We start from the raw sequence: 57,671 nt of genomic DNA, 5'->3' as shown, positions 1-57,671 counted from the left end.
CCCGGTGGTGCCCTGCGGTTCCCTCAGATCGCCGCCGACATCAGCACCGGCACCACCACGCCGGCCGCCGACATCGAGACCGCCCTGTGGGACCTCGTGTGGGCGGGGCGGGTCAGCAACGACAGCTTCGCGCCCGTCCGGGCCCTGCTGCAACCGCGGCGCAGCCCGTCCGCACCGCGCTCGGCGCCCGCGCATCGGGCACGCGGACGCGCACCCCGGCTCCGGGCCGGCCGCCTGTCGGCCCGGTACCTCACCGAACACTCCGTCGCCCCCCCGGTGTCGCCGACGGCGAGTGGCCGCTGGTTCGCCCTCGACCACCCGTCCACCGAGCCGACCATCGCCACGCAGGGCCTCTGCGATCAGTTGCTGACCCGATACGGCGTGATCACGCGCGGCAGCGTCGTCTCGGAGGAGGTGACCGGCGGCTTCGCGCGGGTCTACAAGGCGCTCACCGTCTTCGAGGACAACGGACATGTTCGTCGCGGCTACTACGTCGACGGCCTCGGCGGGGCGCAGTTCGCCTCGCCGGCCACGGTCGACGAATTGCGCCGGCATGCGCTGCCCGATCGCAAAGCGCCCCGCGAGGCAACCGTGCTGGCCGCGACGGACCCGGCCAATCCCTACGGGGCGGCGCTCGAGTGGCCGGCGTCTCGCGACACCGAGGCCGGTCACCGCCCGGGCCGCAAACCGGGGGCGCTCGTGGTGATCGTCGACGGTGACGTGGTGTGTTTCGTCGAACGCGGCGGCAAGACGCTGCTGACGTTCAGCGACTCGATCCCGCGGCTGGAGTCGGCCGCGGGCGCGCTGGTCGCACTGGTCCGGCGTGGCCGGATCGCACGTCTGACGATCGACCACATCGACTCGGAACCCGTGCGCGCCACCGACTTCGGCAAGGTGCTCGTCGAAGCGGGATTCTCGACGACCCCGCGTGGCATCCGCCTGCGTTTCGGTGATCATGCCTGAGGCGGACCATGCCTGAGGGCGACACCGTCTTCGCCGCCGCCGCACGACTGCGGGCGGGGCTCGCGGGACGGGTGCTGGAGTCGTCGGACTTCCGCATCCCGTCGCTGGCCACCGCGGACCTCTCCGGACGCGAGGTCCTCGCGGTGCGATCGGTGGGCAAGCACCTGCTGATCGACGTCGCCGAGAGCGGTCCGGGTGTCGGCGACACCCTGAGCATCCACTCGCATCTGAAGATGGAGGGCGCCTGGCACGTGCACCCGCGGGGGCAACGGTGGCGCCGCCCGGCCTACCAGGCCCGCGTCGTCTTGCGCACCGCCGACCATGAGGCGGTCGGTTTCGACCTCGGCGTACTGGAACTGCTCGCCGACCCCGACGCCGCGCTCGCCTACCTCGGCCCCGACCTGCTCGCCGACGACTTCGATCGGGAGGAGGCGATCCGACGCCTCGGTTCCGACCCGGACGCGACGATCGGTGCGGCCTTGCTCGACCAGCGGCTGATCGCGGGAATCGGCAACGTCTTCCGCAGCGAGATCTGTTTCCTGCGGCGAGTCCTGCCGACCCGGCCGGTCGGCGAGGTCGACCTCGGGCCGGTCGTGGACCTCAGCCGACGCCTGCTGTGGGCGAACCGGATGCGGTCGGCCCGTACCACCACGGGCAACACGTCGCCGAATGCGCGGATGTGGGTCTATGGACGCCACGGGCGGCTGTGCCGGCGCTGCGCCACCCCGGTGAAGCGGGGCGAACTCGAATCCCCGGGCGGCGAACGATCCGTCTATTGGTGTCCCCGGTGCCAGGTGTGATCCGGCCGAGGCCCCTCACACGGGGTAGCGCTCGGGCTCGGGCCCGAACTCGAAGCGGCGGGCGGTGATCGAGTCGACCGTGATCTCCACGTAGTTGTATTTCATCGTCGCGATCCACGGGCGCAGCGGCAGCTGGTCGGCCGCCTCGATCTCCCGGAGCGACACCAGTATGCGTGCCGTCCCCTTGGCGACCACACTCCACCCGTCGGCGTCGGTGTGTCCGTCGGCCTCGAACGCCACTCGCGAATTCACCGCCAGCTCCGACAGTTTCGTGCCCTCGCCGGACCGCAGCATGATGCGGCCGTCGGTCGCATGGAAGTTCACCGGAAAGATGTCGGGCTGGCCGTCGACGCTCAGTGCGATCCGACCGAGCTCGGCTACTCCCAACAGATCCCAGGCCTGGTCGGGGGTGAGCACCCGAACCGATTCGTCGACCATGATCTCGTCTCCTTCTTCCCCCACCCCGATCGTGCCGCGGCATCAGGGGGCAGAGACAGAGGCCAACGTCCCGACTCGACCGGAGCCACCGTCATTTCGGAACGGGCACCGGCTCCAGGATCTCGGCCCGGGCCTCGGGGGCCGCGGCGCGCAGGGCGTCGGCGGAGTCGTCGTCGGGTTGCTGCTGCGAGGCCACCTCGGCCTCCACGCGCGCGACGTAGGTCGCCACCTCGAAGTCGCGTTGCTCGGTGGTCCAGCCGAGCAGGGGCGCCAGCAGGTCGGCGACCTCGTCGGCGCAGTCGACGCCACGATGGGAGTATTCGATGGCGATGCGGGTCCGCCGGGCGAGGACGTCCTCGAGGTGCAGCGCCGCCTCGTCGACCGCGGCGTACACCACCTCCACGCGCAGATACTGCGGCGCCGCGGCCAGCGGTTGCAGCAGGCTCTTGTCGCCGTCGGCGTAGTACAGCACGTCGTCGATCAGCGAGCCGTAGCGGTTCAGCAACCGGCGAATCCGGTACGGGTGCAACCCGAATCGGCGTCCGAGGTGCTCGCACTGGTTGATGAGCGCGAAGTAACCGTCCGCCCCGAGCAGCGGGACGCGTTCGGTGATCGACGGCGCCACCCGGGTGGGGATGAAGTCGTCGCACGCGTCGACGGCGTCGGCGGCCATCACACGGTAGGTGGTGTACTTGCCGCCGGCGATCGACACGAGTCCGGGCGCGACGGTCGCGACCGCGTGTTCCCGGGACAGCTTCGAGGTCTCGTCGTCCTCCCCGGCCAACAGCGGCCGGAGGCCGGCGTAGACGCCTTCGATGTCGTCGTGGTTGAGCTTGGTGACCAGGACCTCGTTGACGCGTTCGAGGATGTAGTCGATGTCGGCGCGGGTGGCGGCCGGATGCGCGAGGTCGAGGTTCCAGTCGGTGTCGGTGGTGCCGATGATCCAGTGCGTCTCCCACGGGATGACGAACAGCACCGAGTTGGCGGTGCGCAGGATGATCGCGGTCTCGCTGACGATCCGGTCGCGCGGCACCACGATGTGCACGCCCTTGGAGGCCCGGACCTTGAAGTGCCCGCGCTGCTTGGACAGTGCCTGCACCTCGTCGGTCCACACGCCCGCGGCGTTGATCACGCAGTGGGCACGGATCTCGGTCACATCGCCGTTCTCGGTGTCGCGCACCCGGACTCCGAGCACCCGGTCGGATTCGCGCAGAAATCCGGTGACCTGGGTCGAGGTCCGGATGACCGCACCGTAATTGGCCGCTGTGCGGGCGACCGTGAGGCTGTGCCGCGCGTCGTCGACGACGGTGTCGTAGTACCGGATCCCGCCGATGAGCGAGCTGCGCTTGAGTGCCGGGGCCACGCGCAGGGCGCCCGATCGGGTGACATGACGCTGTCCGGGAACGGACTTGGCGCCGCCCATCCGGTCGTAGAGGAAGATGCCGGCTCCGACATACGGCCGCTCCCACACCCGTTGCGTGAGCGGATACAGGAACGGCAACGGCTTGACCAGATGTGGCGCGAGGAACCGGAGCGACAACTCGCGTTCGCGTAGAGCCTCACGCACGAGGCCGAATTCGAGCTGCTCGAGATAGCGGAGGCCGCCGTGGAACATCTTCGACGACCGGCTCGATGTGCCCGAGGCGATGTCGCGTGCCTCGACCAGCGCGACGCGCAGACCGCGTGTCGCGGCGTCGAGTGCGGCACCGACACCCACCACGCCGCCACCGATGACCACCACGTCGAACTGTTCCTCCCCGAACCTCCGCCACGCCTCGGCGCGGTAGAGGGGCCCCATGTCGGCGGGCCGGTCCGCGTTGAACTCGGTGTTCATGGTTGCTGAGCCTAATTGATCTCTGTGGCCTCGACAGCGTGCGACACTGTCCGGCGTGGGTAGGTCAGGCAAATACGTGGCGGCAATCGACCAGGGCACCACCTCGACCCGGGCGATGATCTTCGATCACGAGGGTCGCGTCGTCGGCGCCGAACAGCTCGAACACGAACAGATCTTCCCGCGCGCGGGCTGGGTGGAACACGACGCCGCCGAGATCTGGCGTAACACCCGCCGCGTCGGCGCCGCTGCCCTCGCGTCGGCCGAACTGACCGCGAAGGACATCGTCGCCTGCGGCCTCACCAATCAGCGCGAGACCACCGTGATCTGGGAGCGCGACACCGGCAAGCCGGTGCACAACGCCATCGTGTGGCAGGACACGCGAACCGATGATCTGTGCACCGAGCTGGCCGGAGATGTCGGCATGGACCGGTTCTGCGATCGCACCGGCCTGCCGTTGTCGACCTACTTCGCCGGCCCCAAGGCCCGCTGGCTCCTCGACTCCGTCGACGGCCTCCGCGAACGCGCCGAGAACGGAGAATTGTGTTTCGGCACCATGGATTCCTGGATGGCCTGGAACATGACCGGCGGGGTGGACGGCGGCCGGCACGTCACGGATGTCACCAACGCATCGCGCACCATGTTGATGGACCTGCGGACCCAGACCTGGGACGCCGACATCTGCGCCGAGATGGGCATCCCGATGGCCATGCTGCCCGAGATCAGGAGCTCCTCGGGCGATTTCGGCGCCCTCCGGGGCAACGGCCCACTCCCCGGGGTACCGCTCGCCGGCATCCTCGGCGACCAGCAGGCCGCGACCTTCGGCCAGGCCTGCCTGGAACCCGGCGAGGCCAAGAACACCTACGGGACCGGCAACTTCCTGCTCCTCAACACCGGCACCGAGCCGGTCTTCAGCGAGCACGGACTGCTCACCACCGTCTGCTACCGCATCGGCGAGCAGCCCGCACGATACGCACTCGAGGGCTCGATCGCGGTGACCGGTTCGCTCATCCAGTGGCTGCGCGACAACCTCGGCCTGATCCCGCAGGCATCTGACGTCGAGAAACTGGCCGGCGGGGTCGACGACAACGGCGGCGTCTACTTCGTCCCGGCGTTCTCCGGACTCTTCGCGCCGCGCTGGCGCCCCGATGCCCGCGGCGTCATCGTGGGTCTCACCCGGTTCGCCGACAAGGGCCACATCGCCCGAGCCGCACTGGAAGCCAGCGCCTTTCAGACGCGTGAGGTCATCGAGGCGATGCAGGCCGACTCCGGGGTCGAACTGTCGACGTTGAAGGTCGACGGCGGAATGGTCGTGAACGAACTGCTCATGCAGTTCCAGGCCGACATCCTCGACGTACCCGTCGTGCGGCCGGTCGTCAACGAGACGACCGCCCTCGGCGCGGCCTACGCGGCCGGCCTGGCCGTCGGTTTCTGGGAGAGCGAGGACGACATCCGCGCCAACTGGGCCGAAGACCGCCGGTGGGAGCCCGGGATGGCCGCCGACGACCGCGACCGCCTCTACGCGGGATGGAACCGAGCCGTCGAGCACAGCTTCGGCCTGACCTGACCGGCGCGACGGTGCCGCCGCCTCACATCACGTGGTCGGCGAGGATGGCGACCACACCGGCCGTGCCGCCCAGTGCCGCGGCGGCCTCGTAGGCTGATTCGCGGAGCGCATCGCGCAGCGACTCACCAGCGGCGGGCGTCGACATCGCGGCCACCAGGCAGTCGACGGCGCGGGCGCGGCGGAAGCTGTCGCGCTGGGCGTCCACGTCGCCACGACGCTGATGCGCGAAGGCGTCGAAGTCGTGCTGTGCCGCGACGAGCCGCAGACGTGCGATGCCGGCCGTCGACGCACCGCCCTGCCGCCGCCACTGGCTGATCGCCTCCCGGATCTCGGGCGTCGAGACCGCCGTGACGTCCAGGACGGTCGCGACGATCAGGTGCAGACACGCCGTGAGGTCCTCGTCGGGCACCGAGTCGACGAGGCGGGCGACGCCGCCCGGTAACCGGTCGACACGCTTCAGCCCGGCGTTCACACGGTCTCCGGTCTCGACGTGGCCGAACCGCCCGACGGTGCATCGGTGTCGTCCGAGACCTCCTGCGCCGCACCGTCGACGGGGGTCCGGGAGACGGCGTCGCCGGGTGCCGCGGGCCGCAGGGACAAGGCCTGATCCGGCCCGGCCGGCGCGGCGTCGTCGACCGCCGGGGATGCCTGCCGGATCCAGTCGCCGATGACGGGCGGACCGACGAGCGGCATGTCGCCGACGAGCTGCGCGCCGTGTTCCCGAGTGTGCAGGTACGGCGCTGCCCGGTGGCTGTCGTCGTCGGCGCCGGGCCGCCGTCCGCCGCCCGGGGCCCCGGCGAGCGGCATCCCCGTCGGGCGCTGGGCAACCGGCCCGGCGGTGGCGGGGGTCGCCGGCGTCGGTGAGCCGCCGGCGACCGGGGTCGGCGTCGGCGCCGACGCGGGTGGGAGCAAGCCGGGAGCGGGCATCGCGACCGGGACCCCGGCGCCTCCACTCGCCGGCGCACCGCCACCGGAACCGGATCCGCTGTTCTCGCCGATCCCGTCGGCGCCTCCCGACCGGTGCGTTTCGGGAGCCGCGGCGCCGCGGGTCGTCGACTCGGGCGTCGCCCGACCACCACGCACCAACCCGTCGGGGCCGTCGGTGTTGCCACGACCGGATGGTCCGCCGCCCGGACCCGCAGGCCCTGGCGGCGTCGACGACGCACCGGGTCCGCCGCCACCGGGTGGTGGACCGCCCGCAGCGACCGGCACCGGCCCGGCAGTCGGAGTGGCACGCCCGAAGTCGCCGGCGTCGACGGTGTTGGCGGCCTGACCGCGGGGAGCGTCCGGCCCGGACCCCGCGGCGCCGGAACCGCCGGCGGTCGGCCCGAAGCCGAGTCCTGCGGTCACCCCGTTCGCCCCGGTCGGGTCGTTCGGCAGGGAGCGCTGCAGCCCGATCATCGGCGAGGAGTAGGCGCCCGTCATCGCCCGGTCGACCTCATGCCGGACAGCCGGCGCGTCCTCGGGATTGTCACGGATGTGCTGCTGCAGCTCACGCAACCGCCCCTCCTGACCGCGAGCCGATCCGAGGATGCCTGTCGCGCCGGCCAGCGCATCCCCGATCTGGCCGGCGGTCTCCGAGGTCGTCGCCAGATCGGCCGACAGCGACCGGCCCGCCTCCAGCGCCGCGTCGGAAGCCTGACCGAGCATGCCGTCGCCGAACATCGCGTGCATCCGTTCGGCCGCGCGGCGGACGGACTCGATCGCCTGCAGGATCGTGTTGACGTCACCGCCGGCACGACCGGGTTCCATCGTGCTCAGGACGTTGAGGATCTCGTCGATGCTCATGCCCGCCCACTGCGTGCGACCGCGAGCGAACGCGCGGTCGTTGCGACTGCCGTAGGTGTTGTAGGACTGCTGCGGCGAGCTCACGACACCCCCTTGGTCGCCGGCCGGGACGAACGAATTCGTCCGACCCTACCGTGACGACGCACCCGGCGGCGCACACCGGCACCGGCTGTGCACAGTGGGCGGGCGGCGCTCAGTCCAGGTCGTCGTGCCGAACCAGCTGCCGCGCCGCCTCGGTGATGGACCCGGTCAGCGACGGGTACACCGAGAACGTCTGGGCCAGGTCGCCGACGGTGAGCTTGTTCTGCACCGCGAGGGCGATGGGCAGGATCAGTTCGGAGGCGTTCGGTGCGACCACGACGCCGCCGATGACCACACCGGTGGCCGGCCGGCAGAAGATCTTCACGAAGCCCCGGCGCAGACCGCTCATCTTGGCGCGCGGGTTGGTGGCCAACGGCAGCATCACGGTGCGCGCCGGGTACTCACCGGTGTCGATGGCGTTCTGCGACACCCCCACCGTGGCGATCTCCGGACGCGTGAAGATGGCGGACGCAACGGTTTTCAGCTTGATCGGGCTCACGCCCTCGCCGAGTGCGTGGTACATCGCGATGCGGCCCTGCATGGCGGCCACCGATGCCAGCGGGAACAGCCCGGTGCAGTCGCCGGCCGCATAGATCCCCGCGACCGACGTGCGGGACACCCGGTCGACCTCGATGTAACCGCCCTTGCCGACCGCGACCCCGGCACGATCGAGTCCGAGATCGGTGGTGTTGGGGACCGAACCGACGGTCATCAGCACGTGGCTGCCGGTCACGGTCGAGCCGTCGGCCAGATGCGCGGTGACCGAATCGCCGTGCCGCTCGACCTTGTCGGCGCGGGCGTGCTTGACCAGTTCGACGCCGCGTTCGGCGAGTGCGTCCTCGAGCACCAGCGCGGCGTCCTCGTCCTCGTGCGGGAGGACCCGGTCGCGGCTCGACACGAGCGTCACCTTGACGCCCAGTTCGGTGTAGGCGTGGACGAACTCGGCGCCGGTGACGCCGGAACCGATGACGACGAGGTGTTCGGGCAGCTCCTCGAGGTCGTAGAGCTGACGCCAGGTGAGGATGCGCTCGCCGTCGGGTTCGGCGTCGGGCAGCACGCGGGGCGAGGCGCCGGTCGCCAGCAGGACCACATCGCCGTCGTAGCGTTCGGTGGTTCCGTCGGCGAGGGTCGCGACGACGGTGTGCGTCGAGACGCCGACCTGCCGCTCGTCGAGAACCGCGGTACCGGAGACGAGTGTCACGCCTTCGCTGATGAGTCGTGAGCGGATGTCCGCGGACTGGGCGAACGCGAGGTCGCGGACCCGCTGGTGGATCTGCGGCAATGTGACGGAGGTGTCGTCGGTCTTGATGTTGATGCCCAGATCGACGGCGCGACGGACCTCGGTGCGGATGCCGGTGGACGCGATGAACGTCTTTGACGGGACGCAGTCCCACAACACGCAGGCACCGCCGATCCCGTCCGAATCGATCACCGTGATGTCGGCCCCGTAGGCGGCCGCCGCGAGCGCCGCCTCGTAACCCGCGGGTCCGCCGCCGATGATGACGATCCTGGTCACTGTGACTCCTGTTCTCCACGCCGGCTCGCCGCGTCCTTCGTGGGGAAGCTGCGCCCGGCTGTATGTCGTGGCTCGACGGGAACGCGGGGTGACACGCTCCTCGGGTCGCGCGAGACGGTCGACCCCGTTCGCGCCGCCTACCAAACTAGTCGGGCGGGTCCGTCGTTGTGAACGTGGTCGCAAACCGGAGCCGGGCCACGGTGTCGCCTTCCGGACTCGGCGGGGACCATCTAGGCTCCATCCGTGCCCATCTATGCTGCCTATGGATCCAACATGCATCCCGAGCAGATGGCCGAGCGCGCGCCGCACTCCCCGATGTCGGGCACCGGATGGCTCCGCGGCTGGCGTCTGACGTTCGGCGGCGGCGACATCGGGTGGGAGGGGTCCCTGGCCACGGTCACCGAGGACCGCGACGACCCCGACGCCCGGGTGTTCGTGGTTCTCTACGACGTCACCACCGAGGACGAGGATCTGCTCGACCGGTGGGAGGGTTCCGAGCTCGGCATCCACCGCAAGATCCGCGCCCGCGTCGACACCGCCGACGGCCCGGTGCTGGCCTGGTTGTACGTCCTCGACGCCTTCGAGGGCGGGTTGCCCTCGGCGCGCTATCTCGGCGTCATGGCCGAGGCCGCGGAGATCGCCGGCGCACCCGCGGAGTATGTGCAGGACCTCCGGTTGCGCGAGTCGCGCAATGTCGGACCCGGGCCGGGGCCCGCGGAATAGACCGAGTGTCCTAGCCGGCGGCGCTGGTCGCGTTCAGCACGATCCCGGCGAGCGCGCGCACACCGATCGCGAGGGCACGTTCGTCGAGATCGAAGTTGGGCGCGTGCAGATCGACCTGCGGTCCGAATCCGTCCCACACGCCGAGGCGGGCCATCGCTCCCGGGACGTGTTCGAGATACCAGGAGAAGTCCTCGCCGCCGGGTGACTGCGGGGTGTCCGCGATCGCCTTGGACCCGATCGCGGCGACGGACCGTTCGAACATCCCGACCGCGACCTCGTCGTTGACGACCGGCGGCACCCCGCGGRAGTACGAGAGGTCGTACCGGACGCCGAGCGGTGCCAGCAGCTCGCCGACGACGCTGCGGACCAGCGGCTCGAGCTGGGCCCAGGTGGCGTGATCGCCGGTGCGGACCGTGCCGCGCATGCGACCTTCCTGCGGGATGGCGTTGGCGGCGCTGCCGGCGTTCGCCGCGCCCCACACCATCACCGTGCCCGAACGCGGGTCGATCCGTCGCGACAGCACCCCGGGCAGGCCGGTGATCACCGTGCCCATCGCGTAGATGAGATCCCCGGTGAGGTGCGGCCGCGACGTGTGCCCGCCGGCCGAGTGCAGTTGCAGATCGATGTGGTCGGCCGCGGACGTCAACGGGCCGGACCGCAGGCCGACCGTGCCGACCGGCAGGCGAGGGTCGCAGTGCAAGGCGAAGATGCGGCCGAGACCGGTGGTGACGCCCGCCTCGATGGCGTCGAGGGCTCCGCCGGGCATGACCTCCTCGGCGGCCTGGAAGATCAGACGCACGCCGACCGGAAGTGGTTCGGCCGCGGCGAGGAGCTTCGCGACGCCGATCAGGATGGCCGTGTGCGCGTCGTGACCGCACGAGTGCGACGCGCCCTCCACCGCCGAGGTGAACGGCAGGCCGGTGTGTTCGGTCACCGGCAGGGCATCCATGTCCGCGCGCAGCGCGATACGGGGCTCACCGGCAGGACCGAGGTCGCACACCACTCCGGTGCCCAGCGGCAGCCGGCGCGGGGTGAGTCCGGCAGCGGTGAGCTCGCTCATCACCAGCTCGGTGGTGCGGACCTCCTGCCGGGACAGTTCCGGATGCGCATGGATCTGCCGGCGCCACGCGATGAGATCGCCGCCGTGCTCGGCGAGCCAGGCGTCGATGGGATCGTCCGCCGCGGCGAAATCCGCTCCCGCGACCGACATCAGAAGACTCCGGGCGGGGTCTGACGTGCGAGGTCGTCGAGCAGGGGGCCACGGAGTCCGCGCTTGATCAGCGCCAGGTTGGGTCCGGCGGTCGCGGAGCGGGCGGCCGCGATCTCGATGGCCCGCTTCACGAGGAGTTCGGCGTCCACGGCCTCGTCGACGATTCCCGCACGCACCGCGTCGTCGGCGCCGTACCGCCGGCTGGTGTACATCGCCTCGGTGGCGGTGCGATCGGTCAGTCGGGTGCGCAGCAACGTCGCCATCCCACGGGTGAACGGCATGGTGAGAGCGGCCTCGGGCAGCGACCAGAAACCGCGTTCGGTGCGCATCAGGACGTGGTCGGTACACAACGCGAGCATCGCTCCGGCGCCGAAGGCGTGTCCGTTGACGGCGCTGACCGTCGGAACGGGCAGGGTGAGCACCTTCGCGTACAGGGCGTGCACGCGGTCGAGGTAACCGGGCAGCTGGTCGGGAGCGGCGAAGATGTGGTCGGTGTCCAGGCCGTTGGAGAAGAACTTCCCGGTGGCGGTGATCACCAGCGGTCGTGTGCGGTCGACGACCACCTGGTCCAGCAGTGCATCGACCTCGTCCAACCAGTCGGCCCGGAAGCGGTTCTCCGGATTGGACTCGCTGATCTCCTCACCGCGCGCTCCGAGATGGAGCTCGACGACCTCCCCGTCACCGTTCAGAAATGGCATGTCCCGACCTTATCGCTCCCGGTCTCGTCGCCACCGACCCGATCGGTCGGCGCGCTGCGACGCGCGGCCGTGTGGGCCTGGGAACGGTTTAGGGTTGGCGCATGGAGCCCACCGCCGACCCCGATGCCGCGGCCATCGTCGCCGCGGCCACGATCGCTGCCGAGACCGACGCCGCTACACACGATGTGGCCGTCATCCTCGGGTCGGGATGGTCACCTGCCGCCGACGCCTTCGGGCGGCCCATCCGCTCGTTGCCGGTGGCGTCGATCCCGGGATTCGTCCCGCCCAAGGCCGCCGGCCACGGCGGCGTGGTCCACTCCGTCCGGATCGGTGATCGACGAGTCCTGTTGATGCTGGGACGTATTCACGCCTACGAGGGCCACGACCTCGCTCGCGTGGTCCACCCGGTCCGCACCGCAGCCGCGGCCGGTGTCCACACCGTCGTGCTCACCAACGCGGCGGGCGGTCTGCGCGAGGACATGTCGGTCGGGCAACCCGTGCTCATCTCGGATCATCTGAATCTCACGGCCCGCTCCCCGTTGGTCGGCGCCCAGTTCGTCGACCTGGTCGATGCCTATTCACCGCGGCTGCGACAGATCGCGCGCGGCATCGACCCGGGCCTCGCCGAGGGGGTCTACGCCGGGCTCCCCGGCCCGCACTACGAGACCCCCGCCGAGATCCGGATGCTGCGGACGATGGGTGCGGACCTGGTCGGGATGTCGACCGTGCACGAGACCATCGCGGCGCGCGCCGCCGGACTCGATGTGCTCGGCATCTCCCTGGTCACCAACCTCGCGGCCGGCATGACCGGCGAACACCTGAGCCACGCAGAGGTCCTGGAGGTCGGCCGCGCGTCGGCAACCCGGATGGGCGAGCTGTTGGCCCGGATCATCGGCGAACTGTAGGACCGAACGGAACCGGCGGCCGGCCGAACCGAAGGAGCGAGATGACCTATCCACCGAGCGGTCCAGGCGGCTATCCCCAGGGTGGCTATCCGTCGGGCGGTTACCCGCAGGGCCCGGTGCCACCTGGCCCGCCGCGGTCCCCGTGGTCGTCGCCGGCGGTGCTGGTGGCGATCGGCGCGGGCGTGCTGCTGGTGGTGGTGGGCGTCCTCGCGGCGCTGCTCCTGATCCCCGCGGACGACGAGTCCGCGGACCGCGACAGCGCGGACGGCGGACAACCGTCGGCGTCGACCTTCACGAGTACCGTCACCCGCCCCGCGGAGACGACGACCCCCACCACCGCGACCACCACCACGACGACGCCGCCGCCCCCGGTCCGGCCGACCCCCACCGTCGCCGGCGCCGACTGGCAGGGATTCACCAACGGTCCCCGCTGCAACGCCGCCGACGACCCCGCCGTGGCCGTCGGACAGACCGCCCGGTCGCGCGTGGTGATCTGCCAGGTGGGCACCCAGACGGGCCGCTTGTACTACAAGGGCGCCGCACCCGAGGGCGGGATCGAACTCCAGTTCCCGACCCGCACCGGTAACACATTCGAGGCGCGCAACGGCTCGGTGCGTTACCTCGTCTCGCCGACAAGTCTCACCATCGTCGACGGCGGCGCCGTGCTCACCGAGGAGCCGATGCTCGCGTACTGGTCGCTGCCCGGCTGAGACCCGCCGAACCTCGCTGACCGCGGTTCGGTGTAGCCCGGTCACAGTAATGCGAAGCGTGCGTGACGGGATGACCGTTGCCACGCCGACGTTGCCGCCCCCGCTTGGACGTGCCGCCAGTTCGCCTGAGGCACAGACGACCACCGTCCCCGGCAGTTTGGAACACCCGGCAGCACTGGCCCAGGTCCGGGCCCTCATTCGGCGCTCGGCAGTCGCCTTCCACCCACGACGACGAGACGTTCCGGTCTCGTACGGGCGGTTGCCGCTGGGGTGACACTGTTGAGTTGTCAAGGGACAGGGTCGGTCCCGGGTGTGGCCCGGGTGCGAAGGTGCTACGCGAAAGTCTGGTGGTCTGTGGCGGCAGCGGTCAGGCGGCGTCGTCGAGTCGCATGGTGCGTCGGTTGTAAGCGGGCAGTGGTCGGCGCCGCGGATCGATGGTCGCGGGTGGGACGAGCCAGGGATGACGGTCGAAACCCATCACGATGTCCCAGCCGTGGTGGTGGACCTGGGTGTGGCAGCGTTGGCAGAGCAGGCAGCCGTTGTCGAGGTCGGTGGGTCCGCCGTCGGCCCAATGGGTGACGTGGTGAACCTGGGTATGTGACGGTGGTGCACCGCATTTGATGCAGCAGGCGTCACGCACGATGATCGCCTTGCGGAGGTGTGCCGGATACAACCGATGAGTGTGACCCATCTGCAGCGGTACGCCCTCACCGTTGAGAATGATCTCCGTCAGCGAGCCGTCGCACGACGCTTGTTTCGCGGTGGCATGGCTGACCGGCCCGGTCCACGGCAGCGACGCCAGGTCTCCGGTCGCGGGGATCGTCAGCATCAGTTGCGTGCGTGGGCTTCCGACGGTGTCGATGGTCGCGCCGATCGCTGCTTGATCGAGGATCAACTCGAAAGCGTCGGCGCGGCGTTGCTCGGCGGTGCGTCGATCCTCGGTGCCGTCGGGTTCGCGCCGCGGACAGGACCGTTCGTCGATCATCGCCATGAACTTCTCACCGACCACCTGGGTGAGGTCAGCGCGGACCTCGACGCGGCCGTCGTCGGTGGTGTGCGCGTTCACCGAATTCAGTGATGGGTCGTCGGCGGCGGGGATTCCGGCATCGGAAGCGTCGGCAAGGTTGTTGGCGATCGCGCGAGCATGCTTGAGTACTTGCGTCGGCGCCGCCCCGGACAGTGCCTGGGCGACGAGTTCGAGCTCATACCGTGAGCGCTTGTCGTCGGAAAGCGCCTCACCACATCGTTTCTCGATCTCGTTCATGCCTCGGACGATGGCATCGACGATCTCGCCGGACAGCCGCCCATCGGCGGCATGACGCGCCAAAGCGGGCAGGTTGGGCAGCGCGTCGACACTCCGCATGGTGCGGAGGGCGGAGGCCGGCGCATGTCCTGACTCGATCAGCAGCTTCTTGGTGGTGCTACCGGCTTTCTGCGCGACCCCGAGAGCATCGAGTTGCGCTGTGTGCGTCGCGATCTGGTGATCGGCAAGGTTGCGGATCAGGCGCCACGTGTCGAGGGCGTCGAATGTCGCTCTGCCCGTGGGATCGTCGACGGGTGGGGTGGTCTCGATGAGTTGATCGAGGAGAGTGGCTAGCTCTGACATGACTCCAAGGTACAGGAACACCCATTCGATTACGAGAAAACTCCACAAGCCCGGAAATTACGAAACCAATTACTGTGCAGTGCTTTTCGTCCACTGTGCGTTGCAGAGCGTGGATCGATGACAGTGGTGAACTTCAGTCACACCCGTTTCGGAATTCGTTCTTCCAACGGTGTTCTTGCCGCGGATTCGCTATAGCCCCGGTGAAGTTGTGAACGCGTAGGCGTTCGGGCGAATCCGCCGATACCGGTGTGGATTCGGTGGTTTTCGTAGTCGTGCAGCCAGTCGTCGTAGGTCGCCGCTCGGGCGGCTTCAGTGGTGTGGACCTCGCGAAGGCCCTTTCCGAGGCGAGCAACCGGTGGAAGCGTTCAACTCTGTTGTGGTCTGTGGCCGGTACAGACGGGTCTCTGGTGCGCGATCTCAGGGCCGAGGGCATGCGCGGAAAGCCCTGGGCGGCAACTGCCGCCGTAGTCGGCCAACAAACTGTTGTTCGTGATGCCGTGCGCGTGGAAGAAGGGCGTGCCCGGCCCCAGAATTGCGTATCGGTCTCTGTGCGTTCGTCGGTGAGGATCTCGGAGTACGCAACCGAGTGTGGTCGTCGACGATATGGCGGCCTCCGGGAGCGCCGTGATCTAAGCGCCGCGGCGGGGTTCGGCGTACCGGCAGCGCGATGGCCTGGGCGAGGTGTCGCAACAGTGGCATCCCATATCGGCGCAGCACCGCCTTGACGATCGATCTCGCAGCAGTAGATGCGTGGCAATAGGAGCTGCGTCCCGGAGGGGAGATAGGCGTAGCTTGATGATTCGACGTTCACGTCGCACCGGGGCTCGTTGGGTGACGGGTGGGGCGGCTGGAGCGATCTGTCATGCCGGCTTCGCCGTGAACGCGGTAGCCGTCGGCCCGTTTCTCGGCCGTCGCTCGAGCATTCAAACCGTCCGGCGGCCCACCGCAGCGGCCGTCCGTGATCGGTGATCGACGAAGCATCCTGCCAGTACCAGACGGCAGCGTTCGGCGAAAAGAACATCAGGGCGGGTCATGAGGGCCCTTGAATGACGACGTGTGGCTTGTCTCAGCGACGTGCCGCGCGAGGTTCAGCCATACTCACGAATACCTCGGACCGAACTGCCGGTCGCCCGCGTCACCGAGACCGGGCACGATGTAGTTGACCTCGTTGAGCCCGTCGTCCACGGCGGCCACGACGAGCCGGCACGGGTGTCCCGAATTCTCCAGCGCCGCAACCCCTTCAGGCGCTGCGACGACACATACGGCGGTGATGTCGGTGGCGTTGCGGGCGATCAGCAACTCGATGGTGTGGAGCATGGAGCCGCCGGTGGCGAGCATGGGGTCGAGGACGAACACCGGCCGTCCCGACAGGTCCTCCGGCAGCGACTCCAGGTACGGCACGGGTTGCGCGGTCTCCTCGTCGCGGGCGAGGCCCACGAAACCGACATGCGCCTCGGGCACCATCGCGTGGGCCTGCTCGACCATGCCGAGTCCGGCCCGCAGGACCGGGACCAGGAGAGGCGGGGATGCCAGCCTCGATCCCGTGTGCGCGGTCATCGGCGTGTTGATCGCGACGTCGGCGCGCGGCGCACCGGCAAGCGCCTCGTAGATCAGCATCTGGGTGAGGTCAGACAGCGCAGCCCGGAATCCGGCGTTGTCGGTGGTCTCGTCGCGCATCGTGGTCAGACGCGCGGCTGCGAGGGGATGGTCGACGATCAGGGACTCCATGCCGACACCCTATTTCCTCCCCGGCGCTCGCGTGCCGCTTGGGCGAGCTCCACCACGCCGGTCTGGGTCGCCGCGAGAATTTGATGGAACCCAACGGGGCCGCGCCGCGTCGAAAACCCATGAGCCCGTCCTCCCCCCATCCCTATCCCGCACCCTCCCGGCCAGGCCCGGACACCGATGGCCGACTGTTCGCCGATTCGTCTGCGCTGCACGAGTTCTCCGGCGCACACCGCACCAACGCCCGGATGCTCGAGGGCGGGACCGGCAGCGACGACGCCGCCGTGGTCGAACTCGCCATCACCTTCGGTCTCATCGGCATCGAGTTCCTCACCGCCGTCGTCGAGTTCCTCGACCTGCACCGTCGCACCATCGAGGCCGCCGCGGCGCGCGAGGAACGCGTCGGACTCACGACGAGCTCGGCCGCAACGTCCTACGCCGACTGCGACTGCGCCGCCGGCGACCGGATCGCGACGGCCGGTGAGCTGACGCTGTGATCCCCGTCGAATTCCTCGTCGAGCCTTTGCGGCAACTGATCGCCGCGCTGGGGACCGGCATCCTGGCACCGGGCAACCCCGCCGAACGGGTCCGGACCGTAGCGGGCACCGTCGAGTCGGTCCGCCGGCGGTCGACGTCGGCCGCCGAGTCCGTCCTCACGCGGTGGGACGGAGCCGGGGCCGCCGGAGCCGCAGCCGCGACCGCGGCGAACCAGCGCCGACTCACCGAACTCACCGAATGCGCCGCCGAGTTCGGCCGGCTCGTCGAGAGCGCCGGCCGTACCGTCCACATGGCGTCGACCGCGCTGAACGGCCTCGTGGACTCCCTGGAACGGCATGTCCGTGGCCTCGCCGGCGGATTGGCCACTCCGGCAGTCCTTCTCGCGGTCCTGCCGATCGCCGTCGAGCATCTGAGCCGCGGCGTGGAGATCATCGGTCGTGCTCGCGCCGAGCTCGGCTCCGACACCGAGGCGATGGCCGCCCTGGCCCGCCGCACGGCGCCGGCCGAGATGGTCGGAGTCGCAGGCGGCGACGCCGCCAGACTGTCGCCCGTCCCCACGCCCGGCGGCGTCCCCATCACGCTGCCCGACGGCTCGGTCGCCCACGCTCCGAACGAACGCGCGGCGACCGCGGTGCGGGCCGCGCTGAGTCAACGCGGGGTGCCCTATGTCTGGGGCGGGACGACGCCCGACGGATTCGACTGCAGCGGCTTCACACAGTGGGCTTACCGGCAGGCCGGGCTCGAACTCCCCCGCCTCGCCCAGGAGCAGGACACCGCCGGGTATCAGGTGTCCCAGGCGCAGCTGCAGCCCGGAGACCTCGCGGTGTGGTCCGGCCACGTGGCGATGTACATCGGCAATGGTCAAATGATCGAAGCCGGTGACCCCGTGGGCGTCTCGCCGGTACGCACCTCGAACCTCGACCAGGCATTCGAAGGATTCTTCCGTCCACGATGAGAGCCGCGCCGATGGTCGCACCCGCGGGCGGGTCAGGAGTTCATCGAAAAGTCGTCGGCACACCACCGACCGTCTGTGGGGGCACTACTGGATCCGCCGCCGACAATCGCTAGGCTGTGTCCCCATGGCCGGAGACATCGTCCCGATTGAGCTCGGACTCACCGACGGAAACAGCTTCACCCTGTGGGCACCCCGCTGGCGTGAGGGCGACGATGAATGGGAGGCCTTCCTCGGACTGGACGAGGACCTGTACGTCCTGCCCTCTGTCGCCGAGCTCGCCGCGTTCATCCGCACCAACGAGGACAACGATCTCGTCGAGCACCCGGCGTGGTCGACCGTGGTCGGCCTGCAGGCCGATGAACTGGTCCCCGACGGGCGCCACAGCTACGACCTCGTCGGCGTACCCGAGCTCGCCGCGGAGGACCCCACCGCCGAGGTCATCGCCGAACTCGAAGACGCACTCGAGATCGTCCGCATCCTCGGTGAGGTCTGCGAATTGACACCGGTCACCAAGTTCTTCAACGGCAACCCGATCCTGGGCGCCGTCACCACCGGCACACGCAACTTCGACGGCCGCGAGGGCACCGACCTCTGGGTGCGCATCGGCCGGCTCATCGCCAAGCACTGGGATGACGTGCTCGATGCCATCGACGGTGTCATCAGCACACCGAAGGTGGACGCCAAGGCCGTCGAGACCGCCGAGGCCGAACTCGAGGCCGCCGCGTCCGCCGAGGACGAGGACGAGCCGACCGACGATGACATCGAGATCGTCGGTGCCCCCGACTCCGAGTCCTCGGACGCCGCCGACGACGATGACCTCGAAGAGGACACGGACGAGGAGGACGAGGACGACTACGACGACGACGATTTCTGGGCGTCGGTCGGCATCGACCCGATCAAGATCGTCACCAGCGCGAACGAGTACCTGACACTGCGGTGTTACCTCGGAGACGACCCGGTGTTCCTCGGCACCAAGGGCAAGATCTTCGTGTTCACCTCGGCGCGCTCGCTCTCGCGGTTCCTCGCCGACGACAACACGCACGACCTCGCCGACCTGTCCACGTTCGACGAGGTCCGCACCGAGGCGACCAACGGATCACTCGAGTTCGACGTCATCGACGACAACGTCTACGTCCTGCCGGGTCTCGCCGACGACATCGCCGACGGCCCCCGCCGAATGGATCGCGACCAGCTCGACCTCGCCGTCGAACTCTTCACCGACGCAGCCGACTACGCCGGTGACAACACGGTCTCCGAGGCCCTCGGCACCACCACTCCGCTGGGATGGTTCGTCGACTACACCGTCAACCCCGACCCCAAGCGCATGGCGCCCAGCGGTCCGTTCGACAACGAGGCCGAGGCGTGGCGCGCGCTCGAGCACGACTTCGAGGCCCGGCTCACCAAGAAGGGATGACGGGCGCAGTCCCCTCCTCCCGCCCGTAACCGGCCGCGACGGTGCTGCTCAGCCGAGCAGCACCGCGTAGCCGGGCTTGATCACGTCGTCGATGAACGCCAGCCGCTCGTCGAAGTGGATGAACGCCGACTTCATCGCGTTCACCGTGAACCGCTCGAAATCCGCCCAGCCATAGCCGAACCGATCGGCGAGCAGGCCGAATTCCTTGCTCATGGTGGTGTCGGACATCAATCGGTTGTCGGTGTTCACCGTCACCCGGAACCGTAGGCGCGCCAACACGTTGAACGGATGCTCGGCGAGTGAACCGACCGCCCCGGTCTGCACATTCGAACTCGGGCACAGCTCCAGCGGAATCCGCTTGTCCCGCACGATGTTCGCCACCTGACCCAGCCGCGCACCCGCGAACGAGTGCGCCGCGAGATCGACCCCCTCCGGGAGTTCGATGTCGTCGAAGACGCGGACGCCGTGACCCAGCCGGTCCGTCCCGCAGAAGCCGATGGCCTCGTGGATCGACGGCAGCCCGAATGCCTCGCCGGCGTGGATGGTGAAGGGCGCACAGTTGGCCCGCATGTATTCGAAGGCGTCGAGATGGCGGGTCGGCGGATGCCCCGCCTCGGCGCCGGCGATGTCGAAACCGACGACACCCCGGTCCCGGTAGCGGACCGCGAGTTCGGCGATCTCGCGTGACCGGGCGGCGTGGCGCATCGCGGTGACCAGGCACCGCACGGTGATCGTCCGGCCCCGCTCGGCCGCGACCGCCTCGCCCTCGGCGAAGCCCCGCAGCACCGCCTCGACGACCTCGTCGAGGGTCAGCCCACCTTCGAGATGCTGTTCGGGCGCATAACGCACCTCGGCGTACACGACCCCGTCGGCGGCGAGGTCCTCCACGCACTCGCGCGCGACGCGTTCCAACCCGCCGACGGTCTGCATCACCGCGACCGTATGCGAGAAGGTCTCGAGATAGCGCTCGAGCGAGCCGCTGTTGGCCGCACGTCGGAACCACTGCCCGAGCGTCTCGGCGTCATCGATCTGCCTGCCGTTCTCATCCGCCGGGAGGCCGTCGTATCCCACCTCGTGGGCCAACTCGAGGACCGTCGCGGGCCGGAGTCCGCCGTCGAGGTGGTCGTGAAGGAGCACCTTCGGGGCGAGGGAGATGTTCGCCGGGGTCAGCGTCGTCATGATGGAAACCTAACGCGGTCGATGATCAGTGGACGGGTGCGCGCGCCGCCCGCGTGTTCGGCGGAGTCGGGCCCCACGGTCGTCGCCCCGGCCAGGCAGGAGCGGGCGCCGGGGATCCGGTCCTCATCCTGCGTGTGCAGGGTGAACAACGGTTGACCGGCTCGGACACGATCACCGGGCTTCGCATGGATGGTCACTCCCGCCTCTGCCGCGACCGCCTCCCCCGGCTTCGATCGGCCGCCGCCGAGGCGCCACGCGGCGTCGCCGACCGCGCGCGCGTCCATCTCGGTGACGATGCCGTCGCCCGACGCGGTCACGGTGTCGTGGTGGCGCGCCGTCGGCAGGGGCGCATCGGGGYCGCCACCTTGCGCCGCGATCATCGCCCGCCACGTGTCCATCGCCCGGCCGTCGGCGAGATGGGTTGCGGGGTCGGCGTCGACGAGCCCGGCGGCGTCGAGCATCTCCCGGGCGAGAGCCAGGGTCAGTTCGACGACGTCGGCGGGTCCGCCGCCGGCGAGTACCTCCACCGACTCGGCCACCTCAACGGCGTTGCCGATCGCGAGTCCGAGCGGTGTGCCCATGTCGGTGATGACCGCACGGGTGTCGACACCGGCGTCGTGACCGAGTTCGACCATGGTCGACGCCAGTTCGCGCGCGTCGTCCTCGTCGGGCAGGAAGGCACCCGACCCGGTCTTGACGTCGAGGACCAGCGCACCGGTGCCCTCGGCGATCTTCTTGCTCATGATCGACGACGCCAGCAGCGGAATGGACTCGACCGTGCCCGTGACATCGCGCAGGGCGTAGAGCTTGCGATCGGCGGGTGCCAGGTCGGCGCCTGCGGCACAGATGACCGCGCCGACCCGCTCGAGCTGGTCGAGCATGTCGGACGTGCTCACCTCGGCCCGCCACCCCGGGATGGACTCCAGCTTGTCGAGCGTCCCACCGGTGTGACCGAGCCCCCGACCGGACAGCTGCGGCACCGCGACGCCGAACGACGCGACGAGCGGCGTGAGCGGGAGGGTGATCTTGTCCCCGACACCGCCGGTGGAGTGTTTGTCCACGGTGGCCAGCGGCCGCCCGTTCCGCTGCAGACCGGACAGGTCCATCCGGCGCCCGCTGTCGATCATCGCGTGCGTCCAGGACGCGATCTCACGGCGATTCATCCCGCGCAGATATATGGCCATCAGCAATGCCGACATCTGTTCCGGCGCCACCTCGCCGCGGGTGTAGCCGTCGACCATCCACGCGATCTGTGCGTCGGCGAGTTCGTGTCCGCCCCGCTTGGTGGCGATCACCGACACCGCGTGGATGATCTCCCGGGCGTCGACCGTCATGAACGGACCGCCTCGAGATCGTCGGGTCCGAAGGCATCGGGAAGCAGCTCGGCGAGCATCCGGGGACCACCGGGGTGGTCGACGAGGAGCTCGCGCCCGCCGTGTTCGAGCAGGACCTGTCGGCACCGTCCGCACGGCATCAGAACCGCCCCGCGGGCGTCGCAGACGCTGACCGCCCGCAGCGCCCCGCCTCCGTCGTTCACCAGGGCCGCGACCAGTGCGACCTCGGCGCAGATACCCAGGCCATATGAGACATTTTCCACATTGCAACCGGCGACGACACCGCCCTCGGCTGTGATCCCGGCGGCGCCCACCGGGTACCGGGAGTAGGGTGCGTAGGCACGACCGATCATCGATCTGGCCTTGTCCCGCAACACATCCCAATCGATTTCTGTAACCACGTGGATCTCCTGTCGCCCGGCGTCATCGGCCGTTCATCCGGATTTCATCACCGCAAAGCTTGGGTAAGGCAAACCTAAGTCGTAATGTCTTGTCGCCCAGATCGGTTCGGGCAATTTACCACCGGAATGTGCATGGGTTTAGAGTCTCTTCGTATGGGTCCATGGTCGAGTCGGAGCATGCCGATTCGACGCGTCCATCGACGATGTTGGAGGCCACTTTCCCGATGAGCACCTCGACCGAAGTCGCACCCGACCCGGTGCGCAGACGATCTCTTTATCGCGGCGATCCCGGCATGTGGTCGTGGGTCCTGCACCGCATCACCGGCGTCACGATCTTCTTCTTTCTCTTCGTACACGTGCTCGACACCGCGGTCATCCGAGTCGACCCCAATCAGTACGACGAGATCATCGAGACCTACAAGACGCCGATCATCGGTCTCATGGAGATCGCCCTGGTCGCGTGCGTCCTGTTCCACGCCTTCAACGGTGTGCGCCTGATCCTCGTGGACTTCTGGTCCAAGGGACCCAAGTACCAGCGACAGATGCTGTGGGTGGCCATGACCCTGTTCGTCATCGTCTTCGGTGCCGGCACGGTCCGCCTGCTGCAGATCATGTTCAGCCACCTGTAGGAGACACCAGAGATGACCACCTCGGAAGCCACCGGTGTCGCCAAGACCCTCGGTACTCAGCACGACCGTCCCGCGAGCCTGGACAACCCGCGCTCGCCCCGCAAGCCCAAGGGCGGCAACTTCGAGAAGAACGCATGGCTGTTCATGCGGTTCTCCGGGCTGCTGCTCGTCGTCCTGACGATCGGGCACATGTTCATCATGCTGGCCTGGGACGGCGGCGTGCACCGCATCGACTCCTCGTTCGTCGCCGCGCGCTGGAGCTCACCCTTCTGGCAGATCTGGGACCTCACCATGCTGTGGCTGGCCCAGCTGCACGGCGGCAACGGTGTCCGCACCGTCATCGCCGACTACTCCCGCAAGGACTCGACCCGTTTCTGGCTGAACGTGCTGCTCGCCGTGTCGATGATCCTCGTCCTCACGATGGGCACCTACGCCCTCCTGACCTTCGACGTCAACAGCGTCGGCTAGAGGAGACCCACAACATGCAGGAACATCGCTACGACGTCGTCATCGTGGGCGCCGGCGGCGCAGGCATGCGCGCGGCGATCGAAGCCGCCCCTCGTGCTCGCACCGCGGTGCTGACCAAGCTGTACCCGACCCGCAGCCACACCGGCGCGGCCCAGGGCGGCATGTGTGCGGCACTCGCCAACGTCGAGGAAGACAACTGGGAGTGGCACACCTTCGACACCGTCAAGGGTGGTGACTACCTCGCCGATCAGGACGCCGTCGAGATCATGGCCAAGGAGGCCATCGACGCGGTGCTCGATCTCGAGAAGATGGGCCTTCCCTTCAACCGGACGCCCGAGGGCAAGATCGATCAGCGACGCTTCGGCGGCCACACCCGCGATCACGGCAAGTCCCCGGTCCGGCGGGCCTGCTACGCCGCCGACCGCACCGGCCACATGATCCTGCAGACGCTCTACCAGAACTGCGTCAAGCACGACGTCGAGTTCTTCAACGAGTTCTACGCCCTCGACATCTGCCTCACGGAGAACGAGAAGGGCGAGCAGGTCGCGACCGGTGTCGTCGCCTACGAGCTCGCGACCGGCGAGATCCACGTCTTCCACGCCAAGTCGATCGTGTTCGCCACCGGCGGCTCGGGCCGTATGTACAAGACGACCTCGAATGCGCACACGCTGACCGGCGACGGCATGGGCATCATCTTCCGCAAGGGCCTGCCCCTCGAGGACATGGAGTTCCACCAGTTCCATCCGACGGGTCTCGCGGGGCTCGGCATCCTCATCTCGGAGGCGGTCCGCGGTGAGGGCGGCATCCTGCGCAACGCCGACGGCGAGCGTTTCATGGAGCGCTACGCCCCCACCATCAAGGACCTCGCGCCGCGCGACATCGTGGCCCGGTCGATGGTGCTCGAGGTACTCGAAGGTCGCGGCGCCGGGCCGAACAAGGACTACGTCTACATCGACGTGACCCACCTCGGCGAGGACGTCCTCAACGAGAAGCTCCCCGACATCACCGAGTTCGCCCGTACCTACCTCGGCGTCGACCCGGTCACCGAGTACGTGCCGGTGTTCCCCACCTGTCACTACGTCATGGGCGGCATACCGACCAACATCAACGGTCAGGTGCTGCGCAACAACGACGAGGTCGTCCACGGCCTGTACGCCGCCGGCGAGTGTGCGTGCGTGTCGGTCCACGGAGCCAACCGGCTGGGCACCAACTCACTGCTCGACATCAACGTCTTCGGACGACGCGCGGGGATCGCGGCCGCGGACTACGCGAACTCGGCCGAGTTCGCCGAGCTTCCCGAGACGCCCACCGAGATGGTCGACTCGTGGCTCGAGCTGCTGCTCAGCGACCACGGACACGAGCGCGTCGCCGACATCCGTACCGAGCTGCAGGCCTCGATGGACGCGAACGCCTCGGTGTTCCGCACCGAGGAGACCCTCAAGCAGGCCCTGACCGACATCCACCGGTTCAAGGAGCGCTACGCCCACATTCGAGTCCATGACAAGGGCAAGCGCTTCAACAGCGATCTCCTCGAGGCCATCGAACTCGGCTTCCTGCTGGAGATGGCGGAGGTGACGGTGGCCGGAGCCCTGAACCGCAAGGAGTCGCGCGGCGGTCACGCACGCGAGGACTACCCGGATCGTGACGACGTCAACTACAAGCGGCACACCATGGCCTATAAAAAGGGCACGGACCTCCTTTCAGACATCGAGTTGGAGTACAAGCCGGTCGTGGAAACCCGCTACGAGCCGATGGAGCGTAAGTACTGATGACATCTGTTCTGGACAAGCCCGCACCGTCTTCCGACGATCCGCCGTTGCCTCCGGTGCCCGACGAGGCCACCATGGTGACGCTCAAGATCTTCCGCTTCAACCCGGAGAATCCCGACGCCCAGGGCTTCGAGAGCTTCCGCGTCCCGGCGCTGCCGACCGACCGCCTGCTCAACCTGCTCCTGTACGTGAAGGGCTACCTGGACGGGACGCTCACGTTCCGTCGTAGTTGCGCCCACGGCGTGTGCGGGTCGGACGCGATGCGGATCAACGGCGTCAACCGTCTCGCCTGCAAGCTGCTGATGAAGGACATGCTCCCGAAGGACAAGTCCAAGGAGATCACGATCACCATCGAGCCGATCCGCGGCCTGCCGGTGGAGAAGGATCTCGTGGTCGACATGGAACCGTTCTTCGACGCGTTCCGCGCGATCAAGCCGTTCCTGATCACCTCGGGCAACGAGCCGACCCGCGAACGCATCCAGAGCCAGGCCGACCGCGCCCGGTTCGACGACACCACCAAGTGCATCCTGTGCGCCTGCTGTACGACGAGCTGCCCGGTCTTCTGGACCGAGGGTTCGTACTTCGGTCCCGCCGCGATCGTCAACGCGCACCGGTTCATCTTCGACAGCCGCGACGAGGGGGCCGTCGAGCGTCTCGACATCCTCAACGACGTCGACGGTGTGTGGCGTTGCCGCACCACGTTCAACTGCACCGACGCGTGCCCGCGTGGCATTCAGGTCACCCAGGCGATCTCGGAGGTCAAGCGCGCACTCATGTTCTCGCGCTAGCCGATTCGAACTTTCTCTGCAGCCCGGCAACGGCCCGCACCCTCAGGGGTGCGGGCCGTCGTCGTCGGTGCCGGGGTCCCGACGGAAGATGCCGGCGACGATCGATTCCGCGCTCCGCGCCTCCTCGTCGGGTTCGGCGGGCCAGAGCAGCAGGGCGAGAACGGAACGGATGAGGAACCGTGCATCCGCGGGATCATCGGGGTCGACGCCGACCAGATCGGCGGCCACCGCGTGCACCGCGGGGGACGACAGGACGGTTGGCGTCGCGCCGATGAGGTTGTCGGGCCGGAGGAACTGCCGGATGACCCGGTCGCCGCGTAGTGCGCGCAGGGTCTCGATGATCGCCGTCTGGGCGCGATCGGGCCCGGTGAGATCCGCGACGGTCGCACGGATGGCGGCGAGCACCGGTGCCGACGTGGTGGCCAGCACGGACTCGATCAGCGCGGACCGACCGCCGGCATGGCGGTAGATCGTCGCCCTCGAACAGTGCGCCCGACGACCGAGCTCGTCGAGGTCGAACCCGTCGAGGCCACGGCGTGCGATGAGGGCCGCCGCGTGCGCGATCAGACGCTCGCGTGCAGCATCGTGCCGGTCTCCGTCGACCAGCCAGTCCCGGGCCATCGCTCCGCCGTTCTCATGGTGAGACGAACCATCCTGTCGATGAAGGACGTTCCAGCTGTTCACGAGGCTAGCCTGAGACACCGGATGGTGTCGTGACTTCTCACCGATCTCGACTTCGGGGATATGCGTGCATCGACGGCCCGGGGTCGCCCACGCTGGACTCCATGGACACCACCGCCGATCCCACGACCTTCTACTCGCGTCTGCACACCGGTTCGCCCGTGCAGCGGATCGGGGATTCATCGTTCTTCGCCGTCGGCTCCTGGGACCTGATCGCCGACGCGGTCCGACGCCCGGAGGACTTCTCGTCGAACCTGACCGCCACGATGGTGTGGCACGGCGACGGCACGGTCTCGGAGTTTCCGGTCGCCGGCCTGGGCGACGCTATGCACGTCCTCGCCACCGCCGACGGGGCCAGGCACCGCGATCATCGGAAGCTCGCCATGCGGTCGGTGTCTCCGGCACGTACCCGCGAGCTCGAACCGACCATTCGTCGATACATCACGGAGGCATGGGCCGACGATCTCCGTGGTGGCCGGATCGATTGGGTGAGCGCTGTCGCGCAACGGATTCCGATGGAGGTCGCCACGGCGGTGATCGGATTGCCGGTCGCCGACCGTGCCACGCTGACCCGGTGGGCGATCGCGACGAACGTCCTGATCGACGGCGTCATCACGCCGGACCAGCTGACGACCGCGACCGCGGCGGTCGGTGAGCTGACGGCCTATCTGTCGGCGGCGCTGAGGCACACTGACACTGACACTGACACCGGCGCCGGCGCCGGGAGCGAAGAGAGCGGGCCGACCGCGCTGGGAGAGGTGGCACGCCGTGTCGCCGACGGCAGTCTCGATCACGAGACCGCGGTGATGATCCTGTTCCAGCTGGTCGCGGCGGGGGCGGAATCGACCACGAGCCTGCTCAACAGTGTCGTCTGGCTGCTGGACCGGCACCCCGACGTCGCCGGACGGTTGCGCCGGGATCCCGATCTCATCCCGGTGTTCGTGGAGGAGGCGTTGCGGCTCGAGACGCCGTTCCGCGGCCACTTCCGGCATGTCGTCGCCGACACCACCCTCGGTGACGCGCACCTGCCCGCGGGGTCGCACATCTTCCTGATGTGGGGCGCCGCCAACCGGGACCCCGCCCATTTCGTCGACCCCGCGGCGATCGACCTCGATCCGGCCGCGCGCCGGTCACATCTGGCGTTCGGGAAGGGCATGCACCTGTGTGTCGGGGCCGCGCTGGCGCGTCTGCAGGCGCGTCTCGCGGTCGAGCATCTGCTGCGCTCCACGACTGCGTTCCGGGTCGATCTGACGCAGGCGGCGTGGGAGCCCGGGGTTCTCGTCCGTCGTTTCACCACGCTGCCGCTGACGATCACCCGCTGACAGCAGAATCCCGACTTCCGCTCGCTCAGCAGCCCGATGGAACCGATATGCCGTCCGATGCGTCGAAGGAAGACCGAGGAACCCGGCCCGTCGCCGGACCGGTGATCGCCCATCGAACGGAGTACTTCATGGCCCGCGCCCTTCTGTTCCGGCTGCTGCTGACACTCGCGGTGAGTGCGCTCGCGTGCCTCCTGGTGTTCGCACCGGCCGCGGCAGCACCCACCACCGACACGCAACGCATCACGATCACGCTGATCTCCGACCACGAGCACAACGGCGCCGCAGCGTGGACGGACGCAGACGGAAGACTCCGCACACAGTCCGAAGTGCCGCTGTCGCAACGAGATCCAGACGGCAAGTTCAAGGCGTCGTTGGTGTACACGCGGGCCGCGGCCGAGGCACCGGTCGACGCGCTGTTCCAGTCCGGCGGGCGGTTCGCACGGTGTGAGATCACCGTCGACGGTGAACGGGTCGCCGACCACACCGCGCACGGGTCCCGTCCCACGAGTTCATGTCATTCCGGTTGACGCAACCCGGCGTGGGTTCCGCCCCCGCGTCGGTGAGAGGAATCGCCACCGAGACCGTACTCTTGAACTCGTCATGAGCACCAGAACACAGCCGGTCGAACGCCCGCGGGAGCGGTTGCGGGTCTTGGAGATCCGGCACGCGGAGTCCGAACCACCCGGCGCCTACGGACCCGCCCTGCACGCGATCACCGAGACGACCACCCTGCGGATCTGGCGCGAACCCGCGACCGTCGACCCAGCGGATTTCGACGCCATCCTCGTTCTCGGCGGAGCGATGGGAGTCGGTGACGCGGACCGCATCCCGTGGATCGCCGACGAGATCGACCTGCTCCGCCGAGCCCGTGAACGGGATGTGCCCATCTGGGGTGTCTGTCTGGGCGCACAGATGCTGGCAGCGGCTCTCGGTGGCGAGGTGCACACGAGCGACACACCGGAACTCGGTGTACGCCGGGTGCGTCTCAACGAGGCAGGGATGGCCGACCCGGTGTGGGGCGGTGCGGTCACCGCACCCGCACCACGCGACATCGACACCGTCCAGTGGCATTTCGACACGTTCACCCTGCCACCCGGGGCCACCCTGCTCGCGTACTCCGACGCCTGCGTCAATCAGTTGTTCCGCGTGGACAACTGCTACGGAGTGCAGTTCCACCTCGAAGCCGGCGGCGGTCTCGTCAGGGGATGGCTGTCACACCCGGAATCACGGTCCGCGGTGGCCGAGGTCCTGGGTGAGTCGGCCACCGACCGCTTCCCGATCGACGCCGCGGCCGCGGAGAAAGTGACCGTGCCGACGGCGGAAGCGGTGATGCGGCGCTGGTTGCAGGATGTCGTCGGCAGCGCACGGCCCCGCTGGTAACGTGCGGCCGATGACCCCGACGTGGACTCGTCGTACCGCGTGCGCGCTCGTCGCCGTACTGACCGTCGGAGTGCTCGGCCTCGTCTTCCGCGCAGCGCCGGCCGTGGCCGTCCCGCTGCCGACCGTACCGCCTCCGGCGATCACCACGCCGGTCACCGATCACTGCCCGCACAAAGTCGCCACGCCTCCGGCCGTCGACGAATCCGAGGTCGTCGCACCGGGTTCGACGACCCCCGCTCCCCTTCCGGTTCCCTCTCCCGCCGTCGGGGGTGCCGATCTCGCCGGTTGCGGGGTCGTCGCCGATCCGTCGGCGGGTCCCGTTCCGCCACGGCTGACCTCCGCGGGTTGGTTGATCGCCGATCTCGAGTCCGGACAGGTCATCGCCGCCAAGGATCCCCACGGCCGTTACCGGCCCGCGTCGACGATCAAGGTGCTGCTCGCACTCGTCGTCCTCGACGAACTCGACCTCGCGGCGCCGATCGTGCCCACCGTCGAGGACTGGAGCACCGAAGGCGACTCATGCGGCATGGGGCCCGGTGGTGTCTACACCGTTCGCGACGTGCTCACCGGACTGTTGTTGGTGTCCGGCAACGACTGCGCGCATGCGCTCGCGCGTCAGCTCGGGGGCGTCGACGCGACACTCGAGAAGATGAATGACCGGGCCGCGCACCTGGGCGCGACGGACACGCGTGCTGCCAGCCCGTCCGGACTGGACGCCGCCGGGATGTCCTCCTCGCCCTACGATCTGGCGCTGCTGTTCCGGGCCGCGATGACCGAGCCGACCTTTCGCGAGATCATCGCGATGCCCACGTTCCGCTTCCCGGGCTACCCGCGGCGTCCAGATGTGCCCGGCGACAAGGATCATCCGCCCTACGACATGTACAGCACCAACCGCCTCCTCGTCGATGGGTATCCAGGAATGCTCGGCGGCAAGACCGGTTACACCGACGACGCACGGAAGACGTTCGTGGGTGCCGCCGAACGCGACGGCCGGACGGTGATCATCGTGCAGATGTTCGGCCTGTCCGTCGACGGGGATCCGTACTGGGACCAAGCGAAGGCGATGTTCGACTACGGATTCCGAACCGACCCCGCCATCTCGGTGGGCCGCCTCGTCGAGCCGTCGGCCGCGTCCGGACCGTCCTCGACACCAGCGCCGACGCAGACCGAGAACCGCGCCGTCGCAACAGGTTCCGACCAGGCGTCGTCGACCTCGGTCCAGATCCTCATCGGGCTCGTGGCCGCACTCGCGGCGGTCATCCTCCTGCTCATCGGGTTGAAGCTCTCCGGACGCCGCTGATCAGACGACCAGCGCCGGAGGTCAACGCCGCCGAAGGGCTCCGATCAGCGCGGCCGCGACTGCGCCCAGTCCGACGGCGGCCGCGAGGGCGCCGGGCCGGGGCGCCGGGCTCACCTCGACCGTCGGCGAGATCTGGACCGGCCGGTGCAGTTCCGCGTCCGGCTCTTCCACGACCTGGTACTTGCTGTTGATGGGGTCGGTCGCGCACCACGCGGTGGCATACAGCACGATCCGCGACGCGAGGTACGCGAAGACGAACACACCGAAGATCGGACCGAACGCCACCCCGGCCGGCGAGCCCAGGACCGATTGGAGATACAGCCCGCCAAGGGATTTCATCAGCTCGAACGCGATCGCGATGACCAGTCCGGCCTTCATGGCGTGCGTCATGGGCAGCGGCACCAGCGGTAGCCGCGCCAGCACGAAGGTGAAGAGCAGCCAGCTGGCGAACACCGACACGACGATGGCGACGGCCCGCACCACGACCGGGGCCCATGACGCGTCGTCGAGGCCCACCCAGGAGAGCATCGTGGTGGTGAGCCCGCTGTTGCCCAGCGTCGTCAGCGCCATCGTCACGGCGAAGGCCATGCCCAGCAATGCGAACGTGAGGAGATCCCACACCTTCGACAGCACGGGGTTGCGGTCGACGCGGCCCCCGTACATCTCGGTGAAGGCGACCCGGACGCCGGAGATCCACCCGATCCCGGTGAAGGCGGCACCGATCAGACCGACGATCCCGACCGCGGCGCGGGAGGAGATCGCCGAATCGATGACCTCACTGAGCTGCTCGCCCATCTTGCCGGGCGCGGCGTCGACCACCGCCTGTTGCAGGTCCTCGAGCAGCTGTGGTTGATTCGCCAACACGAACGCGGCGACCGAGAACACCACCATGATGATCGGGACGAGCGCGAGGATGCCGTTGAAGCTGATGGCCGCCGCATACACGTTTCCGCGCCGGTCGTTGTAGCGTTCGACGGTCTGCACCAGGTGCTCGACGGCGGGCCACTTCTCCCGCGCCGCGGCGAAGGCCGACTTGCCCTTGTCGACGGTCGACATCCCTTTGTCCACAGCTGATTTCGCCGTGTCCACCGGTGATCTCGCCGAGTCTCGCGCGGAGGTCATGGATGGCCTTCCTGGTCGGATCGCGGGACGGCGTCCGGCGGATGCGGTCTCACCGGCCAGGCGCCAGGAACCCCACCTTGTCATAGACCGACGCCAGCGTCTCGGAGGCGATGGCACGCGCGCGGGCCGCGCCCCGAGCCAGGATGGCGTCGAGTTCGGCCGGGTCGGACAGGTACTCCTCGACCCCCCCGCGCAGCGGGGTGACGAACTCGGTCAGCACCTCCGCGGTGTCGACCTTCAGGTCGCCGTATCCCTTGCCCTCGTATTTGGCGACCAGATCGTCGACGCCGACACCGGACAGGGCCGACTGGATGGTCAGCAGGTTGGAGACACCGGGCTTCTCGACGACATCGAACCGGATCTCCGATCCGGTGTCGGTGACAGCCGACCGGATCTTCTTCGCCGAACGTTTCGGATCGTCGAGCAGGTTGATCAGACCCTTGTCGGTCTCGGCGGATTTGCTCATCTTGGCCGTCGGGTTCTGCAGGTCGTAGATCTTGGCGAACTCGGCGACGATGTGCGCCTGGGGCACCTTCAGCACCTTGCCGAACCGGGAGTTGAATCGCTGGGCGAGGTCGCGGGTGAGTTCGAGATGCTGCCGTTGGTCCTCCCCGACCGGAACCCGATCGACCTGAAAGGCGAGGATGTCCGCGGCCATCAGGATGGGGTAGGTGAACAGGCCGACGCCCGCCGCGTCGACGCCCTGCTTGGCCGACTTGTCCTTGAACTGGGTCATCCGGCTGGCCTCGCCGAAACCGGTGATGCACGACAGGACCCACGTCAGCTGGGCGATCTCGGGGATGTGGGACTGCACATAGATCGTCGACCGCTCGGGGTCCACACCGACGGCAAGCAATTGCGCGACGCTCAGGCGGGTGCGTTCGGCGAGGACCTTCGGGTCGAACGGCACCGTGAGTGCGTGCATGTCCGGGATGAAGTAGAAGGCCTCGAAGTCGTCCTGCAACGCCACCCACTGCCGGACCGCACCGAGATAGTTCCCGAGGTGGAAGGAGTCACTCGTCGGCTGGATACCGGACAGCACACGCGGACGGGTCGGCATCGACTCGGCCGTGGGGTCTCCGTTGCGCTCTACGTCGCTGGTCATGACGCCCAGTTTGTCAGACCCGGTCACTCGTACCGCACGGTGACCGGGGCGTGGTCGGACCAGCGGAGGTCGTAGGCGGCGGCACGTTCCACCTCGGCCTTGGTCGCCCGGCCGGCCAGCATCTTGTTGGTGAGCTGATAGTCGATTCGCCATCCCGAATCGTTGTCGAAGGCCTTACCGCGCCACGACCACCACGAGTAGGGCCCGGCGTCGTCGGGGAAGAGTTCGCGCGTGACGTCGCGCCACCCGGCGGCGAGCAGGTCGGCCACCCAGGCCCGTTCGTGCGGTAGGAAGCCGGGGCTCTTGAGATTGCCCTTCCAGTTCTTGATGTCGGCTTCGGCGGGCGCGATGTTCCAGTCGCCACCCACGACGACGTGGCGGCGTCGACGGACCAACCGATCCAGGTACGCGCCGAACTCGCGCATGAAACGGACCTTCTCGTCGTGCTTGGCGATGTCCTTCTCGGCGTCGGAGAGCGCGGCACCCTTGGGCAGGTACAGGCTTCCCGCGGTCAGCGGTCCCAGGTCGGTGTCGACGTCGACTTCGAGATAGCGGCCGAGGTCGTCGAACTCCGCGCTCCCGAATCCGACGCGCACCGCCGACGGCGCGCTACGTGTCAGCACACCGACGCCCGCGTGGCCCTTCACCGAGGACTCGCTCATCGTCAGATGCCATCCGGTGTCGAGCACCGGCGCCAGCGCGTCGCGGGCGAGTTCCTCGCTCGCGCGGACCTCCTGCAGCAGGACCACATCCGGTCCAGATGTGTCGAGCCAGGGCAGCAGGCCGCGGTTGGCCTCCGACCGATGTTTGACCGCTGCGCGGATTCCGTTGACGTTCACCGTGGAGATCGTGAGTGGCACGGGGCCACATGCTACGGCGGCTGTCCGACAGCCCATTGGCCGTGATCGCGCCACTCGAACGACGTCAAAAAAAGGTAAGGCAACCCTTGTGCGGACACCCTAAGATATGTAAGCATTGCCTAATCCAGGCACGAAGGTGAGTTTCCGAGATGTTCGTTTGCATATGCCGCGCCGTCACCGTGGACGAGGTCCATGCGCACTGCGATGCGGGCGCGTACACGGTCGACGCGATCAGCGACCGCTGCGGCGCGGGCGAAGGCTGCGGGACCTGCCTGGACAAACTGCACACCATCCTGAGCGAAAGGGCGTCAACCGCGACGACCGCTGCATGACCTGACCTCCGAGCTGACGAACCTCGCGCGAGACGACGCGCGGGGGGTTTTGTCGTGTTACGGTTCGACCGGACACACACGGGAAATGGGAGGCGGACAGATGCGTGGCGACCCCGAGGTCATCGACCTGCTCAACGAACAGCTCACGAGTGAGCTGACCGCGATCAACCAGTACTTCCTGCACGCGAAGATGCAGCAGAGCTGGGGTCTCACCGAGATCGCCGCGAAGACACGGGCCGAGTCGATCGAGGAGATGACTCACGCCGAGGTCCTGACCGATCGCATCCTGTTCCTCGACGCCCTGCCCAACTATCAGCGCCTGCTGCCGCTGCGCATCGGGCAGTCGATCCGGGAGCAGTTCGAGTCGGACATGTCGATCGAGGTCGAGGTGGTGGAACGACTCCGCCCCGGAATCGCGATGTGCCGGTCCAAGGGCGATATCACCAGCGCCAACCTCTTGGAGCAGATCCTCGCCGACGAAGAGGAACACATCGACTATCTAGAGACGCAACTCGAGCTGATCAACAAGCTCGGCGAGCAGCTCTACCTGTCGAAGACGATCGCCACACCGCCCACGAACGGCTGAACGCACCGACTCGACGACACGAGGGCCGACCGGACTTATCCGGTCGGCCCTCGTCGTTGGTAGGACGGCCGCGCTCGTTCAGGACCCGACGGGCTGGTGCCGCGCCTGGCGCCGCGCGGTCGCGAGGGCCACGACGGTGACCGCGATACCCGCCACCGCGAGCATCACCCCGACCACCGACGGCGCCAGGTATCCGTAGCCGGCACTGACCACCACGCCACCGAGCAGCGCTCCGGCCGCGTTGGCGATGTTGAGCGCGGAATGGTTCAGGGCCGCGGCCAGGGTCGGTGCATCGGCCGCCACATCCATCAGCCTGGTCTGCAGCGCGGGTAGCATCATCGATCCCGTGAGCGCCACGAGGTAGGTGAGGATCAATGCTGCCCAAGCATTCTCGGCCAGCATCGCAAAAGCGCCGAGGGAGAGTGCGGTGGCGGTGAGTCCGCCGAGGATCGCCACCGCCACGCTGCGGTCGGCGACATAACCGCCGACTAAGTTGCCGGTCACCATTCCCAGTCCGTACAGCATCAGGGCGAACGGCACGACCGACACCGACAGCCCGGTGTCGGTGGTCAGCGCGGAGTTGAGATACGTGTAGAACGCGAACATCCCACCGAACCCGACGGTTCCGATGACCAGTGTGAACCAGACCTGGGACCGCTTGAGTGCACCGAGCTCGGTGAGCGGGTCGGTGGTCTTCATCCCGGTGAGCGTGGGAAGCACCCGGATCAGCGCGACGACGGTGGCGATTCCGATCACGACCACGATCGCGAACGCGGACCGCCAGCCGAACGTCTCGCCGAGCCAGGCGGCCGCCGGTACGCCGAGGACGTTCGCGACGGACAGACCGAGCATCACCTGTCCCACGGCCTTGCCACGGTTGCGCGGGCCGGCCAGATGAGCGGCGACCAGAGCCGCGACCCCGAAGTAGGCGCCATGCGGGAGGCCGGCGACGAACCTCGCCACCAGGAGCAGACCGTAATCCGGCGCGAGGACGGTCGCGAGGTTGCCGACCGTGAACGCCACCATCAAGCCGATCAGAAGCGTCCGACGGGACATCCGCGCGGTGAGCGCCGCGATCAGCGGCGCACCCACCACCACACCCATCGCGTAGGCCGAGATGACATGTCCGGCAGTCGGCTCCGAGACACCCAGCGATCCGGCGATGTTGGGCAGGAGGCCCATGGCGACGAACTCGGTCGTCCCGATACCGAATCCACCCAGCGCAAGGGCCAGGATCGTCCACCGACGCACCCGGCGGGACACCTCGGCCGATTCGGCCCGTGCGGGGCTGCGGAGTTCCCCGGCGGTGGACGGACCCGTCAGTGAGGGGTCGGCCGGGGCTTCGGTCGTCGAGAGAGCATCAGGCACGGTTGATGCCAACCCGCGCCCGTCAGCGCTGATTCCTCACCCGGTCGTGAGTTCATTCACAAGCGCAGTGTCCTGAGCATCGCGCGGGTGTCAGTCGCCGGCTTCGGAGCCCCCATCGCTGTCGGGCTCGGACGGGTCTGGGGAGGGCCCGTCCGGGTCCGAAGCCGTGTCGGACGAGCCGGCCCTCTCGCCGTCCTCTCCCCCGTGACCGTCGGTTCCAGACGTCTCGACATCGCTTCCCGAGGGATCGGTGACGGCCGGCGAGTCGTCGTCTCGAGGCGGGGCAGGCGCGGGGTCCGCGTCGGGCGTATCGGTCTCGGCATCGTCGCCCGTGTCGGCCCCCGACGACGTGTCGGTCGTGTCGCCCACCGGGGGCTGCCCGGCCGGTGACGGGTCGGTGGCATCCGGTTCGGCAGCCCGGGCCGCCGACGGCTCGGACGAGGGGCCGGACCCGCCCACTTCTTCAGCGCGGACCGGCCCCACGGACTCGTCGGGTACGGCCGCCAGTCGCGCGAACGTGGACGATCGCAGGTGCGACGTGTCCGCCGCGAGAATCGTGACGGCGCCGCCCTCCGACGCCACCGGCCCGATGATCGCGCCCGCCCAGTACCGGACGAAATTGACCGGCAGCAGGACGATGCTGCGGAGACTGGCGGCCAACGCTCGCGCGCCGCCGACGAACTGCGCCGGCGACAGCGTCAGAATGCCGTCCAGGATGTCCTCGAAGACGAACAGGTCCGGCAGATACGCGCCGTATCCGAGTTTCGGCAACGGTGGCAACAGATCCTGCACGAGCCGGACCACCGGCTGCAGGTTCGCGAGTTCGATGCCGTACGGCAGGTCGATCGTCGGACGCCCGGACAGGAAGTCGCCGATCGTACCCCGGTATCCGAGGTCGCGAGCCCAGTCCTGGATCAGTTCAGCGAAGGCGGAGTCCGCTGCGACGATGCAGACGGCAGTCTCCGGATCGCACTCGACCGCCCGCCCGTCGTTCCAGGCGGGCTCCTTCGGGTCCCGGTACATCTGGAACGGATACCGGCTGTGCTTCGTGAAGTAGCCGAGCAGACCGTCGATCGCGCCGATCGGGTCGTGGATCGGGTCGGGCAGGTCGCAAATGGGATCACCGTCGATACAGACCGACACCACCTCGCCTTCGAGCTCACCGAACCCGCTGTCGGTCTCTGATTTCCCCCGCGGGCCGGACATCGTCAGACCGGGGATGATGCCGATCAGCGAGAGCTCGATCCCGCGGCCGGTCTTGTCTCCCGCCCGACGGGGGTCGGAGTACAGCTCGCCGGAGATCCCGCCCGGCTCGATGGTGACGAGAATTGGTTCGCCGTTCTCGTCGAGCATGACCTCGCCGTTCTCGTCGGTCGCGACCACCTGTTCGGCGCGCCCGTTACCGATGTCGGCGAGCACGTCGCCGGCGACCCGGGCGCCCTGTGAATAGCCGGCGACGACTATGTCCGACTCGACGCCGCATCGCGCCTGGTAGCCGGCGATCGCCGACGCCGTCGCACTTCTCCCCTGCGTCGTGCTGTCGTCGTATCCCGCGGCGCCGAGTGGCCACAGCGTGGTCGGATAGTCGACGTAGATGACATCCTTCGGCGTTGCCAGGTAGTCACTGTCAGGGTCGTCCACGATGACCACGTCACCGTCCACCACCGTCGGCATCTTTCCGGTGTAGCGCTGTGTGACGCCGACGAGATGCGCACTCTCCGGGTCATTCGTTCCGGCGACGATGATGACCGCGCCGGTGTCGCTGCATTCGGCGGCCCCCGCCGGGGCGACACCGGACAGGCAGAGCGCGCCCGCCACCGCAAATGCGGTGAGGCCGGCGACCGTGAACGAGGCCCGTCGGGTCCGGAGATGAGCCATCACGGCCATGAGCGCTCCTGTGCGAACCCGGACCACCTGAGCGGAGCATTCCGGTGCAGCCGGGGCTGGTCGAACAGTAGATCCGCGATTGCGGAATCGACAGCACGCTGAGCGTCGCTAACTACCTTGACCAGCTGTTTTGTATCTGAACACACCCGATTTCACTCGGTCGGAGGACAGCCACCGGCACCCTTCCGGTGCACTTCTCAAGGGTTGGGCGCGGCCTGACCGGGACGGTTCTCGGGCCCTCACATCCGTGTTATATCCTTGTCGCCAGGTCATGAGTATCAGTGCGAAGCCCCGGCTGGCTGATCGGCAACCCTCCTTCCGCGGTGGGGTGCTCCGGGTGATGACCGGGTTGCGGGATCGCAGTGGCGATCCCCGGCAAGCGCGGGTCCGAAGGTCGGACCCCAACAGGGTCGAGTTGGCCCTGCCGACCGTAGRAAGTGATGAATCGCCATGTCTGATGTCCCTGACGGCACCCTCGACAGCAACGATCCCAGCGAGAACTGGAGCTTCGAGACGAAGCAGATCCACGTCGGGCAGTCCGCGGACGCGGTGACCAATGCCCGTGCGCTGCCGATCTACCAGACGACGTCGTATGTCTTCAACGACACCCAGCACGCGGCCAATCTCTTCGGTCTCGCCGAACCGGGCAACATCTACACGCGCATCATGAATCCCACGCAGGATGCCGTCGAGCAGCGGATCGCCGCGCTCGAGGGCGGCGTCGCCGCGCTGCTCGTCGCATCGGGACAGGCCGCCGAGACCTACGCGATCCTCAACGCCGTCGAGACCGGCGGGCACGTGGTGTCCAGCCCCCGCCTCTACGGCGGCACGTACAACCTCTTCCACTACACACTGCCCAAGCTCGGGGTCGAGGTGAGCTTCGTCGAGGACCCCGAGGACCCGGCGTCGTGGCAGGCCGCCGTCAAGGACAACACCCGCGCGTTCTTCGGTGAGTCGATCTCCAACCCCAACAACGAGATCCTCGACATCTCGGGGATCGCGGAGGTCGCGCACCGCAACGGCGTACCCCTCATCATCGACAACACCGTCGCCACCCCCTACCTGATCAGCCCGCTGGCCCACGGCGCCGACATCGTCGTGCACTCGGCGACGAAGTACATCGGCGGTCACGGCACCGCGATCGGCGGCGTCATCGTCGACGGCGGCACCTTCGACTGGCGGGTCCAGCGCGACGGGAAGGACCTGTTTCCCGGTTTCACCACGCCGGACCCGAGCTACCACGGTGCCGTCTTCGCCGACCTGGGCGCGCCCGCGTTCGCACTCAAGGCACGTGTGCAGTGGTTGCGCGACACCGGCGCGGCGATCTCCCCGTTCAACGCGTTCCTTCTGGCACAGGGCCTGGAGACGCTGAGTCTGCGCATCGAGCGCCACGTCGCCAACGCGCAGAAGGTCGCCGCCTTCCTCGAGGCACACCCGCAGGTCGAGTCCGTGGCGTACGCGGGTCTGGAGTCCTCGCCCTGGTACAAGCGCGGTCAGGAACTGGCCCCGAAGGGTCAGGGTGCGATCATCGCCTTCGAGATCCAGGGCGGAGTGGACGCCGGCAAGAAGTTCGTGGACGCGCTCAGCCTGCACAGCCACGTCGCCAACATCGGCGATGTGCGGTCGCTGGTCATCCACCCCGCCTCGACCACCCACAGCCAGCTCACCCCCGAGGAGCAGCTCGCCGCGGGCGTGGCCCCGGGACTGGTCCGGCTCGCCGTGGGCATCGAGGGAATCGACGACATCTTGGCCGATCTCGAACAGGGATTCGCGGCGGCCAAGTGAAACAGGTGAGGCAGCTTTGTCGGTGAGTATCGACCTGAATGCGACAGCATCTGATCAGCCCGACTGGGAGACCCTCCCGGACGGGGAACTCGTCGGCATTCCCATCGGCTCGTTGCCTCTCGACAGCGGAGCACGGATCGACGACGTCACCCTGGCGTTCCAGCGCTGGGGGACGTTGTCGCCGTCCCGCGACAACGTCATCCTCACGCTCCACGCATTGACCGGCGACTCGCACGTCACCGGACCCGCCGACGCCGACCACGACTCGGCCGGATGGTGGGACGGGCTGATCGGCCCGGGACAGGCCATCGACACCGACGAATGGTGCGTCATCTCCGCCAACGTCCTGGGCGGATGCAAGGGCTCTACGGGTCCGGGCTCCATCGCCCCCGACGGTAGGCCCTGGGGCTCACGCTTCCCACAGATCACCGTGCTCGACCAGGTCCGCGCCGAGGTGGCACTGCTGGACCGCCTCGGAATCCGCAGCGTTGGTGCGGTTCTCGGCGGTTCGATGGGCGGCGCCCGCGCGCTCGAGTGGGCCATCGAGTACCCCGACCGCGTCCGCAGCGCCCTCGTGCTCGCCGTCGGCGCCCGCGCGACCGCGGATCAGATCGGTATCCAGTCCGCACAGATCGCCGCGATCAAGGCCGACCCGGACTGGTGCGGCGGCGACTACCACGGCACCGGCCGCATTCCGTTGCAGGGCATGGGGATCGCGCGTCGGATCGCCCATCTCATGTACCGCAGCGAGCCGGAGCTCGACTCCCGCTTCGGCAACGACGCCCAGGGCGACGAGAATCCCCTGACCGGCGGGCGCTACGCGGTGCAGAGCTATCTCGACCACCAGGCGTCGAAGCTGATGTCCCGCTTCGACCCGGCCAGCTACGTCGTCCTCACCGAGGTCCTCAACCACCACGACGTCGGCCGTGGTCGCGGCGGAGTCGCCAAGGCGCTCAACAATTGCCGCGTTCCGGTGATCGTCGGGGGGATCGACTCCGATCGTCTCTACCCGATCCGGCTACAGGTCGAACTCGCCGACGAACTGGGCAACTGCGTCGGCGGGCTCCAGGTCGTCAACTCCGAGACCGGCCACGACGGATTCCTGACCGAATTCGATGCCATCAGCGATCTACTCAAGCGCACGGTCGAACTCGCGCGTCGCGACGCCTGACGGACCGTAGCCCAGCTGTCGGCGGCGTCTCGTCAGCGCGGCGCCGGCACCGACGGAACCGGGCTGCCGGACCGAGGTACCGGGGTCACCGGTGAGCCCGACTCCCCGTCAACGGACTTCCCCGGTTCGGCTACACCCGGAATCTCAGTCGACCCGGTGGCGCGAGTACTGCTCGGGCGCGGCGGGCCGCTGGGCGCGGAGCGCAACGTCGACGTCGAGTACGTGGGCGGCGGCGGAGTGGGCGCCACGCTCGGCGGACGCATACCCGGGGGCAGCAGGTCCGGCGGGATCGTCGGTGTCGAACCGGGCGGGAAGGTCAGGTCCGGCCACGGGAACGGCGAGAGGGTGCGGGTGCTGGTACTCGTGGACGGCCGCGTCGGCGGCAACTCCGTCGTCGCCCATGCCGGCGGGTCGTTCCAGCCGGTCTCAGGCGCGGGCCGTTGCGTCGGAACGGGAGTGACGACGGTGGGCTCGACGGGTTCGGCCGGGATTCGGGTGATCGGCTGGGAGGTGGGCCGCGGGGTGGACGGCGGCTCCTCCTCGCTGGTCGCCGCCGCGGGGGGCACACTGCTGACCGACGGCTGCGGCTCGACGGCCGGACGGTCGGCGAACGACGAGCTCACCGCGTAGATGGTCATCAGCGCGGCCGCGATGACCGCCCCGGCAACCGCAATCGGGGTCGCGGAAAGCCACTCGCGCTGCGGCTTGCCACCGATGAACGCCAGACGCGCTGCGCCCGAATAACTCTGGAGGGCCAGCAAGGCTGCGCCGGTGGCCACGACCAGCTCCGGCGCCGTCGGGTTCACGACCTCGAGCTCATGCTCTGCCGCGATCGCGCGCACCGCGGGGAGGTTGGCGAGTCCGCCGATGAACACCACCGCGTCCGGTCGTACGCCGCGTGACCTGACGGCCGCTACATAGCGGGCGAACACTTCTTTCGCATCACCGATCATCGGCGCGATCGCCTGCTCGACCTGGGTCGCGGACAGCGCCACACGACCGGTGTTCGCCGAGACCGCGACGACCGACTCGGCGGCCGCGACGCCGCCGTAGGCGATCTCTTCTTTCGCGGTCCGGCACGCGCTGCGCAACTCGCTGCGCTCCGCCCGCGTCCGAGTGGCGTCGCCCAGGACGGGATTGTCGGCGGTCAGCTGGTCGACGATGGACCGGTCGAGACGGCGACCGCTCAGCACGGTCGAGTGCTCGGCGTCGCCGATGCGACCCTCGCGGGGATCGACGGTGTACAGCGACATGCCGGTGTCGCCGCAGTCGACGATTACGGCCGACGAGAAACGGTCGATCTCTCCGGTGTCGGTCAGGTAGGCCAGCACGGCCTCGTCTTCGCCGGCGAGACGGACCTGACGCCGGGGTCCGCTGCCCCGTGAACGCAACTGCCGACGCTGGCTCCCCGTGCGTGCGGCGACCCCGATCGGGCCCACTCGCGTCCCGGTCTCGCGGGCGGCGCCGAGCATCACGTCGATCCCGGCGTTGACCCGGCCGGCGGAGTCGAGGCCGTCGGTGGGATCCACGTCGATCACGCGGGAATCGACCACACTGCGACCGAGATCGTCACGCGTCAAGAGGACGTAGTGGATCATGCCAGCCCCTGCTGACACGCCCATGGACGTCACTTCATTCACGGTGCCGTCGGTTGGTGATGCGGTGATACAAACTCCAGCGGTCGGTGTGTCTGCGCAGAGCAGCGGAAAATTGCCTGGTTGAGCGCATGACTGGTCCGCCAGGTCACGCTCAGGTCTCTATTGTAATCAATCCGTGCCCAAAGAGTCGATCGACGCCGCCAGCCACAGCATCACACCGCCGACCGTGGCCATCGCCGTCACGTCAAACGATTTGCCCCTGACCTGCAACAGACCTGCCTGCGACGACGGGATGAAGGCGCGGAGTACGGCTCCGACGAGCAGAGCCGCCCCGAAGACGAAGGACCCACGCCGCCAGCGATCGAACATCACGAGCAGCGCAGCGGCCAGCACACCCAGCATCACCAGCAGGTACGGGAGCTGGACAAGCACCGCCCGCAACCGGGAGGAGTCGGCGGCCCGACGCCCCCGGTGTCCGGGACGGGCGTCCGCGGCGCCGGGCGACTCGGAGTGAGCGGACTCACTCTGGTGCTCCTCTCGGGTCACGCGTCGCTGCCACTCCCCGAGGCGAGCATCTGCTCAGCGCGTTCGACCACATTGACCAGCAGGAACGCCCGCGTCAGCGGACCCACACCTCCGGGGTTCGGCGAGACGTGGCCCGCGACCTCCCAGACATCGGGATGAACGTCGCCGGCGAGACGACCCTCGTCAGTACGGCTGACGCCCACGTCGACCACCGCGGCGCCGGGTTTCACCATGTCCGCGGTGATGAGGTGCGGTACGCCCGCAGCGGCGATCACGATGTCGGCGCGCTCGATCTCCGACGCCAGGTCGGTGGTACCGGTATGGCACAGGGTGACCGTCGCGTTCTCGCTCCGGCGGGTCAGGAGCAGCCCGATGGGCCGGCCGATGGTGACCCCGCGCCCGACCACCGTGACCCGGGCGCCGGCCAGCGGGACGTCGTAGCGTCGCAGGAGGTGGATGACCCCGCGCGGGGTGCAGGGCAGCGTCGACTCCTTGCCCAGCACCAACCGCCCGAGGTTGATCGGGTGGAGTCCGTCGGCGTCTTTCAGCGGGTCGATCCGCTCGAGGGCGGCATTCTCGTCGAGATGCCTGGGCAGCGGCAACTGCACGATGTAGCCCGTGCAGGCCGGATCGGCGTTGAGCTCGTCGATCGCCGCGTTGAGCTGCTCGGTGGTGGCATCGGCCGGCAGGTCCTTGCGGATGGAGGCAACGCCGATCCGGGCGCAATCGGCGTGCTTTCCCTTGACATAGGAGTGCGAACCCGGATCGTCGCCGACCAGAACGGTACCCAGACCAGGCGTGATACCCGCCAGCCTGAGCTTCTCCACCCGCTCGGCCAGATCAGCGAAGATCTCGTCGCGCGTGGTCTTGCCATCGAGTCGTATCGCCGTCACGCCGACATTCTTCCACGGCGCTACTGTCGGAACGGTGACCGTGGTGCGCAGCGACGTCGACCTCGCCCGCGCGGCGATCGCACCCCACCTCCGACGCACCCCGGCGCTGCGCACGACCATCGACACCGTCGACGGGCCGGTCGAGGTGGTTCTCAAACTCGAGTACGCCCAAGTCGGCGGGTGTTTCAAACCGCGCGGCAGCCTCTGGGCAACGCTGCACGCCCAAGACCAGGGATTGCTGACCGACGCCGGTGTGCTCGTCGCCTCCGGCGGCAACGCCGCGATCGGCGCGACAATCGCGGCGCGGATCGTCGGCGTGCCGGTCACCGTGGTGATCCCCGAGACCGCGCCGCCGGTCAAGATCGACGCGCTGCGCGCCGCGGGAGCGCGCGTCCACCTCATCGGACGGCGCTATTCCGAGGCCGCCGACGCCGCCGTCGCGCTGGCGGAGCAGACCGGCGCGCTCGCGCTGCACGCCTACGATCTGCCCGATGTCGTCGCGGGCGCCGGCACCATCGGCCTCGAGATCATCGACGACGTGCCCGGACCGCTCACCACGGTTGTCTGTGTGGGCGGGGGCGGGCTACTGGCGGGCCTCACCGCCACACTGCGCCCGGGCGACCGCATCGTCGGCGTCGAACCACTCGGTGCGTCGTGTCTGCATCAAGCCCTCGCCGCGAGAGCTCCCGTACCCGTCGAACTCGAGAGCATCGCCGCGGACTCGCTCGGCGCCACCAGCGTCGGCGAGCTCTGTTGGAAGGCCGTCGCCGGGAACCCGGCGGTCGGCAGCGTCCTGGTGACCGACGAGCAGATCATCGCGGCGCGACGGATGCTCTGGGACACCCACCGCATCCTCGTCGAACACGGCACCGCCACCGCGGTCGCCGGTGTGGTCTCGGGAGCTGTTCGGCCGCAACCCGATTCGACGCTGTGCATCGTGCTCTGCGGGGCCAACACCGCGCTCGCCGTGTGACCGGCGCGATCGCGCGCATCTGCGACGGTCGTCACCGACTACGCTGGCACCATCATGTTCCGAATCATGTTCTACCAGCCGTGCATCCCGCCGAACACCGGCAACGCGATCCGGCTGGCCGCCAACACAGGGTGCGAACTGCACCTCATCGAACCGCTGGGGTTCTCGATGTCCGACGCACAGGTGAAGCGCGCGGGACTCGACTACCACGAGATGGCCAATGTCACCGTGCATCCGAACCTGGTGACCGCCTGGACGACGCTGAAGCCGGAACGGGTCTTCGCGTTCACCGCCCATGCCGAGCGCTACCACACCGACGTCGACTACCAGCCGGGCGACGTGTTGCTGTTCGGCCCCGAGCCGACCGGGCTACCGGCGGAGGTCCTCGACGAACCCGAGGTGACCGACCGCGTCCGCATCCCGATGCTCGCCGGACGTCGTTCCCACAACCTCGCCAACGCCGCGAGCATCGTCGTCTACGAGGCGTGGCGGCAGCACGGTTTCGCCGGCGCGGTCTGATCAGCCGACGCGGTAGCGCTTGGTGCGTGCCGTGGCACCGCCGATGAGCGCGATCTTGCTCTTCGGGACCCCGAGGTGGGCGGCGAGCAGTTCGGAGACGGCCTTGTTCGCCCGGCCATCGGTGGCCGGCTCGCGGACGTAGACGGTGATCGCGCCGCCGGGACCCGTCTCGACCAACGGGCCCTTGCTGCTCTTCGGTTTGACGGTCACCACGACCTGTTGCGGCATGACTCTTCCTGTTCTTCGTGAACACCGATCCGGCTCGGACATCCCGGCGCGTCCGCCGGAGGACTACTGCCAGTCCCGGGATCTGCTCCCCACCCGAAGATCCATGCGCTGCAGTCGATCTGCGACGACGGTCACAGCGCCTTCGGCGTTCTGCACCCGGCCGCGGATCAGCAGAGCGGGTGCCGTCTGAGCGAGTACACGGTACCGCGCCCACAAACCGACCGAACACACCACGTTGACCATCCCGGTCTCGTCCTCGAGGTTGATGAAGGTCACCCCGGACGCGGTGGCGGGACGCTGCCGATGGGTCACCGCGCCACCGACCAACACGCGCGAACCGTCGGGCACCGACAGCAGGCGATCAGCGGCCAGCACACCCATCGCGTCGAGCCGGGGACGCAGGAACTGCGTCGGATACGACGTGGGGGTGATCCCGGTGGCCCAGGCGTCGGTGGCCGCCAGCTCGACGTCGGAGAGACCCGGAAGCGTGGGGGTCGCCTGCGCCGATTCCAGGGCCAGCTGATCGTCGCGCACCGTCGCGGCGGCCCCGGCCTCCCACAGGGCCTGACGCCGGCTGAGGCCGAACCCGTCGAAGGCGCCGGCGCCGGCGAGCCCCTCGAGTTCCTTGGTCGTCAACCGGGCGCGCCGGGAGAGATCGGTGATGTCGAGGTAGGGACCGTCGGACCGACGGTCGACGATGCGCTGCGCCGCCTCCTCCCCGACGCCGCGCACCCCGTCGAGACCCAACCGGACATCGAGACCCTCGTTCTCCAGGGTGGCGTGCGCGAGTGAGGCATTGATGTCGGGGCGATGGACCGCGACACCGTGCCGTCGGGCGTCGGCCACCAGGGTCTGCGGTGAGTAGAAACCCATCGGTTGCGCCCGTAGCAGCGCGGCGCAGAACGCCGCCGGGTGATGCAGCTTGAACCACGACGAATAGAACACCAGCGACGCGAAGCTCTGCGAATGACTCTCCGGGAAGCCGAAATTGGCGAACGCGGCCATCTTCTCGAAGATGCGGTCGGCGGTGTCCCCGGTGATGCCGTGCAGGTTCTCCATGCCCTCGTAGAAACGTTGCCGCAGGCGTTCCATCTTCTCCGGCGACCGTTTGGAACCCATCGCCCGGCGCAACTGGTCGGCCTCGGAGGCGTCGAATCCGGCCACGTCGACGGCCAACTGCATCAGCTGCTCCTGGAACAGCGGCACCCCCAGGGTGCGTTCGAGCGCCCTGCTCATCGACGGATGCTCGACCGTCACCGGCTCTTCCCCGTTGCGCCGTTTGATGAACGGATGCACCGAGCCGCCCTGGATGGGGCCGGGCCGGATCAGGGCCACCTCGACGACGAGATCGTAGAAGCAGCGCGGTTTCAGCCGCGGGAGGGTGGCCATCTGCGCACGGGACTCCACCTGGAACACGCCGACCGAGTCGGCGCGACAGAGCATCTCGTACACAGCGGGTTCAGCGAGGTCGAGGGTGGCGAGGTCGACGTCTATCCCCTTGTGTTCGGCGACCAGGTCGATCGCATAGTGCAGCGCGGAGAGCATGCCGAGACCCAGCATGTCGAATTTGACCAGCCCGATGGCGGCGCAGTCGTCCTTGTCCCACTGCAGCACGCTGCGGTTCTCCATCCGCGCCCACTCCGTGGGGCAGACATCGGCGATCGGCCGGTCGCAGATCACCATGCCGCCGGAGTGGATACCCAGATGCCTTGGCATTCCGAGGATCTCACCGGCGAGTTCGGCGACGTCGGCGGGAGCGGTGTCGGGCATCTTGGCCCAGGCGTCCTGCTGGCCGGGCGCGTACCCGAGCGCCCGGGCCATGTCCCGGATCGCCGACTTCCCCCGGTAGGTGATGACGTTGGCGACCTGCGCGCTGCGCTCCCGGGTGTAGCGGCGGTAGACGTACTGGATGGCCTCCTCGCGTCGGTCGGACTCGATGTCGATGTCGATGTCGGGCGGGCCGTCGCGCTCGGGGGCCAGGAACCGTTCGAAGAGCAGCGTGTTGGCGACCGGGTCGACGTTGGTGATCCCGAGGGCGTAACAGACGGCCGAGTTGGCCGCACTCCCCCGGCCCTGGCACAGGATGTCGTTGGCCTTGCAGTAGTCGACGATGTCGGCGACCACCAGGAAGTAGCCGGGGAACGTGAGCGTCTCGATGATGGCGAGCTCGTGCTCGATCTGCCGGTAGGCCTGCGGATGTTCGGCGGGGGTGCCGTACCGGCGGCGTGCCCGGGTCATGGTGAGTTCGCGCAACCAACTCGCCTCGGTGTACCCGTCGGGGACGTCGAAGGGTGGCAACTGCGGTGCGATGAGGCCCAGGTGGAATGCGCAGTCCGCGGCGATGCCCACCGCGTTGTCGATGGCATCGGGATGTGCGGGCAGCAGCCGCGCCATCTCGTCGCCGCTGCGCAGATGTGATCCGGCGACGCCGGGCATCCACCCGGAGATGGTGTCGATGTCGGTGCGGGCCCGGACGGCGGCCATCGCCATCGCCAGCCGTCGGCGCCGGGGCGCGGCGAAGTGGGCGCCGGTGGTGGCCACGGTCGGCACGCCCGCCCCGGCGGCGAGGCCGGCGAGCACCGCGTTGCGTTCGTCGTCGTCGGCCATGCCCTGCGCGGTCAGCTCGACGACGATGTTGTCGTGGCCGTAGGTCTCGATCAGTTCTCGCAGCGCCTGCTCGGCGGCCGGGACGCCGCCGCGGTCGAGGGCGCGTCGGAGGGCACCCTTCCGGCATCCGGTGAGGATGAGCCAGTGCCCGCCGCCGGCCGCGGCGAGCGCTTCGCGGTCGTAGCGGAGCAGACCCTTCTCCCCTGCGACCATGTGCGCCTCGGCGATGGTCCGTGACAGACGGCGGTAGCCCTCACCGTCCCGGGCGAGGACCAGCAGATGCTCGCCCGGTGGATCGTTCTGACCCGTCCGCGCGATGTCGGGTTCCAGTGACAGCTCAGCACCGAAGACGGTCGGCATGCCGAACTCACGGGCCGCCTCGGCGAAGCGCACGATGCCGTAGAACCCGTCGTGATCGGTGACGGCCAGTGCGCGGAGTCCGAGCCGTTGCGCCTCCTCCACCAGCTCCTCCGGCATCGACGCACCATCGAGGAAGCTGTACGAACTGTGGGCGTGCAGTTCGGCGTAGGGCACCGCCGACGAGCCGCGCGCGATGTCCTCGGCCTGATAGGCGCCGCGTTTGCGCGACCAGGCCGGACTGTCGCCGCCATCCCCGGGGAACGGCGCCCATTCGCTGAGGTCGGGACCGAACTCGGTGCCGGGCCGGTCGGCACTGCCGGGCGCTCGGCCGGCGAGCACCCGTTCCATCTCCGACCACGTCGGTGGTCCTTGATCCCAGCCCACCCGCCAAGCTTATCGAACACAAGTTCGATGCAACAGCCGGGGAGGACTCAGCTGTTGGCCCGGCCCCGCTCGACAATGCCGGACCGACGATCGGCCACCCGAGCGGGGTCGAAACCTGCCATCCACTCGACCGACATGTCGTTCTCCACGTCGAGCGCTGGGCCGACGAGATGCTGCTCGGCACGTCGATACGAGTCGAGCATGGTCCGCACCGCGAGCTGGTCACTCCCGGCCATGGACACCGCGAGTTCCATCGCCGCGGCCATCAGCTGATCGTGGGCCACCACCTCGGTCACCAAACCGACCCGCAGCGCCGTCTGAGCATCGACGAACTCCCCGGACAAACTCATGCGGCGCGCGAAACCCCGGCCGACCGCTTCCGGCAATCGGGACGTCAGACCCCAGCCCGGCAACACCCCGACCCGCGAGTGGGTGTCGACGAAGCGGGCCCGTTCGGACGCGATCAGGACATCGCACGCGAGGGCGAACTCCAGACCACCGGTGGCGGCGACACCGTTGACGGCGCCGATGATCGGCTTCGAGATGGGGCGCCACGGATGCCCGACAGGTACGTCCGCATGATCGAGCAGTCGAGCGCTCTCGGTCGACGAGCCCAACTCGGCCAGGTCCAGGCCGGCGCAGAATGCCGAGCCCGCGCCGGTGAGGATGACGACGTCGACGTCATCGGCCCGGTCCGCGTTCTCCAATTCGGTACGGAGAGCCTCGATCAGGCCGGAGCTGAGCGCATTCCGGACCTCCGGACGGTTGAGGACCAACGTCCGCACCCGTCCGGATTGCTCGATCAGCAGAAGCGGTTCTCCCGACGTGGCCGTGTGGTCACTGGTCATGCGATGCCTTTCGGTGACGTCGGATCAACCCGCCGATTGCGGACGCTCGGCGAGCCCGAGCCGCAAGTGTTCGCTGTGGTAGACCGCCTCGTCGAGCAGCTGGGCGACATGGCTGTCATAGAGGCTGTAACTGATCGACCGACCCGACCGGGTGCCGGTGACCAGCCCGAGGTTGCGGAGCAACCGGAGCTGATGGGAGACCGCGGACTGCTCCATGCCGACGGCGTCGGCGAGATCGGTCACCGAACGCGGTCCGGACCGCAACTTGGTGAGGATGAGCAGCCGGCTCGGGGTCGCCAGCGCCTGCAGAGTGGTGGCGACGTGCACGGCCGATTCCGGATCGAGCCGCGCAGCCGGCCGCATCCCTTCATCGATGCCGTGTCCCATGCAGCGGATGCTACCGGCCGGACCTCACATGAAAACCTCTTCATATGAACTGTTACTGTCTGAGAGGTGGTCGTCGACGAGTGGCTTCGACTCGGCGCCTCGCTCGCGCTCGGTGCCGGCTCAACCAGCAGAAGGGCCGACGACAGATGGGAGACACGATGGGTACGGCGGAGACGACGGAACGAACGGCCCGCGACTCGACGCTTACGGGAGCAGACCGCGGGAGCACCCCGCCGTCGATCGTCCGGACCGGACTTCGGCTACCCGAGGTGCGCTGGGCGGGCCTCGCGCTGGCACTGTTCCTCGCGGGTTGGCTGCTCCAGATCTGCCAGGCGCCCGAATGGTCCTGGTGGACCGCATATCTCGCGTGCTATCTGGCCGGCGGATGGGAACCGACCCGATCGGGCCTGCAGGAACTGCGGGAACGACGACTCGACGTCGATCTGCTGATGATCGTCGCCGCCGTCGCCGCCGCGTCGATCGGGCAGGTCTTCGACGGCGCGCTGCTGATCGTGATCTTCGCGACCTCGGGCGCGCTGGAGGTCGTCGTCACCCAGCGCACCGCCGATTCGGTGACCGCCCTGCTCGGACTGGCCCCCGAACGGGCCACCCTGTATGCGCCCGACGGCACGACACGCGAGATCGACTGCCGCGAACTCGAAGTCGGCCAGCGCATCCTCGTCCGTCCGGGCGAACGGGTGGGCGCCGACGGCGTCGTCGTCGACGGCCGCAGCGAGGTCGACCAGCAGGCCGTGACCGGCGAGTCGGTCCCGATCGTGCGGGCGGCGGGCGACGACGTGCTGTCCGGCACCGTCAATGGCACCGGCGCGCTGATCGTCGAGGTCGCCCGTCCGGCGTCGGAGTCGGTGATCGCCCGCATCGCGACGCTCGTCGCCGAGGCATCCGAGACGAAGGCGCCGACCCAGCTCTTCATCGAGAAGGTCGAGCAGACGTACTCCGTCATCGTCGTCGTCGCCACCCTCCTGGTGCTGGGCGTCCCGATGATGTTGTTCGGCAACACATTCGACGAGGCGCTGCTTCGTGCCATCGTGTTCATGATCGTCGCCTCGCCTTGCGCCGTCGTCCTGTCGACGATGCCGCCGCTGCTCGCGTCGATCGCCAATGCCGGTCGGCACGGCGTCCTGGTCAAGTCCGCCGCGGTGATGGAGTCGGTGGGACGGACCTCGGTCGTCGCGTTCGACAAGACCGGCACCCTCACCGAGGGACGCCCGCAGGTCGTCGACGTGACGGCGTTCGACGGTCACGACCCGTTCCAGGTGTTGGCGCTGGCCGCCGCGGTCGAGTACCCCAGTGAGCATCCCCTCGGTCGCGCGATCGTGACCGCCGCCGCCGACCGCGGACTGCGCGTCGGGGCAGTGGACAATTTCCGGGCACTTCCCGGGCGCGGGGTGACGGGTGCGGTCGGCGGGCGCCGCGTCACCGTCGAGCGCACCGTCGCCGGTTCGACCGGGACGATGGTCGGCGTTCTCGTCGACGGACGGGAGATCGGCCGGATCGAACTCGTCGATCGCCTGCGGGACGACGCCGCCGAGGCGGTGCGGCTGATCGGCGACGTCACGTCGGGTTCGGTCCTGCTGCTGACCGGCGACCGGCCATCGGTCGCCGCGGACGTCGCCGACCGGACCGGAATCCGCGAGGTACACGCCGACCTGCTGCCGGAGGACAAGGTCCGGATCGTCGGCGAGATCGAGGGACACGTGCTCGTGGTCGGCGACGGCATCAACGACGCACCGGCACTCATGGCGGCCGGGACCGGCATCGCGATGGGTCGTCGCGGTGCGGACCTCGCGGTCCAGACCGCCGACGCGATCATCGTGCGTGACGACCTCACCGCGGTCCCCGCGCTGATCCGGCTGTCCCGCCTCGCCCGCCGTTACGTCATCGCCAATCTGTGCATCGCCGCCACCGTGATCCTCACCCTCGTGACCTGGGATCTCATCGGCACCCTGCCACTCCCCCTGGCCGTGGCCGGGCACGAGGGTTCGACCGTGCTCGTCGCCCTCAACGGCGCCCGCCTGTTGCGGAAGTCGGCCTGGTCAGGCCCTCGGGGCGCACAATCGAGGACTTGAGGCGCACGGTCGACGCATACGGGCGCGCGACGCCGCGCGCGTAGTCGTTGCCATCGCCGCAAGTTAGTGTCACTCTGAGTACCAGACAGATCCGCGGCCCGCGGGCCGTGGACAGCCAGCGGGCCGTCGGCCCGCCCATCTGATGGGATCCCTTCCATGACGAGCTACTTCATCACCGGGGGCAGCGGGTTCATCGGGCGACGCGTACTCGAACGTCTCCTGACCGTCGCTCCCGACGCCACCATCCACGCACTGGTACGCGAGACCTCGCGCGCGGCGTTCCTCACCATGCTCGACGACCTCGACGCGGGCGACCGCGTGACACCCGTGGTCGGCGACCTGACCGCCCCGGGACTCGGTATCGCACCGGACACCGTCCCCGCGATCGATCACGTCATCCACCTCGCGGCGATCTACGACATGGCCGCCGACGCGGAGTCACAGCGCGCCGCCAACGTCGTCGGGACCTCGCGCGCCGCCGACTTCGCGATCGCGCACGATGCGCTGTTCCACCACGTCTCCTCGATCGCCGTGGCCGGTGACCACCGCGGTCGTTTCACCGAGATGGACTTCGAAGTCGGACAAGGCTTTCCGACTCCCTACCATCGCACCAAGTTCGAGGCCGAGCGCGTCGTGCGCGAACGCGAGGGACTCCGCTGGCGCGTGTACCGGCCGTCGATCGTGGTCGGCGACTCGCGCACCGGCGAAATGGACAAGATCGACGGTCCCTACTACTTCTTCGGCCACCTCGCGACGCTCGGCCGACTGCCCTCGATGCTGCGACTGCCGATGCCCGATCTCGGGACGCTCAACATCGTGCCGGTCGACTACGTCGCCGCCGCGATGGTCGCCCTCCTCGGCGTGAACCCCACGCGCAGCGGACTGGTGTTCCATCTCAGCGACCCGAAGTCGCTCACCACCACCGAGATGTACAACGCGCTGGCACCGGCGTTCAAGGCGCCGAAGGGGTTCGACGCCATCCCACGGGCTGCGGTGGAACCCGTGATGACGTTGTCCGGCATGGGGATCGCGCGCGTCGGGCGCAACCTCGTCGCCGCCCAGCAGGGCATCCCCGGGGCAGTACTCGACGCGGTGACGCTGCCGGTCGACTTCCGCGCCGACACCACCGTGGCGGTCCTGGGTGACCTCGGTATCACCGTGCCCGACTTCGCCGACTACGCCCCGCGCCTGTGGACCTACTGGTCACGACACCTCGACCGGTCGCGCAACCGGCGCACCGATCCGCGCGGGCCACTCGTCGGCAAGAACGTCCTCATCACCGGCGGGTCGAGCGGAATCGGCAAGGCCACCGCACGGATGTGCGTCGCACGCGGGGCCAACGTCCTCATCGTCGCCCGCAACGCCGACGAACTCGAATCGGCGACCGAGGAATTGAACTCGACGACGAGCAAAAAGGGCATTCCGCCCGGTCACGTCACCGCATACCAGTGCGACATCACCGACGAGGAATCGGTCAATGCGCTCGTCAAGACCGTGCTGGCCGCGCACGGTCACGTGGACGTCCTGGTCAACAATGCCGGCCGGTCGATCCGTCGCGCCACGGTCAACTCGGTGGACCGGTCTCACGACTACCACCGGGTGATGGCGGTCAACTACTTCGGCGCGGTGAACCTCGTCCTCGGACTGCTGCCGCACATGATCGCCCGGCAGGCGGGTCATGTGGTGAACGTGACCTCGATCGCGGTGCAGTCGCGTGGCCCGCGGTTCGGTGCCTACGCGGCGTCGAAGGCCGCCCTGGAGGCCTTCAGCGACGTCACCGGCACCGAGACGGTGTCCGACCACGTGACCTTCTCCAATGTCCGTCTCCCCCTCGTGAAGACGCGGATGATCGCGCCCACCGAGGCCTACGACAACCAGCCCGGGACCTGGAACGTCGACCGGGCCGCGGCGCGCGTGCTGCACGCGATCATCGATCGACCCAAGCGCGTCGACTCGCTGGTCGGGCTCGTCGCCGAGATCGGGCACCGCGTCACCCCCGGACTGACCACCCGCATTTTGCACCAGGAGTACCTGGTCTTCGGCGAATCGGCGGCGGCGCTGGGCCGTTCGGATCGTGACGCCGGCGGGCGGGACGCGTGATCGACACCCCGTATCTCGAGGTCGACGTCGACCGCATGACGCGCAACCTCGCGGTGCTCGCCGACCGCGCGCGATCGGCGGGCGTCGGGTTCCGGCCGCATGCGAAGACCCACAAATGCGCCGAGATCGCGCGTATGCAGATCGATTCCGGTGCCGCGGGGCTGGCGGTGGCCACCATCGGCGAGGCCGAGGCCTTCGCCGACGCCGCCGACATCACCTCGTGCACCGACATCTTCATCGCCTACCCCATCTGGCCGACCCCGGAAAAAGCCGCCCGGTTGCGCGCCCTCGCGGACCGGGTGTCGCTACGGGTGGGTGTCGACTCGGTGGCGGGCGCACGGCATCTCGGGGCGCTGCTCGGCGGGCAGCGGATCGAGGCGCTCGTCGAGGTCGACTCCGGACAACACCGCACCGGGACCGCACCCGGGGACGCCGGAGACGTCGCGGCGGCGGGCGTGTCCGCGGGGCTCGACGTCGTCGGCGTGTTCACCTTCCCCGGCCACGGCTACGGCACCGGCGACACCCGTCGGCGGGCCGCGGAACAGGAGGTGGCGGCACTGCGTACGGCGGCGAAGAGTCTCCGAGCGCAGGGCATCGATCCGCGCGTGCGCAGCGGCGGGTCCACACCCACCGTCGAGTTCGTCGGCGACCCCACGTATGCGGGCGTGCTCACCGAGATCCGTCCGGGCGTGTATCCCCTCAACGACGCCCAGCAGGTCGAGATCGGCACCTGCGGATTCGACGACGTCGCGCTGACCGCGGTGGCGACCGTGGTGCGGAGCGAACCCGGACGGATCGTCGTCGACGCGGGCAGCAAGATCCTCGGCGCCGACCGAGCCGCCTGGGCGACCGGCCACGGACGCCTCCTCGATCACCCCGACGCCCGCGTCGTGCAGTTGTCCGAACACCATGCGGTGGTGGAGTTCCCGGCGGAATCGACGTCGGCCCCCCGGTTGGGCGATGTGATCCGGGTGGTGCCGAACCACGTCTGCACCGCGGTCAATCTCGTCGACGAACTGGTGGCGATCGACGGCTCGGACAGCCGGTGGCCGGTCATCGCGCGGGGGCGCAACAGCTGAGTCAGACGGGTCGGATTCCTTGCCGGACCAGGAATTTGCGTGCCCGTCCGAACTTGCGGTCGGTGGAGAACGCGTACCACTGCTGACTCACACCCGCTTCGTGGACGACGTCCCGGAACCTGCGGAACGCACCTCGTCCCTCGATCGCGCGCTCCAGACGGTTGCGCAGGTCGGGATCGGTGGTGCGCGTGGCGAAATCGGCCATGTCCCGCCAGCTGTCGCGCGAACCGATGCAGTCGAAGCGCAGCCAGCGATCCGGGTCCTCCTCGACGTCGAACTCCTCATCGAGCACGCCCGGCTCGAGCATCTCGTCGTTGTACACGAAGCCGGTGCTCAGGTCGATGAGTCCGCCGGTGGACCGGTTCGGATCACCCTCCATCTCGTCGCTGAGCATCTCGAGATCCACCGCGATCGGCCGTCCCGGCGCGGGTTCCCCGCGCAGGCTCGCGAGTAGTTCCTCGGCGAGTTCGGCGTCGCCGGCCTCTCCCCGTCGGTTGAGTTGTTCGACGATCGACACGGCCACCGGTTCGGCTCGCTCGCGGCGCTTCTGCAGTGCCATCGGTACCCCGGGGCCGACCTGCTGGAGTGCGTCGTGCAGATCGCATCCGATGACGGCATCCAGGAAACGATCGGCATCCGACGACGCGATCGACCCGCGTACCTCGCCCAGATCGAGTGCGCGTATCTCCTTCTGCGCGGGCCACTGGCCGACGAGCATCGGATGAGGAACGGTGGGGCGTGGTGGCGTCTCGTCGTCCCCATCGGCCGTCCGTCGACCGTACTGATCCGGGATGTCGCCCCAGCCGAAGTACGCCAGCGGCGCCTTCGGCTTGATGCCCAACACGTCCACCGGGTCGACCTTCAGATCTCCCACGACGCACCGATGGGTCCACTCGTCGCCGAGATCGAAGGTGTACTGGAACTCAGAGCCGGTCGCTGCGAACGCGGCGACCTTGGCCGTGGCGATGTCCACGGGCTCGGAGATCGGGCCGCCGATACCACCGGCCAGGTCGGAACCGAGCGCGGCGTCGGCGACCACCCTGCCGTCGTCCAGGGTGAACAGTGACAGATGGGAACGATCCCATCGAGCGAACGCGTCATCGATGGCGGTCGCCAGATCCTTGAACGTGTGCGCCGGTCCGACCGCGAAAACCCTTCCGGGCCAGGGCCACAACTCAACGCCGCGACCACCGAGCAGTTCCACTGTCACCGACAACCAGGTACGTGCCATGCGTCGAGAGTGGCATTTTCTAGGCGAACGCGCACGCTTTCGGTCGCGTCGTTTCTTCTCAAAGGCCACTCCGCGGGACGCAGTCACTCGTAGACACCTTCGACGATCCACTCCCCGGCGCGGTAACACAGCAGCAGGGCGCGCGAATCGTCGAGCAGCACCTGCGCACGCGCGGTCAGTCCGGTCTCGGCGGCTCCGATCGGCACCGAGGCCCCAGCTGGCCGGTCGGCGCCTCCGACCGGCCAGGGCCCGGCCCACCAGCACAGGCCCCAACTCGACCGGCGCGCCCGGGACGAGGCCAGCGCGACGGTCACCGGTTCGGCGGTGAAGGCCCCGCGATCGGTCACCTTCACCGGTTGCCCCACGGCGTCGAGCACGTGGATCGCGGTCTCCACCAGCACCGTCGGGCTGGGTTGTGGCAGGCGTCCGGGCCACGGCGCCGACGGATCCCGGCGCGGAGCCGGCTCGTCGCCCAGGGAGACCATGGTGATCCGTTCGGCGGGTCCGCGACCACCGCTCAGCACGGGAATACGGACCGCATCCCCGCCCAGCAGCCCCTGTATCCGCACCAGCGAACGCCGGGCGCGCTCCTCCACATCCGGTTCACCGGCCAGCCCGCCACGGGAGAGATCGTCGGTGAGCTGATAGTGCAGGGCCCCGGCCTCGACGACCTCGACCGGTTCGAGCCGCAGGCGGACGATCGGCGAGTCGGGTCGGGCACTGCTCCTCGCTGCGCGCGGCTCGACCCGCGGGGAAGTGGGCCGCGCCGCGCCGGTCAGCCACCCCTCGAGTTGCCATCGGATACGATCCGCGGTCGTCTCCGGCGTCAGCGGTTGGGCACATCGCCAGGTCCGCGAATGCTGTTGTCCGCGTTCGGTGGTCGCGATGATGGTGAGTCGCGTGCATGCCACCGCGGCATCACGCAGGCGCCGGTGCAGCACGTCGGCGAGGGTA

The 57,671-nt window shown here is 68.7% G+C and carries 52 protein-coding genes, 2 pseudogenes and 1 riboswitch (1 of these 55 running past the window's edge); of the genes and pseudogenes, 26 read left to right on the top strand and 28 right to left on the bottom strand.

The genetic code is table 11. The annotated features are described in order from the left end of the window. Positions 1-963, top strand: partial view of an ATP-dependent helicase gene (locus A9310_RS11565; RefSeq protein ID WP_065630730.1) — the end only. It extends 3,648 nt beyond the left edge of the window; 963 of the gene's 4,611 nt are visible here — the last part of the coding sequence; its start codon lies beyond the left edge, outside the window; the stop codon is at positions 961-963. A gap of 8 nt (positions 964-971) precedes the next feature. Beyond that, positions 972-1,763, top strand: a complete 792-nt coding sequence (locus A9310_RS11560; protein WP_058250642.1) for a DNA-formamidopyrimidine glycosylase family protein — start codon at positions 972-974, stop codon at positions 1,761-1,763. A 15-nt stretch (positions 1,764-1,778) separates the two neighbouring features. Here A9310_RS11560 and A9310_RS11555 read toward each other — a convergent pair whose 3' ends face one another. Next, positions 1,779-2,201, bottom strand: coding sequence for a pyridoxamine 5'-phosphate oxidase family protein (locus A9310_RS11555; RefSeq protein ID WP_065630753.1), 423 nt, complete (start codon positions 2,199-2,201; stop codon positions 1,779-1,781). A 91-nt stretch (positions 2,202-2,292) separates the two neighbouring features. Next, entirely contained in the window at positions 2,293-4,035 is a 1,743-nt protein-coding gene (gene glpD, locus A9310_RS11550; protein WP_065630729.1) for a glycerol-3-phosphate dehydrogenase, read from the bottom strand. A gap of 76 nt (positions 4,036-4,111) precedes the next feature. Between glpD and glpK the strand changes: the two genes are divergently transcribed. Beyond that, complete coding sequence (gene glpK / locus A9310_RS11545; RefSeq protein WP_065630728.1) at positions 4,112-5,599, top strand: glycerol kinase GlpK; 1,488 nt, start codon at positions 4,112-4,114, stop codon at positions 5,597-5,599. A 22-nt stretch (positions 5,600-5,621) separates the two neighbouring features. Here the strand turns inward: glpK and A9310_RS11540 are convergent, their stop codons facing one another. The 3 genes from A9310_RS11540 to A9310_RS11530 all read right to left on the bottom strand — a co-directional run bounded on the left by A9310_RS11540 (position 5,622) and on the right by A9310_RS11530 (position 8,984). Continuing rightward, positions 5,622-6,071 (bottom strand): hypothetical protein, encoded by a 450-nt coding sequence (locus tag A9310_RS11540; RefSeq protein ID WP_223258846.1) that lies wholly within the window; start codon positions 6,069-6,071, stop codon positions 5,622-5,624. Further along, a complete protein-coding gene (locus tag A9310_RS11535) occupies positions 6,068-7,471 on the bottom strand; it encodes a hypothetical protein (RefSeq protein ID WP_065630727.1) in 1,404 nt (467 codons plus the stop codon). The genes A9310_RS11540 and A9310_RS11535 overlap by 4 nt, the downstream gene beginning before the upstream one ends. Before the next feature lie 109 nt (positions 7,472-7,580). Next, positions 7,581-8,984 carry an NAD(P)H-quinone dehydrogenase gene (locus A9310_RS11530; RefSeq protein WP_065630726.1) on the bottom strand — a complete coding sequence of 468 codons (1,404 nt, stop codon included), beginning with the start codon at positions 8,982-8,984 and terminating at the stop codon, positions 7,581-7,583. Between the two features lie 243 nt (positions 8,985-9,227). On the opposite strand from A9310_RS11530, the gene A9310_RS11525 reads away from it, so the two are divergent. Next, positions 9,228-9,707: a gamma-glutamylcyclotransferase gene (locus tag A9310_RS11525; protein ID WP_004021668.1), complete on the top strand. Its 480-nt coding sequence runs from the start codon at positions 9,228-9,230 to the stop codon at positions 9,705-9,707. A gap of 10 nt (positions 9,708-9,717) precedes the next feature. On the opposite strand, the gene A9310_RS11520 is transcribed toward A9310_RS11525, so the two are convergent. Both A9310_RS11520 and A9310_RS11515 read right to left on the bottom strand, forming a co-directional pair. Next, positions 9,718-10,917 carry an amidohydrolase gene (locus A9310_RS11520; protein ID WP_065630725.1) on the bottom strand — a complete coding sequence of 400 codons (1,200 nt, stop codon included), beginning with the start codon at positions 10,915-10,917 and terminating at the stop codon, positions 9,718-9,720. Further along, positions 10,917-11,615: an enoyl-CoA hydratase/isomerase family protein gene (locus A9310_RS11515; protein ID WP_065630724.1), complete on the bottom strand. Its 699-nt coding sequence runs from the start codon at positions 11,613-11,615 to the stop codon at positions 10,917-10,919. Before A9310_RS11515 ends, A9310_RS11520 begins: the two co-directional genes overlap by 1 nt. Positions 11,616-11,716: 101 nt before the next feature. On the opposite strand from A9310_RS11515, the gene A9310_RS11510 reads away from it, so the two are divergent. After that, positions 11,717-12,520, top strand: coding sequence for a purine-nucleoside phosphorylase (locus A9310_RS11510; protein ID WP_065630723.1), 804 nt, complete (start codon positions 11,717-11,719; stop codon positions 12,518-12,520). Positions 12,521-12,561: 41 nt separating this feature from the next. Continuing rightward, positions 12,562-13,230 carry a hypothetical protein gene (locus tag A9310_RS11505; RefSeq protein ID WP_065630722.1) on the top strand — a complete coding sequence of 223 codons (669 nt, stop codon included), beginning with the start codon at positions 12,562-12,564 and terminating at the stop codon, positions 13,228-13,230. 367 nt (positions 13,231-13,597) lie between these two features. Here the strand turns inward: A9310_RS11505 and A9310_RS11500 are convergent, their stop codons facing one another. The 3 genes and pseudogenes from A9310_RS11500 to upp form a co-directional block, all read right to left on the bottom strand. Next, positions 13,598-14,836 carry an HNH endonuclease signature motif containing protein gene (locus tag A9310_RS11500; RefSeq protein WP_175401123.1) on the bottom strand — a complete coding sequence of 413 codons (1,239 nt, stop codon included), beginning with the start codon at positions 14,834-14,836 and terminating at the stop codon, positions 13,598-13,600. A 133-nt stretch (positions 14,837-14,969) separates the two neighbouring features. Next, positions 14,970-15,870, bottom strand: a pseudogene (locus A9310_RS25175) (leucine zipper domain-containing protein). Positions 15,871-15,934: 64 nt separating this feature from the next. Next, on the bottom strand, positions 15,935-16,564 hold the full coding sequence (gene upp, locus A9310_RS11495; RefSeq protein WP_065630720.1) for a uracil phosphoribosyltransferase: 630 nt from the start codon (positions 16,562-16,564) through the stop codon (positions 15,935-15,937). Between the two features lie 119 nt (positions 16,565-16,683). Between upp and A9310_RS11490 the strand changes: the two genes are divergently transcribed. The 3 genes from A9310_RS11490 to A9310_RS11480 all read left to right on the top strand — a co-directional run bounded on the left by A9310_RS11490 (position 16,684) and on the right by A9310_RS11480 (position 19,428). After that, positions 16,684-17,058, top strand: coding sequence for a type VII secretion target (locus A9310_RS11490; protein WP_065630719.1), 375 nt, complete (start codon positions 16,684-16,686; stop codon positions 17,056-17,058). Continuing rightward, a complete protein-coding gene (locus A9310_RS11485; RefSeq protein ID WP_065630718.1) occupies positions 17,055-18,014 on the top strand; it encodes a C40 family peptidase in 960 nt (319 codons plus the stop codon). Before A9310_RS11490 ends, A9310_RS11485 begins: the two co-directional genes overlap by 4 nt. 124 nt (positions 18,015-18,138) lie before the next feature. Beyond that, positions 18,139-19,428, top strand: a complete 1,290-nt coding sequence (locus tag A9310_RS11480) for a primosomal protein (RefSeq protein WP_065630717.1) — start codon at positions 18,139-18,141, stop codon at positions 19,426-19,428. A 48-nt stretch (positions 19,429-19,476) separates the two neighbouring features. On the opposite strand, the gene A9310_RS11475 is transcribed toward A9310_RS11480, so the two are convergent. From A9310_RS11475 to A9310_RS11465, 3 genes are read right to left on the bottom strand one after another with little or no spacing between them, the layout of a single operon-like run. Further along, positions 19,477-20,607, bottom strand: a complete 1,131-nt coding sequence (locus tag A9310_RS11475; protein ID WP_065630716.1) for an adenosine deaminase — start codon at positions 20,605-20,607, stop codon at positions 19,477-19,479. After that, positions 20,604-21,941 carry a thymidine phosphorylase gene (locus A9310_RS11470; RefSeq protein WP_065630715.1) on the bottom strand — a complete coding sequence of 446 codons (1,338 nt, stop codon included), beginning with the start codon at positions 21,939-21,941 and terminating at the stop codon, positions 20,604-20,606. Before A9310_RS11470 ends, A9310_RS11475 begins: the two co-directional genes overlap by 4 nt. After that, positions 21,938-22,342 carry a cytidine deaminase gene (locus A9310_RS11465; RefSeq protein WP_058250658.1) on the bottom strand — a complete coding sequence of 135 codons (405 nt, stop codon included), beginning with the start codon at positions 22,340-22,342 and terminating at the stop codon, positions 21,938-21,940. The genes A9310_RS11470 and A9310_RS11465 overlap by 4 nt, the downstream gene beginning before the upstream one ends. A 224-nt stretch (positions 22,343-22,566) precedes the next feature. On the opposite strand from A9310_RS11465, the gene sdhC reads away from it, so the two are divergent. From sdhC to A9310_RS11445, 4 genes are read left to right on the top strand one after another with little or no spacing between them, the layout of a single operon-like run. After that, positions 22,567-22,971, top strand: a complete 405-nt coding sequence (gene sdhC, locus A9310_RS11460; protein WP_058250873.1) for a succinate dehydrogenase, cytochrome b556 subunit — start codon at positions 22,567-22,569, stop codon at positions 22,969-22,971. A gap of 12 nt (positions 22,972-22,983) precedes the next feature. Next, positions 22,984-23,439, top strand: a complete 456-nt coding sequence (locus tag A9310_RS11455; protein ID WP_058250659.1) for a succinate dehydrogenase hydrophobic membrane anchor subunit — start codon at positions 22,984-22,986, stop codon at positions 23,437-23,439. 14 nt (positions 23,440-23,453) lie between these two features. Continuing rightward, positions 23,454-25,208: a succinate dehydrogenase flavoprotein subunit gene (gene sdhA / locus A9310_RS11450; RefSeq protein WP_058250660.1), complete on the top strand. Its 1,755-nt coding sequence runs from the start codon at positions 23,454-23,456 to the stop codon at positions 25,206-25,208. After that, complete coding sequence (locus tag A9310_RS11445; RefSeq protein WP_058250661.1) at positions 25,208-25,996, top strand: succinate dehydrogenase iron-sulfur subunit; 789 nt, start codon at positions 25,208-25,210, stop codon at positions 25,994-25,996. Before sdhA ends, A9310_RS11445 begins: the two co-directional genes overlap by 1 nt. Before the next feature lie 42 nt (positions 25,997-26,038). Here A9310_RS11445 and A9310_RS11440 read toward each other — a convergent pair whose 3' ends face one another. Then, positions 26,039-26,617, bottom strand: coding sequence for a TetR/AcrR family transcriptional regulator (locus tag A9310_RS11440; protein ID WP_058250662.1), 579 nt, complete (start codon positions 26,615-26,617; stop codon positions 26,039-26,041). A gap of 164 nt (positions 26,618-26,781) precedes the next feature. Here A9310_RS11440 and A9310_RS11435 point away from each other — a divergent pair, with 164 nt between their 5' ends. The 4 genes from A9310_RS11435 to A9310_RS11420 all read left to right on the top strand — a co-directional run bounded on the left by A9310_RS11435 (position 26,782) and on the right by A9310_RS11420 (position 30,679). Continuing rightward, entirely contained in the window at positions 26,782-27,999 is a 1,218-nt protein-coding gene (locus tag A9310_RS11435) for a cytochrome P450 (protein ID WP_065630714.1), read from the top strand. 47 nt (positions 28,000-28,046) lie between these two features. Next, positions 28,047-28,526, top strand: a complete 480-nt coding sequence (locus A9310_RS11430; RefSeq protein WP_223258988.1) for a hypothetical protein — start codon at positions 28,047-28,049, stop codon at positions 28,524-28,526. A 73-nt stretch (positions 28,527-28,599) separates the two neighbouring features. Beyond that, a complete protein-coding gene (locus A9310_RS11425; protein WP_065630713.1) occupies positions 28,600-29,379 on the top strand; it encodes a type 1 glutamine amidotransferase in 780 nt (259 codons plus the stop codon). A gap of 10 nt (positions 29,380-29,389) precedes the next feature. Continuing rightward, entirely contained in the window at positions 29,390-30,679 is a 1,290-nt protein-coding gene (locus tag A9310_RS11420; RefSeq protein ID WP_065630751.1) for a D-alanyl-D-alanine carboxypeptidase family protein, read from the top strand. A gap of 21 nt (positions 30,680-30,700) precedes the next feature. On the opposite strand, the gene A9310_RS11415 is transcribed toward A9310_RS11420, so the two are convergent. Genes A9310_RS11415 through A9310_RS11405 form a run of 3 tightly spaced genes read right to left on the bottom strand, consistent with a single transcriptional unit; the run spans position 30,701 to position 33,766 of the window. After that, positions 30,701-31,801, bottom strand: coding sequence for a YhjD/YihY/BrkB family envelope integrity protein (locus A9310_RS11415; RefSeq protein ID WP_065630712.1), 1,101 nt, complete (start codon positions 31,799-31,801; stop codon positions 30,701-30,703). A 49-nt stretch (positions 31,802-31,850) separates the two neighbouring features. After that, positions 31,851-32,906 (bottom strand): tryptophan--tRNA ligase, encoded by a 1,056-nt coding sequence (gene trpS, locus A9310_RS11410; protein ID WP_065630750.1) that lies wholly within the window; start codon positions 32,904-32,906, stop codon positions 31,851-31,853. 23 nt (positions 32,907-32,929) lie between these two features. Further along, on the bottom strand, positions 32,930-33,766 hold the full coding sequence (locus A9310_RS11405; RefSeq protein WP_065630711.1) for an exodeoxyribonuclease III: 837 nt from the start codon (positions 33,764-33,766) through the stop codon (positions 32,930-32,932). Positions 33,767-33,915: 149 nt separating this feature from the next. On the opposite strand from A9310_RS11405, the gene A9310_RS11400 reads away from it, so the two are divergent. Both A9310_RS11400 and bfr read left to right on the top strand, forming a co-directional pair. After that, complete coding sequence (locus tag A9310_RS11400) at positions 33,916-34,098, top strand: bacterioferritin-associated ferredoxin (protein WP_065630710.1); 183 nt, start codon at positions 33,916-33,918, stop codon at positions 34,096-34,098. Between the two features lie 100 nt (positions 34,099-34,198). After that, positions 34,199-34,684 carry a bacterioferritin gene (gene bfr, locus A9310_RS11395; protein WP_058250877.1) on the top strand — a complete coding sequence of 162 codons (486 nt, stop codon included), beginning with the start codon at positions 34,199-34,201 and terminating at the stop codon, positions 34,682-34,684. A 78-nt stretch (positions 34,685-34,762) separates the two neighbouring features. Here bfr and A9310_RS11390 read toward each other — a convergent pair whose 3' ends face one another. After that, a complete protein-coding gene (locus A9310_RS11390; protein ID WP_065630709.1) occupies positions 34,763-36,052 on the bottom strand; it encodes an MFS transporter in 1,290 nt (429 codons plus the stop codon). Between the two features lie 90 nt (positions 36,053-36,142). Continuing rightward, positions 36,143-37,939 (bottom strand): PE-PPE domain-containing protein, encoded by a 1,797-nt coding sequence (locus A9310_RS11385; protein WP_065630749.1) that lies wholly within the window; start codon positions 37,937-37,939, stop codon positions 36,143-36,145. Positions 37,940-38,206: 267 nt separating this feature from the next. Continuing rightward, positions 38,207-38,327, top strand: a riboswitch (SAM riboswitch). A 62-nt stretch (positions 38,328-38,389) separates the two neighbouring features. On the opposite strand from A9310_RS11385, the gene A9310_RS11380 reads away from it, so the two are divergent. Beyond that, positions 38,390-39,724, top strand: a complete 1,335-nt coding sequence (locus A9310_RS11380; protein WP_065630708.1) for a bifunctional o-acetylhomoserine/o-acetylserine sulfhydrylase — start codon at positions 38,390-38,392, stop codon at positions 39,722-39,724. Positions 39,725-39,740: 16 nt separating this feature from the next. Continuing rightward, positions 39,741-40,895: a homoserine O-acetyltransferase gene (locus tag A9310_RS11375; protein ID WP_058250670.1), complete on the top strand. Its 1,155-nt coding sequence runs from the start codon at positions 39,741-39,743 to the stop codon at positions 40,893-40,895. 32 nt (positions 40,896-40,927) lie between these two features. Here A9310_RS11375 and A9310_RS11370 read toward each other — a convergent pair whose 3' ends face one another. From A9310_RS11370 to A9310_RS11360, 3 genes are all read right to left on the bottom strand, one after another. Next, complete coding sequence (locus A9310_RS11370) at positions 40,928-42,493, bottom strand: Hsp70 family protein (RefSeq protein ID WP_065630707.1); 1,566 nt, start codon at positions 42,491-42,493, stop codon at positions 40,928-40,930. 168 nt (positions 42,494-42,661) lie between these two features. After that, a complete protein-coding gene (locus A9310_RS11365) occupies positions 42,662-42,934 on the bottom strand; it encodes a DUF3017 domain-containing protein (RefSeq protein WP_068971771.1) in 273 nt (90 codons plus the stop codon). Positions 42,935-43,035: 101 nt separating this feature from the next. Further along, a complete protein-coding gene (locus A9310_RS11360; protein ID WP_175401122.1) occupies positions 43,036-43,911 on the bottom strand; it encodes a bifunctional methylenetetrahydrofolate dehydrogenase/methenyltetrahydrofolate cyclohydrolase in 876 nt (291 codons plus the stop codon). A gap of 34 nt (positions 43,912-43,945) precedes the next feature. On the opposite strand from A9310_RS11360, the gene A9310_RS11355 reads away from it, so the two are divergent. Both A9310_RS11355 and A9310_RS11350 read left to right on the top strand, forming a co-directional pair. Further along, entirely contained in the window at positions 43,946-44,884 is a 939-nt protein-coding gene (locus A9310_RS11355) for a serine/threonine dehydratase (RefSeq protein WP_139104597.1), read from the top strand. 54 nt (positions 44,885-44,938) lie between these two features. Next, the gene (locus A9310_RS11350; RefSeq protein WP_058250672.1) at positions 44,939-45,403 is read left to right on the top strand and encodes a tRNA (cytidine(34)-2'-O)-methyltransferase; all 465 of its coding nucleotides are present in this window, start codon (positions 44,939-44,941) and stop codon (positions 45,401-45,403) included. Here A9310_RS11350 and A9310_RS11345 read toward each other — a convergent pair whose 3' ends face one another. From A9310_RS11345 to A9310_RS11330, 4 genes are all read right to left on the bottom strand, one after another. After that, positions 45,404-45,631: a DUF167 domain-containing protein gene (locus A9310_RS11345; protein ID WP_065630705.1), complete on the bottom strand. Its 228-nt coding sequence runs from the start codon at positions 45,629-45,631 to the stop codon at positions 45,404-45,406. A gap of 63 nt (positions 45,632-45,694) precedes the next feature. Further along, positions 45,695-48,982 (bottom strand): error-prone DNA polymerase, encoded by a 3,288-nt coding sequence (locus tag A9310_RS11340; protein WP_065630704.1) that lies wholly within the window; start codon positions 48,980-48,982, stop codon positions 45,695-45,697. A gap of 47 nt (positions 48,983-49,029) precedes the next feature. Then, a complete protein-coding gene (locus A9310_RS11335) occupies positions 49,030-49,830 on the bottom strand; it encodes an enoyl-CoA hydratase (protein ID WP_065630703.1) in 801 nt (266 codons plus the stop codon). Between the two features lie 24 nt (positions 49,831-49,854). Next, positions 49,855-50,217 carry a metalloregulator ArsR/SmtB family transcription factor gene (locus A9310_RS11330; protein ID WP_065630702.1) on the bottom strand — a complete coding sequence of 121 codons (363 nt, stop codon included), beginning with the start codon at positions 50,215-50,217 and terminating at the stop codon, positions 49,855-49,857. A gap of 158 nt (positions 50,218-50,375) precedes the next feature. Here A9310_RS11330 and A9310_RS11325 point away from each other — a divergent pair, with 158 nt between their 5' ends. The 3 genes from A9310_RS11325 to A9310_RS11315 all read left to right on the top strand — a co-directional run bounded on the left by A9310_RS11325 (position 50,376) and on the right by A9310_RS11315 (position 55,486). Next, entirely contained in the window at positions 50,376-52,307 is a 1,932-nt protein-coding gene (locus tag A9310_RS11325; RefSeq protein WP_254661239.1) for a heavy metal translocating P-type ATPase, read from the top strand. A 156-nt stretch (positions 52,308-52,463) separates the two neighbouring features. Then, the gene (locus tag A9310_RS11320; protein ID WP_065630700.1) at positions 52,464-54,407 is read left to right on the top strand and encodes an SDR family oxidoreductase; all 1,944 of its coding nucleotides are present in this window, start codon (positions 52,464-52,466) and stop codon (positions 54,405-54,407) included. Continuing rightward, positions 54,404-55,486, top strand: a complete 1,083-nt coding sequence (locus tag A9310_RS11315; RefSeq protein ID WP_065630699.1) for an alanine racemase — start codon at positions 54,404-54,406, stop codon at positions 55,484-55,486. The genes A9310_RS11320 and A9310_RS11315 overlap by 4 nt, the downstream gene beginning before the upstream one ends. A 1-nt stretch (position 55,487) precedes the next feature. Here the strand turns inward: A9310_RS11315 and A9310_RS11310 are convergent, their stop codons facing one another. After that, positions 55,488-56,717: a UPF0158 family protein gene (locus tag A9310_RS11310; RefSeq protein WP_065630698.1), complete on the bottom strand. Its 1,230-nt coding sequence runs from the start codon at positions 56,715-56,717 to the stop codon at positions 55,488-55,490. A gap of 83 nt (positions 56,718-56,800) precedes the next feature. Further along, positions 56,801-57,671: pseudogene (locus A9310_RS11305) on the bottom strand (DNA polymerase Y family protein); the annotation flags it as partial.

Source organism: Gordonia sp. UCD-TK1, from assembly GCF_001691435.1.
GTDB classification, from domain to species: domain Bacteria; phylum Actinomycetota; class Actinomycetes; order Mycobacteriales; family Mycobacteriaceae; genus Gordonia; species Gordonia hongkongensis.
The sequence above is the reverse complement of the archived record's forward strand: the minus strand, read 5'-3'. Positions and strand labels throughout refer to the sequence as shown.

Coding starts and splice junctions, on each gene's coding strand:
- A9310_RS11560 (WP_058250642.1), top strand. CDS start 972: ATGCCTGAGGGCGACACCGTCTTCGCCGCCGCCGCACGACTGCGGGCG.
- A9310_RS11555 (WP_065630753.1), bottom strand. CDS start 2,201: ATGGTCGACGAATCGGTTCGGGTGCTCACCCCCGACCAGGCCTGGGAT.
- glpD (WP_065630729.1), bottom strand. CDS start 4,035: ATGAACACCGAGTTCAACGCGGACCGGCCCGCCGACATGGGGCCCCTC.
- A9310_RS11515 (WP_065630724.1), bottom strand. CDS start 11,615: ATGCCATTTCTGAACGGTGACGGGGAGGTCGTCGAGCTCCATCTCGGA.
- A9310_RS11510 (WP_065630723.1), top strand. CDS start 11,717: ATGGAGCCCACCGCCGACCCCGATGCCGCGGCCATCGTCGCCGCGGCC.
- A9310_RS11505 (WP_065630722.1), top strand. CDS start 12,562: ATGACCTATCCACCGAGCGGTCCAGGCGGCTATCCCCAGGGTGGCTAT.
- A9310_RS11500 (WP_175401123.1), bottom strand. CDS start 14,836: ATGTCAGAGCTAGCCACTCTCCTCGATCAACTCATCGAGACCACCCCA.
- upp (WP_065630720.1), bottom strand. CDS start 16,564: ATGGAGTCCCTGATCGTCGACCATCCCCTCGCAGCCGCGCGTCTGACC.
- A9310_RS11490 (WP_065630719.1), top strand. CDS start 16,684: ATGAGCCCGTCCTCCCCCCATCCCTATCCCGCACCCTCCCGGCCAGGC.
- A9310_RS11480 (WP_065630717.1), top strand. CDS start 18,139: ATGGCCGGAGACATCGTCCCGATTGAGCTCGGACTCACCGACGGAAAC.
- A9310_RS11475 (WP_065630716.1), bottom strand. CDS start 20,607: ATGACGACGCTGACCCCGGCGAACATCTCCCTCGCCCCGAAGGTGCTC.
- sdhC (WP_058250873.1), top strand. CDS start 22,567: ATGAGCACCTCGACCGAAGTCGCACCCGACCCGGTGCGCAGACGATCT.
- A9310_RS11455 (WP_058250659.1), top strand. CDS start 22,984: ATGACCACCTCGGAAGCCACCGGTGTCGCCAAGACCCTCGGTACTCAG.
- sdhA (WP_058250660.1), top strand. CDS start 23,454: ATGCAGGAACATCGCTACGACGTCGTCATCGTGGGCGCCGGCGGCGCA.
- A9310_RS11445 (WP_058250661.1), top strand. CDS start 25,208: ATGACATCTGTTCTGGACAAGCCCGCACCGTCTTCCGACGATCCGCCG.
- A9310_RS11440 (WP_058250662.1), bottom strand. CDS start 26,617: ATGGCCCGGGACTGGCTGGTCGACGGAGACCGGCACGATGCTGCACGC.
- A9310_RS11435 (WP_065630714.1), top strand. CDS start 26,782: ATGGACACCACCGCCGATCCCACGACCTTCTACTCGCGTCTGCACACC.
- A9310_RS11430 (WP_223258988.1), top strand. CDS start 28,047: ATGCCGTCCGATGCGTCGAAGGAAGACCGAGGAACCCGGCCCGTCGCC.
- A9310_RS11425 (WP_065630713.1), top strand. CDS start 28,600: ATGAGCACCAGAACACAGCCGGTCGAACGCCCGCGGGAGCGGTTGCGG.
- A9310_RS11420 (WP_065630751.1), top strand. CDS start 29,390: ATGACCCCGACGTGGACTCGTCGTACCGCGTGCGCGCTCGTCGCCGTA.
- A9310_RS11415 (WP_065630712.1), bottom strand. CDS start 31,801: ATGACCTCCGCGCGAGACTCGGCGAGATCACCGGTGGACACGGCGAAA.
- trpS (WP_065630750.1), bottom strand. CDS start 32,906: ATGACCAGCGACGTAGAGCGCAACGGAGACCCCACGGCCGAGTCGATG.
- A9310_RS11400 (WP_065630710.1), top strand. CDS start 33,916: ATGTTCGTTTGCATATGCCGCGCCGTCACCGTGGACGAGGTCCATGCG.
- bfr (WP_058250877.1), top strand. CDS start 34,199: ATGCGTGGCGACCCCGAGGTCATCGACCTGCTCAACGAACAGCTCACG.
- A9310_RS11385 (WP_065630749.1), bottom strand. CDS start 37,939: ATGGCCGTGATGGCTCATCTCCGGACCCGACGGGCCTCGTTCACGGTC.
- A9310_RS11380 (WP_065630708.1), top strand. CDS start 38,390: ATGTCTGATGTCCCTGACGGCACCCTCGACAGCAACGATCCCAGCGAG.
- A9310_RS11370 (WP_065630707.1), bottom strand. CDS start 42,493: ATGATCCACTACGTCCTCTTGACGCGTGACGATCTCGGTCGCAGTGTG.
- A9310_RS11350 (WP_058250672.1), top strand. CDS start 44,939: ATGTTCCGAATCATGTTCTACCAGCCGTGCATCCCGCCGAACACCGGC.
- A9310_RS11345 (WP_065630705.1), bottom strand. CDS start 45,631: ATGCCGCAACAGGTCGTGGTGACCGTCAAACCGAAGAGCAGCAAGGGC.
- A9310_RS11335 (WP_065630703.1), bottom strand. CDS start 49,830: ATGACCAGTGACCACACGGCCACGTCGGGAGAACCGCTTCTGCTGATC.
- A9310_RS11330 (WP_065630702.1), bottom strand. CDS start 50,217: ATGGGACACGGCATCGATGAAGGGATGCGGCCGGCTGCGCGGCTCGAT.
- A9310_RS11325 (WP_254661239.1), top strand. CDS start 50,376: ATGGGTACGGCGGAGACGACGGAACGAACGGCCCGCGACTCGACGCTT.
- A9310_RS11320 (WP_065630700.1), top strand. CDS start 52,464: ATGACGAGCTACTTCATCACCGGGGGCAGCGGGTTCATCGGGCGACGC.
- A9310_RS11310 (WP_065630698.1), bottom strand. CDS start 56,717: ATGGCACGTACCTGGTTGTCGGTGACAGTGGAACTGCTCGGTGGTCGC.